General features: G+C 71.9%; 53 protein-coding genes (2 of these 53 cut by a window edge). 15 read left to right on the forward strand and 38 right to left on the reverse strand.

The features are described from left to right. Window positions 1-1,572 carry the 3' portion of a glycoside hydrolase family 43 protein gene (locus CNQ36_RS08195; RefSeq protein ID WP_121545501.1) on the forward strand. 639 nt of this gene lie to the left of the window's left edge, so only the last 1,572 of its 2,211 coding nucleotides appear in the window; the start codon falls outside the window, past its left edge; it ends in the stop codon at window positions 1,570-1,572. On the opposite strand, the gene CNQ36_RS08200 is transcribed toward CNQ36_RS08195, so the two are convergent. From CNQ36_RS08200 to CNQ36_RS08265, 14 genes are all read right to left on the reverse strand, one after another. Further along, window positions 1,553-2,629: a dienelactone hydrolase family protein gene (locus tag CNQ36_RS08200; RefSeq protein WP_121545502.1), complete on the reverse strand. Its 1,077-nt coding sequence runs from the start codon at window positions 2,627-2,629 to the stop codon at window positions 1,553-1,555. The genes CNQ36_RS08195 and CNQ36_RS08200 overlap by 20 nt on opposite strands. Then, window positions 2,626-3,738: a pectinesterase family protein gene (locus CNQ36_RS08205; protein ID WP_121545503.1), complete on the reverse strand. Its 1,113-nt coding sequence runs from the start codon at window positions 3,736-3,738 to the stop codon at window positions 2,626-2,628. The genes CNQ36_RS08200 and CNQ36_RS08205 overlap by 4 nt, the downstream gene beginning before the upstream one ends. 81 nt (window positions 3,739-3,819) lie before the next feature. Next, entirely contained in the window at window positions 3,820-5,154 is a 1,335-nt protein-coding gene (locus tag CNQ36_RS08210; RefSeq protein WP_121545504.1) for a pectate lyase family protein, read from the reverse strand. Between the two features lie 34 nt (window positions 5,155-5,188). Then, a complete protein-coding gene (locus CNQ36_RS08215; RefSeq protein ID WP_121545505.1) occupies window positions 5,189-5,983 on the reverse strand; it encodes a rhamnogalacturonan acetylesterase in 795 nt (264 codons plus the stop codon). A 151-nt stretch (window positions 5,984-6,134) separates the two neighbouring features. Continuing rightward, window positions 6,135-7,496, reverse strand: a complete 1,362-nt coding sequence (locus CNQ36_RS08220) for an ABC transporter substrate-binding protein (RefSeq protein WP_121545506.1) — start codon at window positions 7,494-7,496, stop codon at window positions 6,135-6,137. Window positions 7,497-7,576: 80 nt separating this feature from the next. Next, entirely contained in the window at window positions 7,577-9,106 is a 1,530-nt protein-coding gene (locus tag CNQ36_RS08225) for a glycoside hydrolase family 43 protein (RefSeq protein WP_121545507.1), read from the reverse strand. Beyond that, window positions 9,103-9,948, reverse strand: coding sequence for a DUF6807 domain-containing protein (locus tag CNQ36_RS08230; RefSeq protein ID WP_121545508.1), 846 nt, complete (start codon window positions 9,946-9,948; stop codon window positions 9,103-9,105). Before CNQ36_RS08230 ends, CNQ36_RS08225 begins: the two co-directional genes overlap by 4 nt. After that, entirely contained in the window at window positions 9,945-11,126 is a 1,182-nt protein-coding gene (locus tag CNQ36_RS08235; protein WP_121545509.1) for a Gfo/Idh/MocA family protein, read from the reverse strand. The genes CNQ36_RS08230 and CNQ36_RS08235 overlap by 4 nt, the downstream gene beginning before the upstream one ends. Beyond that, the gene (locus tag CNQ36_RS08240; protein WP_004932887.1) at window positions 11,123-12,019 is read right to left on the reverse strand and encodes a carbohydrate ABC transporter permease; all 897 of its coding nucleotides are present in this window, start codon (window positions 12,017-12,019) and stop codon (window positions 11,123-11,125) included. Before CNQ36_RS08240 ends, CNQ36_RS08235 begins: the two co-directional genes overlap by 4 nt. Next, on the reverse strand, window positions 12,016-12,948 hold the full coding sequence (locus CNQ36_RS08245; RefSeq protein WP_004932885.1) for a carbohydrate ABC transporter permease: 933 nt from the start codon (window positions 12,946-12,948) through the stop codon (window positions 12,016-12,018). The genes CNQ36_RS08240 and CNQ36_RS08245 overlap by 4 nt, the downstream gene beginning before the upstream one ends. Window positions 12,949-13,041: 93 nt before the next feature. Continuing rightward, the gene (araD, locus tag CNQ36_RS08250; protein WP_004932883.1) at window positions 13,042-14,772 is read right to left on the reverse strand and encodes an L-arabinonate dehydratase; all 1,731 of its coding nucleotides are present in this window, start codon (window positions 14,770-14,772) and stop codon (window positions 13,042-13,044) included. Next, window positions 14,760-15,668, reverse strand: a complete 909-nt coding sequence (locus CNQ36_RS08255) for a dihydrodipicolinate synthase family protein (protein ID WP_121545510.1) — start codon at window positions 15,666-15,668, stop codon at window positions 14,760-14,762. Before CNQ36_RS08255 ends, araD begins: the two co-directional genes overlap by 13 nt. Then, window positions 15,665-16,354, reverse strand: a complete 690-nt coding sequence (locus CNQ36_RS08260) for a GntR family transcriptional regulator (RefSeq protein WP_004932880.1) — start codon at window positions 16,352-16,354, stop codon at window positions 15,665-15,667. Before CNQ36_RS08260 ends, CNQ36_RS08255 begins: the two co-directional genes overlap by 4 nt. A 489-nt stretch (window positions 16,355-16,843) precedes the next feature. Further along, a complete protein-coding gene (locus tag CNQ36_RS08265) occupies window positions 16,844-17,437 on the reverse strand; it encodes a TIGR03086 family metal-binding protein (protein ID WP_121545511.1) in 594 nt (197 codons plus the stop codon). 132 nt (window positions 17,438-17,569) lie between these two features. Between CNQ36_RS08265 and CNQ36_RS08270 the strand changes: the two genes are divergently transcribed. Then, on the forward strand, window positions 17,570-18,802 hold the full coding sequence (locus CNQ36_RS08270; RefSeq protein ID WP_206278439.1) for an MFS transporter: 1,233 nt from the start codon (window positions 17,570-17,572) through the stop codon (window positions 18,800-18,802). Between the two features lie 65 nt (window positions 18,803-18,867). On the opposite strand, the gene CNQ36_RS08275 is transcribed toward CNQ36_RS08270, so the two are convergent. Both CNQ36_RS08275 and CNQ36_RS08280 read right to left on the reverse strand, forming a co-directional pair. Then, complete coding sequence (locus CNQ36_RS08275; RefSeq protein WP_121545513.1) at window positions 18,868-20,031, reverse strand: hypothetical protein; 1,164 nt, start codon at window positions 20,029-20,031, stop codon at window positions 18,868-18,870. Beyond that, window positions 20,028-20,990, reverse strand: coding sequence for a 5-dehydro-4-deoxyglucarate dehydratase (locus tag CNQ36_RS08280; RefSeq protein ID WP_206278440.1), 963 nt, complete (start codon window positions 20,988-20,990; stop codon window positions 20,028-20,030). Before CNQ36_RS08280 ends, CNQ36_RS08275 begins: the two co-directional genes overlap by 4 nt. 216 nt (window positions 20,991-21,206) lie before the next feature. Here CNQ36_RS08280 and CNQ36_RS08285 point away from each other — a divergent pair, with 216 nt between their 5' ends. From CNQ36_RS08285 to CNQ36_RS08315, 7 genes are all read left to right on the forward strand, one after another. Beyond that, complete coding sequence (locus CNQ36_RS08285; RefSeq protein WP_121545514.1) at window positions 21,207-22,016, forward strand: NAD-dependent epimerase/dehydratase family protein; 810 nt, start codon at window positions 21,207-21,209, stop codon at window positions 22,014-22,016. A gap of 288 nt (window positions 22,017-22,304) precedes the next feature. Next, complete coding sequence (locus CNQ36_RS08290; RefSeq protein ID WP_121545515.1) at window positions 22,305-23,075, forward strand: DeoR/GlpR family DNA-binding transcription regulator; 771 nt, start codon at window positions 22,305-22,307, stop codon at window positions 23,073-23,075. Between the two features lie 103 nt (window positions 23,076-23,178). Beyond that, entirely contained in the window at window positions 23,179-24,552 is a 1,374-nt protein-coding gene (locus tag CNQ36_RS08295; protein ID WP_121545516.1) for an ABC transporter substrate-binding protein, read from the forward strand. Continuing rightward, window positions 24,549-25,490 (forward strand): carbohydrate ABC transporter permease, encoded by a 942-nt coding sequence (locus CNQ36_RS08300; protein ID WP_004932861.1) that lies wholly within the window; start codon window positions 24,549-24,551, stop codon window positions 25,488-25,490. The genes CNQ36_RS08295 and CNQ36_RS08300 overlap by 4 nt, the downstream gene beginning before the upstream one ends. Next, window positions 25,487-26,338: a carbohydrate ABC transporter permease gene (locus CNQ36_RS08305; protein WP_121545517.1), complete on the forward strand. Its 852-nt coding sequence runs from the start codon at window positions 25,487-25,489 to the stop codon at window positions 26,336-26,338. Before CNQ36_RS08300 ends, CNQ36_RS08305 begins: the two co-directional genes overlap by 4 nt. Then, complete coding sequence (locus CNQ36_RS08310; RefSeq protein ID WP_004932858.1) at window positions 26,335-27,324, forward strand: zinc-dependent alcohol dehydrogenase family protein; 990 nt, start codon at window positions 26,335-26,337, stop codon at window positions 27,322-27,324. The genes CNQ36_RS08305 and CNQ36_RS08310 overlap by 4 nt, the downstream gene beginning before the upstream one ends. Before the next feature lie 217 nt (window positions 27,325-27,541). Beyond that, window positions 27,542-28,732, forward strand: a complete 1,191-nt coding sequence (locus tag CNQ36_RS08315; RefSeq protein WP_121545518.1) for a TerD family protein — start codon at window positions 27,542-27,544, stop codon at window positions 28,730-28,732. Window positions 28,733-28,770: 38 nt separating this feature from the next. Here CNQ36_RS08315 and CNQ36_RS08320 read toward each other — a convergent pair whose 3' ends face one another. The 4 genes from CNQ36_RS08320 to CNQ36_RS08335 form a co-directional block, all read right to left on the reverse strand. Then, window positions 28,771-29,325: a TetR/AcrR family transcriptional regulator gene (locus CNQ36_RS08320; RefSeq protein WP_121545519.1), complete on the reverse strand. Its 555-nt coding sequence runs from the start codon at window positions 29,323-29,325 to the stop codon at window positions 28,771-28,773. 80 nt (window positions 29,326-29,405) lie between these two features. Then, the gene (locus CNQ36_RS08325) at window positions 29,406-30,989 is read right to left on the reverse strand and encodes a TROVE domain-containing protein (protein WP_121545520.1); all 1,584 of its coding nucleotides are present in this window, start codon (window positions 30,987-30,989) and stop codon (window positions 29,406-29,408) included. A gap of 363 nt (window positions 30,990-31,352) precedes the next feature. Further along, window positions 31,353-32,810 carry an alkaline phosphatase PhoX gene (locus CNQ36_RS08330; protein WP_121545521.1) on the reverse strand — a complete coding sequence of 486 codons (1,458 nt, stop codon included), beginning with the start codon at window positions 32,808-32,810 and terminating at the stop codon, window positions 31,353-31,355. Window positions 32,811-32,946: 136 nt separating this feature from the next. After that, window positions 32,947-34,383: a hypothetical protein gene (locus CNQ36_RS08335; RefSeq protein ID WP_121545522.1), complete on the reverse strand. Its 1,437-nt coding sequence runs from the start codon at window positions 34,381-34,383 to the stop codon at window positions 32,947-32,949. A 189-nt stretch (window positions 34,384-34,572) separates the two neighbouring features. Here CNQ36_RS08335 and CNQ36_RS08340 point away from each other — a divergent pair, with 189 nt between their 5' ends. Further along, window positions 34,573-36,390 carry an endonuclease/exonuclease/phosphatase family protein gene (locus CNQ36_RS08340; RefSeq protein ID WP_121545523.1) on the forward strand — a complete coding sequence of 606 codons (1,818 nt, stop codon included), beginning with the start codon at window positions 34,573-34,575 and terminating at the stop codon, window positions 36,388-36,390. A gap of 185 nt (window positions 36,391-36,575) precedes the next feature. On the opposite strand, the gene CNQ36_RS08345 is transcribed toward CNQ36_RS08340, so the two are convergent. After that, entirely contained in the window at window positions 36,576-36,941 is a 366-nt protein-coding gene (locus tag CNQ36_RS08345) for a DUF3618 domain-containing protein (RefSeq protein WP_163013217.1), read from the reverse strand. Continuing rightward, a complete protein-coding gene (locus CNQ36_RS08350; protein ID WP_004932841.1) occupies window positions 36,938-37,354 on the reverse strand; it encodes a phage holin family protein in 417 nt (138 codons plus the stop codon). Before CNQ36_RS08350 ends, CNQ36_RS08345 begins: the two co-directional genes overlap by 4 nt. Before the next feature lie 131 nt (window positions 37,355-37,485). Here CNQ36_RS08350 and dapA point away from each other — a divergent pair, with 131 nt between their 5' ends. Continuing rightward, window positions 37,486-38,370 carry a 4-hydroxy-tetrahydrodipicolinate synthase gene (gene dapA, locus CNQ36_RS08355; RefSeq protein ID WP_121545524.1) on the forward strand — a complete coding sequence of 295 codons (885 nt, stop codon included), beginning with the start codon at window positions 37,486-37,488 and terminating at the stop codon, window positions 38,368-38,370. A 21-nt stretch (window positions 38,371-38,391) separates the two neighbouring features. Here dapA and CNQ36_RS08360 read toward each other — a convergent pair whose 3' ends face one another. From CNQ36_RS08360 to CNQ36_RS08415, 12 genes are all read right to left on the reverse strand, one after another. Beyond that, a complete protein-coding gene (locus CNQ36_RS08360) occupies window positions 38,392-39,618 on the reverse strand; it encodes a WD40 repeat domain-containing protein (RefSeq protein WP_121545525.1) in 1,227 nt (408 codons plus the stop codon). Beyond that, window positions 39,615-40,175, reverse strand: a complete 561-nt coding sequence (locus CNQ36_RS08365) for a SigE family RNA polymerase sigma factor (protein WP_121545526.1) — start codon at window positions 40,173-40,175, stop codon at window positions 39,615-39,617. Before CNQ36_RS08365 ends, CNQ36_RS08360 begins: the two co-directional genes overlap by 4 nt. Before the next feature lie 168 nt (window positions 40,176-40,343). After that, window positions 40,344-41,333: a 2,3,4,5-tetrahydropyridine-2,6-dicarboxylate N-succinyltransferase gene (gene dapD, locus CNQ36_RS08370; protein ID WP_004932833.1), complete on the reverse strand. Its 990-nt coding sequence runs from the start codon at window positions 41,331-41,333 to the stop codon at window positions 40,344-40,346. A 97-nt stretch (window positions 41,334-41,430) separates the two neighbouring features. Continuing rightward, window positions 41,431-41,751 (reverse strand): DMT family transporter, encoded by a 321-nt coding sequence (locus tag CNQ36_RS08375; protein ID WP_004932830.1) that lies wholly within the window; start codon window positions 41,749-41,751, stop codon window positions 41,431-41,433. A gap of 81 nt (window positions 41,752-41,832) precedes the next feature. After that, a complete protein-coding gene (locus tag CNQ36_RS08380; RefSeq protein ID WP_004932827.1) occupies window positions 41,833-42,165 on the reverse strand; it encodes a metal-sulfur cluster assembly factor in 333 nt (110 codons plus the stop codon). After that, window positions 42,162-42,626 (reverse strand): Fe-S cluster assembly sulfur transfer protein SufU, encoded by a 465-nt coding sequence (gene sufU, locus CNQ36_RS08385; RefSeq protein WP_004932824.1) that lies wholly within the window; start codon window positions 42,624-42,626, stop codon window positions 42,162-42,164. The genes CNQ36_RS08380 and sufU overlap by 4 nt, the downstream gene beginning before the upstream one ends. Window positions 42,627-42,637: 11 nt before the next feature. Further along, window positions 42,638-43,894, reverse strand: a complete 1,257-nt coding sequence (locus tag CNQ36_RS08390; RefSeq protein ID WP_004932821.1) for a cysteine desulfurase — start codon at window positions 43,892-43,894, stop codon at window positions 42,638-42,640. Further along, window positions 43,891-44,655: a Fe-S cluster assembly ATPase SufC gene (gene sufC, locus CNQ36_RS08395; protein WP_121545527.1), complete on the reverse strand. Its 765-nt coding sequence runs from the start codon at window positions 44,653-44,655 to the stop codon at window positions 43,891-43,893. Before sufC ends, CNQ36_RS08390 begins: the two co-directional genes overlap by 4 nt. A 7-nt stretch (window positions 44,656-44,662) precedes the next feature. Continuing rightward, window positions 44,663-44,980, reverse strand: coding sequence for a non-heme iron oxygenase ferredoxin subunit (locus CNQ36_RS08400; RefSeq protein WP_004932815.1), 318 nt, complete (start codon window positions 44,978-44,980; stop codon window positions 44,663-44,665). Then, window positions 44,977-46,167: a Fe-S cluster assembly protein SufD gene (gene sufD / locus CNQ36_RS08405; protein WP_121545528.1), complete on the reverse strand. Its 1,191-nt coding sequence runs from the start codon at window positions 46,165-46,167 to the stop codon at window positions 44,977-44,979. Before sufD ends, CNQ36_RS08400 begins: the two co-directional genes overlap by 4 nt. Window positions 46,168-46,225: 58 nt before the next feature. Continuing rightward, window positions 46,226-47,647 (reverse strand): Fe-S cluster assembly protein SufB, encoded by a 1,422-nt coding sequence (gene sufB, locus CNQ36_RS08410; RefSeq protein ID WP_004932805.1) that lies wholly within the window; start codon window positions 47,645-47,647, stop codon window positions 46,226-46,228. After that, a complete protein-coding gene (locus CNQ36_RS08415) occupies window positions 47,644-48,435 on the reverse strand; it encodes a helix-turn-helix transcriptional regulator (RefSeq protein ID WP_050782541.1) in 792 nt (263 codons plus the stop codon). The genes sufB and CNQ36_RS08415 overlap by 4 nt, the downstream gene beginning before the upstream one ends. 116 nt (window positions 48,436-48,551) lie before the next feature. Here CNQ36_RS08415 and CNQ36_RS08420 point away from each other — a divergent pair, with 116 nt between their 5' ends. The 3 genes from CNQ36_RS08420 to CNQ36_RS08430 all read left to right on the forward strand — a co-directional run bounded on the left by CNQ36_RS08420 (window position 48,552) and on the right by CNQ36_RS08430 (window position 51,318). Then, window positions 48,552-49,475: an ABC transporter ATP-binding protein gene (locus tag CNQ36_RS08420; RefSeq protein WP_121545529.1), complete on the forward strand. Its 924-nt coding sequence runs from the start codon at window positions 48,552-48,554 to the stop codon at window positions 49,473-49,475. A gap of 44 nt (window positions 49,476-49,519) precedes the next feature. Next, entirely contained in the window at window positions 49,520-50,236 is a 717-nt protein-coding gene (locus CNQ36_RS08425; RefSeq protein WP_050782635.1) for an ABC transporter permease, read from the forward strand. Window positions 50,237-50,298: 62 nt separating this feature from the next. Beyond that, complete coding sequence (locus CNQ36_RS08430; RefSeq protein ID WP_176116909.1) at window positions 50,299-51,318, forward strand: COX15/CtaA family protein; 1,020 nt, start codon at window positions 50,299-50,301, stop codon at window positions 51,316-51,318. Here CNQ36_RS08430 and CNQ36_RS08435 read toward each other — a convergent pair. The 4 genes from CNQ36_RS08435 to CNQ36_RS08450 all read right to left on the reverse strand — a co-directional run bounded on the left by CNQ36_RS08435 (window position 51,276) and on the right by CNQ36_RS08450 (window position 54,607). Further along, the gene (locus tag CNQ36_RS08435; protein WP_121545530.1) at window positions 51,276-52,010 is read right to left on the reverse strand and encodes a nucleotidyltransferase domain-containing protein; all 735 of its coding nucleotides are present in this window, start codon (window positions 52,008-52,010) and stop codon (window positions 51,276-51,278) included. The two genes, CNQ36_RS08430 and CNQ36_RS08435, sit on opposite strands and share 43 nt — an antisense overlap. Window positions 52,011-52,029: 19 nt before the next feature. Then, a complete protein-coding gene (locus CNQ36_RS08440; protein ID WP_121545531.1) occupies window positions 52,030-53,136 on the reverse strand; it encodes an amidohydrolase family protein in 1,107 nt (368 codons plus the stop codon). Between the two features lie 91 nt (window positions 53,137-53,227). Further along, entirely contained in the window at window positions 53,228-53,560 is a 333-nt protein-coding gene (locus tag CNQ36_RS08445; RefSeq protein WP_040907499.1) for a hypothetical protein, read from the reverse strand. A gap of 93 nt (window positions 53,561-53,653) precedes the next feature. Then, entirely contained in the window at window positions 53,654-54,607 is a 954-nt protein-coding gene (locus CNQ36_RS08450) for a heme o synthase (RefSeq protein WP_004932771.1), read from the reverse strand. 340 nt (window positions 54,608-54,947) lie between these two features. On the opposite strand from CNQ36_RS08450, the gene tkt reads away from it, so the two are divergent. Further along, window positions 54,948-56,307 carry the 5' portion of a transketolase gene (gene tkt, locus CNQ36_RS08460; RefSeq protein WP_004932768.1) on the forward strand. 728 nt of this gene lie beyond the right edge of the window, so 1,360 of the gene's 2,088 nt are visible here — the first part of the coding sequence; the start codon lies at window positions 54,948-54,950; the stop codon falls past the right edge of the window.

Raw genomic sequence — 56,307 nt, forward strand, 5'->3', positions numbered from 1 at the left:
CCGAAGGTCTGGAACGATCCCGGCTACTCGGTCATCGACTCGACCGTCGTCGAGCACGACGGCACGTACTACCGCTACACCAAGGACGAGCGCGACCCGTCCTCCGGCTCGCCCTGCTCGAAGTTCGTCACCGGTGAGAAGTCGGCGTCCCTGACCGACACCTCGTACCGGTTCGTCTCCGACTGCATCGGCAGCGGGGCGATGGACCGGGGCGAGGGGCCGACGGTCTTCAAGTCGAACACCGAGGAGAAGTGGTACCTGTTCATCGACGAGTACGGCGGCCGGGGCTACCTCCCCTTCGAGACCACCGACCTCGACTCGGGCCGGTGGACGCCGTCGGCGGACTACCAGCTGCCGGCCAGCCCGCGGCACGGCACCGTCATCCCGGTGACGCGGGCGGAGTACGACCGGCTGCTCGCCGCCTACCCGGAGAGCCCCGCGTCGGTCGTGGACGCCACGGCGCCCGGCCAGAAGGGGTACGCCGTCGTCAGTGAGGAGACGGGCAGGGTGGTGCTGCCGATGGAGCCCGGCGCCGACCTGCGGCGCCTCGCGCCGAAGCTGTGGACGGGCGAGGGCGCGACCGTCAGCCCGCGGTCCGGGACCCGCCGCGACTTCCGCGAGCCGCGGACGTACACGGTGACGGCCGCCGACGGCACGCGGCGCACCTGGACCGTGGAGGCGGTGCCCACCCGCAGCCCCGTACTGCCCGGCCTCTACGCGGACCCCGACGTGCGCTACATGGACGGCAGGTACTGGATCTACCCGACCACGGACGGCTTCCCCGGCTGGGGCGGCACGCGGTTCAAGGCGTTCTCGTCGAAGGACCTGGTCCACTGGGAGGACCACGGGGTGGTCCTCGACCTCGGGCCCGACGTGTCCTGGGCCGACCGGAACGCCTGGGCGCCCGCGATCGCGGAACGCGACGGGAAGTACTACTTCTACTTCTGCGCCGAGCAGCAGATCGGGGTCGCGGTGGCCGACTCCCCGGCCGGGCCCTTCACGGACGCGCTCGGCAAGCCGCTGATCGGGAAGACGCAGTTCAGCGGCCAGATGATCGACCCGGCCGTGTTCACGGACGACGACGGGCAGTCGTACCTGTACTGGGGCAACGGTCGCGGCTACGTGGTCCCGCTCGACGACGGCATGGTGTCCTTCGACGCCGCGCGGGTGAAGGACATCACCCCGGGCGACTTCCGCGAGGGCTCCTTCGTGGTGAAGCGGGACGGCACCTACTACTTCATGTGGTCCGAGGACGACACCCGCAGCGAGGACTACCACGTGGCCTACGCGACCGGCCCGTCCCCGCTCGGCCCCTGGACCGAGCGCGGCACGATCCTGTCCAAGCGCCCCGAGTACGGCATCCTCGGCACCGGACACCACTCCGTGGTGAACACGCCCGGCACCGACGACTGGTACATCGTCTACCACCGGTTCGCGCTGAACGGCCCCGGGAGGTCCGGCGGGGACGGCACGCACCGCGAGACCACCGTCGACCGCCTGGAGTTCGCCGCCGACGGCACGATCGAGCCGGTCGTGCCGACCCTGGAGTCGGTCAGGCCGGCCCGGCGGTGACCGACTCCAGCCACTCCCAGGCCTCGTCCTGCATCCCGGCGTCGAAGACATGGCCGCGCTCCGGCCACGTCTTCAGCCGCAGCCGCTCCCCGGCGCCGCACGACCGCCAGACGTCCCGCAGTCTGCCGTACGCGGCGCGCACCCCGTCGGCGGGGAACAGGGCGTCGCGCCCGCCGTGGAAGAACAGCATCGGCCGGGGTGCGGCGATGCTCGCCACGTCGGGGATGTCGAGGTGCCGGGCGAGGCCGGGGTGGAGCATGTGGAACGCGGACTGCCCGCGCAGCGTGTTGTTGCCGGGCACCATCATCTCCCTGAGGCCGGTCATCCAGCAGACGCTGACCGCGGCGGCGACATGGTCGCTGAGCGCGGCGGTCTGCCAGGCGCGGTAGCCGCCCATGGAGAAGCCGGCGGCGGCGACCCGGCGGGAGTCCACCCGGTCCAGACCGGCCAGGAAGGCCGCGGCCCGCTGGTCCTCGCGGGCGTGGAGTCCGGCGAGGGAGGAGCCGAGGTGGTAGAGGTTGCTCGCCAGCGCCTGCTGCTGCTCGTAGGCCAGGGGGCCGCGGTCGCCCCAGCCGAGGGCGTCCAGACAGAGCACCACATGGCCGCGCCGGGCGAGTTCGTCGCCGATGAAGCGGCCGCCGAAGTACCGGTCCGCCCACTCCTCGGCGGAGGCGAGCCGGGCGTCGTCGTACCAGGGCCGGACGCACTTCTCCTTGCCGATGTCGAACCGGGAGCCGTGGTCGTGCAGCAGCAGCACGGCCGGGAAGGGGCCGGTGCCGTGCGGGGTGAGCAGGGAGCCGCGGACCCGGGTGCGGTCGGTGAGCGAGAGGGTCACCGACTCCCGCGTGTAGCCGTCGCCTTCGGGTCCGGCCGCGTACTCGGGCGCGTACGGGGTGCCGTCCTGCCGGGGCACGACGAGCAGTTCCTCGACCTTCGCCCGGGCCGCCCGGCGCCACTGCCCGAAGTCACGGACGGGTGAGGTGCCCCAGGCGAGGGGGAAGCGCAGGTCGTCCTTGAGCGCCTGGTGCAGGCCGGGCGGACCGGGGACCGGGGTCACCGCCGGGGCCGCCAGTCGCCGAGGTACGCCTCCCGGGTGTGCGAGGCGGCCTCCGCGGGGGTGAGCCGGGGGCGGTTCTCCGGGACGGTGACGACCGCGCCGGGGCCGGTGTTGCGGTACTCGGCGAACCGCTGGTCCTGCCAGGGGTAGCCGCTGGACATGTCGGTGTAGGGCGCGACCGCGTCGATGCCGGCGCCCAGGTGGGTCTCCCGGACGGTGAGCATCGGGCGGGCGGTGCGGTCGGAGCTGGGCACCCAGGGGCGGGCCAGCTTGTAGTAGCCGTCGGGGGCCTCGCTGCTGATCCTGCTCCGGGTGACCAGGTAGCCGTGCGGGTTGGCGCCGGCGGTGGAGGGCGCGAAGACGAAGCCGTACGGGGCGGCCGTGAGGTCGGGGCGGACCAGGGTGCGGAAGTGGCAGCGCTCGAAGACGGCGGTGGCCCGGCCGAAGACGAAGTCGACGTCGCCCTCCGCGTAGCAGTGGGAGAAGTACTGGCGGGCGAAGGTGTCCACGGAGGGCGAGTCGGCGTACAGGGTGTCCTGGTGGCCGAGGAAGCGGCAGTGGGTGAAGGCGCTGCGGTCGCCCTGCACCTTGAGGGCGACGGCCTGGGTGCCGCTGGTGCCGGGGAGGTCGGTGCGCAGCCAGTCGTTGGCGAAGGTGATCCAGCGGGCGGTGAACCCGTCGGGGCGCACGGTGGCGGTGGCCGAGCCCGAGGTCCCGTAGGTGCCGGAGCCGTCCGGCTTGGGGGTGCCGGCCGCGTTGTTGTGGACGATCACCACGTCGCGGGGGTCCTCGGAGGCGCCGATCCAGGTCATGCCGGTGCGGTCGGCGTCGACGGAGACCGTCCCGCGGTAGGTGCCCGGGGCGATGACGAGGGTGCGTCCGGCGCCGGTCGCGGCGGTGACGGCGTCCTGGACGCCCGTGAAGTCGCCGGCGCCGGCCGGGTGGACGTACAGGGTTCCGGGGGTGAGGCGGTCGGACGGTGAGCCGTACCGGCCGAACGGGCCGCGGGGCCGGTGGGACGCCCGGGCGGGGACGGCGGTCAGGGCGAGCGCGGTGCCGGCCGTGGCGCCGGTGAGCAGGAAGTTCCTTCGGGACAGGGGCGAGGGCATGCGGGTGCTCCTTGGATGACGGAGCCGGGCCGGGGCGGTCCGCAATGGGGGCGGACCGCGCCGGCCCGGCGGTCGGGAGGGTCAGCGGACGCGGCCGGCGCCCGCGCCGTGCTTCACCAGGGCCGGGACGGCCGCGGCCGGGTGGACCGCGGCGCGCAGGGTGGGGGTCCAGCCGGCGCCGGACCGCACGGTCTCCGCCGGGATCTCCGCGTTGTGCACGGCGATCAGGTCGACGCGCCTGCCGTTGACCAGGTTGTGCTCGGCGGTGAGCGGCGAGTCGTTCCACCGCTTGATGATCTTGGCGGGGCTGATGCCCTTCGGCAGCGTGAACGCGTTGTGCTCGGCGACGAGCTGAGACTCCTTGCCGACACCGAAGCTGTAGGAGTAGCCGGTCTCCGCCACGAAGTGGTTGTTGTAGACGTCCACCTGCCCGAAGCGGACGCGCGGGGCGCGTTCGACCAGGCCGGTGAAGAGGTTGTGGTGGAAGGTCGTCTTCAGCCTCCCCCGGTCGCCGACGGCGGTGGACTCGCTGTCGCTGTTGCCGATGAGGATCGTCTTGTCGTGCTCGGAGAAGACGTTCCAGGAGGCGGTGACGTAGTCGGCGCCCCGGACGATGTCCAGCTCGCCGTCGTGCTGCTGGTAGAGCATCCCGAAGTAGGTGGGGGCCTCGCTGTCGGGGTGCTCGCCGTCGGTGAAGGTGTTGTGGTCCAGCCAGACGTGGGTGGAGCCGTACACGACGGCGGTGTCGTACTCGGAGTTCCAGTTGCCCTGGCTGCCGTCGGTGGGGTCCCACTGCGGGAAGCAGTCGATCGGGCTCTCCAGGGCGAGGTTGCGGACGATGACGTTGTCCACGCCCTTGATCTGCAGGCTGGCGCCCTTGATGCCGGCGTTCCGGCCGACACCGATGATCGTGGTGTTGGAGGGGATGTTCGCCTTGATGGCCGTGTCCTGGGCGGCGGCGGAGGTCCTGCGCAGGCCCTCCGGGCTGTCGTCGGGCTCGGCGCTCAGGTCCTGCTCCAGGCCCCAGGTCTCCGGCGCGTACGCCTCCAGGTAGGCGTCGAAGTCGTAGCCGGGCGCGGCGAACGCCTCGCAGCCCTCGGAGACGGCGTCGATGGTGCCCTTCACCTTGATGATCTTCGGAGCGTCGCCGCCGTCCGCGAGGGCCGCCTTGAACTCGGCCCAGGTGCGCACGGTGTGGACGTGGTCGGCGTCGGCGGCGGCGCCTCCGGTGGTGCCGGTGCCGTAGGAGGCCCAGCCGTCGTGGGCGCCGAGCGTCTGCCGGGCGGCGTCCCGGGGGTGGTGCGACGGGGAGTGGGCCTGGGCGCCGGTGCCGGTCAGGGCCAGCACGAGGGCGGTGCAGCCGGCCAGCGAGGCGGCTCGCGTAATGGCATGCCCATGCCATCTGAACGTGCTCATGGTGCGGCTCTCCTTCTTCGGGATCCAGGGGGTGTTACGCGTCGGCCTCCGGCCAGGTGATCCAGGACTCCGGGATCTCCCCGTCCGGCCGCCGCACGTCGCGCGGCGCGAGCACCCGGGTGCGCAGCAGCTCCCGGGCCACCATGCGTGCCACGGCGATCGCGCCGGGCGGATTGAAGTGCGTGTTGTCCTGCTCGGTCGCCGTCCAGTTGAAGTACCTCTTGGTCTCCTCGGGCCCGAGCTCCTGCCACAGGGCCAGCGACAGCGCCTGCACGTCGAGCAGCGCGACCCGCTCCTCGGCGGCCAGCGCCCGCATCGCCGCCGGGTACTCCCCGTGGGTCGGCACGGCACGCCCGTCCGCGTCGAACCTCCGCCGCTCCACGGCGGTGGCCAGCACGGGCCGGGCGCCGCGGGCCCGTGCCCCCTCGACGTACAGCCGCAGGTGGTCCTGGTACGTGGACCAGGGCTCGGTGTACCGGGTGGGGTCGGCGGTCTTCTCGTCGTTGTGCGCGAACTGGACGAGGAGGAGGTCACCGGGCCGGATGGCGGAGAGGACCGCCCCGAGCCGGCCCTCGTCCACGAAGCTCTTGGAACTCCGCCCGTTCACCGCGTGGTTGGCGACGGTGAGCTGCCGGTGCAGCAGGAAGGGCAACGCCATCCCCCACCCGGTCTCGGGCGCGGCGTCGGCGTACTTCTGGGCGGCGGTGGAGTCACCGGCGATGTAGAGGGTGCGGGGGTGCCGGGGACCGGCCTGCGCGGTCCCGGTCATGGCCAGGGCGAGGGGCACGCCGAGCCCGGCGATACCCACTTGTCTGCGCGTGATGGACACTGGCTGTGCCTCTCGACAGGGGGCGCTGGTGCGCCCCTTCAGGGGCCCGGGGCCGCGTTCGAGGTGCGGCCCCGCCGCGTGGGCGCGACGAACCGGGGGCGGCCCGCGGCCCACAGCGGATCGGGCCGCCCCACGGCGCGGGGGACCGGCGTCAGCCCTTCTGCTCCTGCCACTCCGCCTGGGCCTCGTTCAGCTGCTCGGCCATCGTGTCCAGGAACGCCTTGGCGCTCATGTCGCCCAGCAGGACCTTCTGGAAGTTGGGCTCGTTGTCGGCCTTGGAGATCGTGTTCCAGTCCGGCAGGTAGTACGGCAGCTGGACGATGGTGGTGGAACCGTCACTCAGCGCCTCGGCCGCCAGCTTCGTGGGCTCCGCCTTGCCGATCCACTCGTCCTTCGCGGCGTCCATGTGCGCGGGCACCTGACCGGCCGCCTCGTTGAACTTCGAGCTCGACTCCGCCGAGGTGGCGAACTCGATGAACTTCCAGGCCGCCTCCTTGTTCTTGGAGCTCTTGAACAGGCCGACGCCGTCGACCGGGTTGGAGACCTGGACGCGCTTGCCGCCGGGTCCGACCGGCTGCGGGATGCCCCGGAACTTGTCGGTGGTGAGCGCCTTGACGTGGTCCTGGTACGAACCGAGGTTGTGGTTCAGCATGCCGATCGTGCCGGAGTCCCACTGCGCGACCATCTTGGTGAAGTCGTTGTTCAGGTCGGCCGCGGGGGTGACCTTCTTGAACAGGGCCGCGTACTTCTTGAGGGCCTCGACGTTCTTCGGGTCGTTGACCGTGGTCTTCTTGCCGGTGGAGTCCCAGAACGAGGTGATGCCGGACTGCCCGTACATCGCGTCGAGGGCCTGGGCGATGGAGCCGGCGCCGCCGCGGATGGTGTAGCCGAACTCGTTCTTGCCCTTGTCGGTCAGCTTCTCCGAAGCCTCGAAGAAGCGGTCCCAGGTGGTCGGCTCCTCCAGGCCCGCCTTCTCGAACAGGTCGGTGCGGTAGTACAGGACGCCGTTGTTCGCCGAGGTCGGGATGGAGTACAGCTTGTCGTCCCCGCCGCCGGCGGCGCGCAGCGACTCGATCATGTCCTTGTTGAGCTTGCCGTTCAGCGGCGACTTGGCCAGCCGGAAGTCCAGCGTGTCGAGCGCGTCCTGGGCGGCGAAGCCCGCGAGCATCGAGGCGCTGATGCCGCCGACGTCCGGCAGGCCGCCGCCCTGGATGGCGGTGTCGACCTTGGACTGGTACTCGGTGGAGGCGATCCCGACGTACTGGACGTCGATGTCCGGGTTCGCCTTCTCGAAGTCGGCGATGATCTCCTTCCAGATGTCGGTGCGGACACCTCCGTTGTTGTCCCAGAAGACGATCTTCCCCTTGCCGCTGCCCTCGGCGCCGTCGTCGCCCGCGCCGCTGCCGTCGTCTCCGCAGGCGGTGGCGGTCAGGGCGAGCACTGCCCCCAGGGCGACGGCGGCCGACGCCCGGCGCCTGCCCGTGCTGCTGCTTCCGAGAATGCTGATCTTCATTGGTCGGCTCTCTTCTTCTGAATCCAACGGTGAATCCAACGGACTGTGAAGTTGTGGGGGTCTGTCGTGGCCGGCGGTGGTCAGCCGTGCGCGGGCGGGCCGATCCGGAACCGCGTGAACGTGGCGGCACCGGCGTGTCCCTGACCGGTGGGCGCCACCGCCACCAGGCCGAGCAGGGCGCCGACCCAGCGCCACGGAGTGGCGGCGAAGACCTGACCGGAGGGGCGGAAGCCGTCCCCGGTGTCGTACGAGAAGCGGCAGCGCGCCCCCGCTCCGATGTCGACGCGCAGCCGGGCCCGTCCCCCGGGAGCGGGCCGCGCGTGGTCCGCGTCCCGTTCCTCCTCCGCGGACGCCTCGGTGAACCGGTGCACCAGGTGCACCGCTCCGTCCGCGCCGCGCTGGAGCCCGATCCAGCGGCAGGCGTCCCCGAGGACCGCGAGCCCGGCGCGTGCCCCGGGTTCCTCGCTGTCGAGCCGCAGTTCCACCTCGACGGTGCACGGGGTGCCGGGCAGCCGCTGGGTGAGGACGTGGGGCAGGGTGCGCAGGTCGTGCGCGCCGGCGGAGCGCACGCAGGTCAGCCGCAGCCCGTCGGCGGAGTGCTGGGTGGTCCAGCCCTCCTTCGGGTTGGCCGTCCACGTCCACTGACGGCCGTGGCGTCCGCCGGGGAAGTCGTCGTCGGTGGCCGGCGCGGCCGGCGGCTGCGGCGGCAGGTCCGGGCGGCGGTGCACGGCGACGGGTGCGCCGTCGTCCCCGAGCACCGGCCAGCCGTCCGCTCCCCAGCGCATGGGCTGGAGGTGCACGACACGGCCGTACGCGCCGCGCTGCTGGAAGTGCAGGAACCAGTCCTCGCCGGACGGGGTGCGCACCCAGCCGCCCTGGTGGGGGCCGTTGACGTCGGTGTCCTTCTGCTCCAGGACCACCTTCTCCTCGTACGGCCCGAAGAAGCCGCGGGAGCGGAAGGCGCCCTGCCAGCCGGTCTCCACTCCCCCGGCGGGGGCGAGGATCCAGAACCAGCCGTCGTGCCGGTAGAGCTTCGGCCCCTCCAGGGTGAACCAGCCGGGGAGGCGGTCGCCGTCGACGATCACCTCGCCCTCGTCGAGGAGTTCGGTGCCGTGCGGGTGCATGCGGTGGCCGGTGAGGCGGTTCTTGACGCCGCTGCGGGACTTGGCCCAGGCGTGCACGAGGTACGCCTCGCCGGTCTCGTCGTCCCACAGGGGGCACGGGTCGATCAGGCCCTTGCCGGCCTTCACCAGCAGCGGCTGGGTCCAGGGGCCGCGGATCTCGGGGGCGTTGACCTGGAAGATGCCCTGGTCGGGGTCGCCCCAGAAGATCCAGAAGCGGTCGTCGTGGTGGCGCAGGGACGGGGCCCAGACCCCGCAGTCGTGCCGGGGCACGGCGAACTCGGCCTCGGGCTCCAGGCGTTGCAGGGCGTGGCCGACGAGGGTCCAGTTGACCAGGTCGCGGGAGTGCAGCAGGGGCAGTCCGGGGGCGCGGCCGAAGCTGGAGGCGGTCAGGTAGAAGTCGTCCCCGACCCGGATCACGTCCGGGTCGGACCAGTCGGCGTTGAGCACCGGGTTGCGGTAGGTGGGTTCGGTCCGCGCGACGGTCACGGGCCCACCGCCTTGCGGACCAGGGCGGCGGCCTCGGACCGGCCGAGGCAGCCGTCGGCGACCACGGTGACCACGCGGCGGACGACGGTCTCGCCGGGCGGGACCGGCAGCCGTGCCTCGTGGGCGAGGGAGGAGCCGACGCCGGGGTACTGGGCGGTGCGCACGAACCAGGGGTCCCGCCGGGTCGCTTCGGTGGCGCCGGCGAAGACCAGGGTCCAGGTGGATCCGGCCAGCGCCAGCCAGTCGGCGCGGTGACCGTGGACCTCGCTCTCGCCCTCGGCGCCGGCGGTGAAGACGTCGGGTGCCGTCTCCTCCTTGCGGGCCCGCCAGAAGAAGCCCCCGTAGGCGGCTCCGGGGCGGCCGTTGGTGGCGGGGCTGCCGAGGGACAGCGGCGTCTCGGTGACGTTGGTGAGGGAGAAGGTGAAGTCCAGCGCCCATGCGGCGTCGGTGAGTTCGGTGGCGGCGACCGTGCGCCGCTCGCGCAGCAGCTCGCCCGGCGCCGCCACCCAGCGCAGCTCCTCGACGAAACCGTCGGGGTCGCGCAGCTGGTAGGCGGTGTGCCGCTGGGAGCCGTGGTTGTCCAGCTCGGTCGGCCCCCGGTCGCGGACGTAGGTGCGTCCGCCCCAGAAGTTGAACCCCTCGACGTCGGGAACGGCGACACCGACGCCGAGGTGGTGGGCGTGGTCGGCGGGGCTCAGCTCGGTGACCGCCGTGCCGGCCAGGGTGGTGACGGGGTGCAGATAGGGCCGCGGGGAGAGCCGGGCGGGCAGCTCGGGCCGGGTGACGTACCGGCCGACGGGCCGGCCCGCGACGCGCAGCACCACGGAGTCGTTGCCGGTCATCGGGTGCTCACCTCTTTCGGCAGGTGGTGGGCGGGCCGGGCCCAGGAGGCGCCCAGCTCGGAGTAGAGGGACAGGGTGTCGGCGGCGGCCGCGACGAGGCCGTCGACGCCGGGCACGACGCGGCGGTTCTCCCCGGGGACGTGCCGCCAGGCGCCGGCCGGCAGCGGGGCCGGGTCGGGGGCCTCCCGGATCGCCTCGACGACCTGCATGAAGGCGCCCGTCCCGTCCGGGGTGACCAGCAGGGGCGTGCCGTCGGTGAGGTGGGCGGCGAGGTTCTCCAGCAGGTCGGTGCGGCCGAACCGCATCTCCTCCGGGCCGTGGTCCGCGCGCTGGAGCAGTACGCGGTCCTGCTTGTACCAGAAGGTGATGCGGCCGGTGGTGCCGTGCACCATGACGTACGGCTCGCCGGCCCGCTCGGCGCACAGGGTGGCGGCCACGGTGACCGAGCCGCCCCGGGCGGTGGTGATCCGTACGCAGGAGGTGTCGTCGGACTCGATGTCGTTGGCGCGCAGCAGCTCGGTCTCGATGCCGGCGACGTCCTCGGCGCGGGTGCTGCCGGCGAGCGCGAGGGCGGTGGCGACGGCGTGGGCGAGGGGGTTGGTGAGCGCCCCGTCGATCACGTCGACGCCGTTCAGCCGGCGCCGGCCGGCCCAGGGCGCCCGGCGGAAGTACTCCTCGGGCCGCACCCAGGCGCCGGCCCCGCCGATCCCGACCACCCGGCCGACGGCGCCCTCGGCGACCAGCTCGCGGATCGCGGGCAGGGCGTGCGAGCCGAGCGACTGGAAGCCGATCTGGCAGGCGACCCCGGCCGCGGCGACCCCGTCGGCCATCCGCCGGAACTCGGCGTAGGACGGAGCCGGCGGCTTCTCCAGCAGGATGTGCACGCCCCGCCCGGCCGCCGTGAGGGCGAGGTCGGTGTGGGTCGGGATCGGGGTGCAGATCACCGCGATCCGGGCGCCGGTGGAGTCCAGCAGCGCGCCGAAGTCGGCTGACTGTTCGGGGAGTTCACCGCCGAACTCGTCCTCGGTGAGCGGGGTGAGCTCGCAGATGCCGGCGAGCCGTACGATGCCCTCCGCCTCGAGCCGGCGGATGTTCGCCACGTGCCAGCGGCCGTGACCGCGGGCACCGGCGAGGACGACGGGCAGCGGTGCGCCGGGGGCGGTCCGGGGTCCGGTCATCCCTTCACCGCCCCCGCGCTGAAGCCGGTGATCAGCCACTTCTGGATGAAGGCGAAGACGATCACGACGGGGACGGCGGCGATGATGCCGCCCGCGGCGAGTGCGCCGAGGTCGACGCTGTCCGCGCTCATCAGGGTGTTGAGGCCGACCGGGATGGTCTGCTTCTCCTGGTTGTTGAGGAACATCAGGGCGAACAGGAAGTGGTTCCAGGAGTGGACGAAGGCGAAGGAGCCGACGGCGATCAGACCGGGCCGCAGCAGCGGCAGGACGACGACCCGGAATGCCTTGAACCGGTTGCAGCCGTCGACCCAGGCGGCCTCCTCCAGGGAGTACGGCACGTTCTTGATGAAGTTGCTGATGAGGATCATCGACAGCGGCAGCTGGAAGACCGTCTCGGCGATGATGACGCTGCCGAGGGAGTTGATCATCTGCAGTTCGGCGAAGATCTCGAACAGCGGGACCAGGAGCAGCGCGCCGGGCACGAACTGGGAGCAGAGCAGGGCCAGCATGAACGCCCGCTTGACCTTGAAGTCGAACCGGGCCAGGGCGTAGCCGCCGGCCAGCGCGACCAGGGTCGTCATGATCAGGGTGGCGACGCCGACCAGCACGCTGTTCTGGAAGAAGGTGCCGAAGCTGCGGTCCGTCCAGACCTTCTCGAAGTGCACGGTGGTCATCGGCCAGGGCACGAGCGAGGTGGAGCCGGCCGGGCGGAGCGCGAAGAGCAGGATCCAGTAGAAGGGGATGAGGGTGAAGACGAGGTAGATGCCCAGGGGCAGGTAGATCTGCCAGCGGGGTGCCTCGTCCCAGGCGCGGCGCTTCCCGGACGGCCGGGGCGGCTCGGGGGCGGTCCGCACGGGGGCGGGGGCGGCCGGGGCGGCCTCTTTGGTGATCACTTCTCGCCTCCGAACTTGCTCAGCCGCAGGTAGACCATCGAGCAGAAGAGCAGGATGACGAACGCGACCGTGGTGAGTGCCGACGCGTAGCCGAAGTTGTGGGCGTCGACCGAGGTGTTGGCGATGTACAGCGGCAAGGTCGTGGTCACGCCCGCTGGTCCGCCGCCGGTCAGCGTGTAGAGCAGGTCGACGTTGTTGAACTCCCACACCGCGCGCAGCAGCGTGGACAGGATGATGGCGTCCTTCAGGTGCGGCAGTGTGATGTGGAGGAACTGCTTGAAGCGGCTGGCGCCGTCGACCTCGGCCGCCTCGTAGAGGTCCTTCGAGACGGACTGGAGGTCGGCGAGGATGAGGATCGCGAAGAAGGGGACGCCGCGCCACAGGTCGGCGACGACCGCCGCCGAGAAGACGGTGGAGGTGTCCGACAGCCAGCTGACGCCGTAGTCGCCGATGCCCATGTCCGCGAGGTAGCGGGTGATGCCGGTCTGGGAGTTGTAGAGCAGCACCCAGATCGCGGAGGTCAGCACGCCGGAGACGGCCCACGGGGAGAAGACCAGGGCGCGCCCCAGGGCGCGGCCGACGAAGGTCTGGTTGACGATGAGGGCGAGGGCGAGGCCGAACAGCAGCTGCAGGCCGACCTCGACGACCACCCACTTGGTGCTGAAGACGAGGGTGTCCCAGAACAGCGGGTCCTCGGTGAAGATGTGGGTGAAGTTGTCGAAGCCCGCGAAGCCGTTGCGCCAGGGCTTGGTGGGGTTGTAGTTCTGCAGGCTGTAGTAGAAGACGCTGATGACCGGGTAGGCGATGAATCCCAGCATGAGCAGGGCGGCCGGCGCGATCAGCAGGTAGGGGAGCCTGCGGGGCGTGGCGGAGGCACGGCGCCGCCGGGGTGGCCTGGGCGGTTTCGCCACGGCTGCGGCATGGGCCATGACTGTTCTCCGTTTCTCGGTACGACGTGCTGTGTGGTGCGGGGTGAAGCGCTTTCTCTCCGGGTGTGCGGAAGCCCGGGGCCGGACGGCCGGTCAGCCGGCGTACGGGTCCTGGACCGTGCCCGGGCGGGCGAGGAACTCGAAGTCGCAGCCGGTGTCGGCCTGGGTGATCTGCTCGTTGTAGAGCGCGCCGTAGCCGCGCTCGTAGCGCGCCGGCGGCGGCGTCCACTGCTCCCGGCGGCGCTCCAGCTCCTCGTCGTCGACGTCGAGCCGGAGGACCCGGTTCTCGACGTCGAGGGTGATCGAGTCGCCGGTGCGCACGAGGGCGAGCGGTCCGCCGACGTACGACTCGGGGGCGACGTGCAGGACGCACGCGCCGTAACTCGTCCCGCTCATCCGGGCGTCGGAGATCCGCACCATGTCCCGCACCCCCTGCTTCAGCAGGTGGTCGGGCAGCGGCAGCATCCCGTACTCGGGCATGCCCGGGCCGCCCTTGGGGCCGGCGCCCCGCAGGACCAGCACGCTGTCGGCGGTGATGTTCAGCGCCGGGTCGTTGATGGTCCGCTGCATCTGCTTGTAGTCGTCGAAGACGACGGCCCGGCCGGTGTGCTTCAGCAGGTGCGGTTCGGCGGCGATGTGCTTGATGACGGCGCCGTCCGGGCAGAGGTTGCCGCGCAGTACGGCGACCCCGCCCTCGTCCGCGACCGGGTTGTCCCGGGGGCGGATGACGTCGTCGTCGTGCACCTGCGCGCCGGCGATCTGCTCGCGCATGCTGTCGTGGCAGACGGTGGGACGGTCCAGGTGGAGCAGGTCCGGGATCCGGGAGAGGAACCCGGGCAGTCCGCCCGCGAAGTGGAAGTCCTCCATCAGGTACGTCTGTCCGCCGGGCCGCACGTTGGCCAGCACCGGGACGGTGCGGGCGATGCGGTCGAAGTCGTCCAGGGTGAGCTTGACGCCGGCGCGTCCGGCCATGGCGATCAGATGGATGACCGCGTTGGTGGAGCCGCCGAGTCCGAGGACGGTCGTCACCGCGTCCTCGAAGGCCTCGGCGGTGAGGACGTCGCTCAGCTTCCGGTCCTTGTGGACCAGTTCGACGATGGTCAGGCCCGCCTTCGCGGCCATCCGGTCGTGTCCGGAGTCGACGGCCGGGATGCTGGACGCGCCCGGGACCGTGACACCGAGGGCCTCGGCGGCGGCGGTCAGCGTGGACGCCGTGCCCATGGTCATGCAGTGGCCGGGCGAGCGGGCCAGGCCGCTCTCCAGCTCCTGCATCTCGCAGTCGCCGATGACGCCGGCCCGCTTGTCGTCCCAGTACTTCCACATGTCGGTGCCGGAGCCCAGGACCTCGTTGCGCCAGTGGCCCGGCAGCATCGGCCCGGCGGGCACGAACACGGTGGGCAGGTCGGCGCTGGCGGCGCCCATCAGCAGGGCGGGCGTGGACTTGTCGCAGCCGCCCATCAGCACGGCCCCGTCGACCGGGTACGACCGCAGCAGTTCCTCGGTCTCCATGGCGAGGAGGTTGCGGTAGAGCATGGGGGTCGGCTTCTGGAAGGTCTCGCTGAGGGTGGAGACCGGGAACTCGAGGGGGAAGCCGCCCGCCTGCCAGACACCCCGCTTCACGGCCTGCGCGCGGTCGCGCAGGTGGACGTGGCAGGGGTTGATGTCCGACCAGGTGTTGAGGATCGCGATGACGGGCTTGCCCAGGTGCTCCTCGGGCAGATAGCCGAGCTGGCGGGTGCGGGCGCGGTGGCTGAAGGAGCGCAGTCCGTCGGTGCCGTACCACTGGTGGCTGCGCAGCTGCTCGGGGGACTTCATATGGACCATCCCGCGGCGATGGCGGCGACCTCGGCGCGCTCGCTCTCCGGCAGCGGCCTGCTGGGCGGGCGGACCTCGCGGCGGCACAGGCCGAGGGAGGCGAGGGCCTCCTTGACGACGGTGACGTTGTTGGCGGAGCCGTTGGCGGCGCGCAGTTCCTCGAAGCGGCGGATCTGCTCCCACACCTTCATGGCGGTCGCGTAGTCCCCGGAACGCAGCGCCCCGATCATGTTCAGCGAGACGGACGGGGCGACGTTGACCAGGCCCGAGGTGAAGCCGGTGGCGCCGGCCGAGAAGTAGGAGGGGGCGTACGGCTCGGCGAGCCCGGCCACCCACACGAACCGTTCGAGTCCCGCGTCCCGGGCGAACGCGGCGAACTTCGCCGCGTCCGGCACGGCGTACTTCACGCCGATCACGTTGGGGCAGGCGTCGGCGAGTTCGGCGAGCCGGGCGCCGGTGAGCTGCGGGTTGCGGATGTAGGGGACGACGCCCAGTTCGGGCACGGCCTCGGCGATGGCGCGGTGGTAGTCGACCCAGCCGCTCTGCGAGACGTAGGGGTGGACGGGCTGGTGCACCATCACCATCTGCGCGCCGAGTTCACGGGCGTGCCGCGCGGATTCGACGGCGGTGGGCACGTCGTGGCCGACGCCGACCAGGATCACCGAACGGCCGCCGGCCTCCTCGATCGTCAGCTCGGTGACCAGCCGGCGCTCCTCGGGGGTCAGGGCGTAGAACTCGCCGGTGTTGCCGTTGGGGGTGAGCGTCGTGATGCCACCGTCGAGGAGACGACGCAGCAGGGCCCGGTAGGTGCCTGGGTCGACGGAGCCGTCCTCGGCGAACGGGGTCACCGGGATCGCCACCACGTCGGCCAGGGCCGCCCGCTGGGTCTCGAACGTCGTTGTCATGCCTGACCGTCCTCTTTCTGGGCTTCCGGGGCCACGAATTCCCCGTCGCTCTCCGCTTCGGGGAAGGCCCGTCGCACGAACGACGCGATGTGCGAGTGCAGGGCGCGCGCCGCGCCGTCCGCGTCCCCGTCGAGGGCGAGCCGCAGGATCTCCCGGTGCTCGCTCGCCTCCCGTTCCCAGGAGGGGTCCGCCGCCCAGGCGACGGCCGAGACGAGGGCCGCCTGGTCGCGGACCTCGTCGAGCATCCGGCCGAGCAGCGGGTTTCCGCACGGCACATAGAGCGCGCGGTGGAACTCGCGGTTGGCCAGGGAGCGTTCGGCGGTGTCGTCGGCCCGGTCGGCCCGGGTCAGCGCGTCGCGTGCGGCGTCCAGGGAGGCGCCGCGGCGCACGGCGCGCTTGAGCGCCTCCGGTTCGAGGAGCAGTCGCACGTCGTAGACCTCGCGCGCCATGTCCGCGTCCACCATGCGCACCGTGACGCCCTTGTACTGGCTCATCACGACGAGACCGGTGCCGGCCAGGGTCTTGAGCGCCTCGCGCACCGGTGTCTTGGACACCCCGAACTGTGCGGCGAGGTCGGTCTCGACCAGGGCCTGGCCGGGTGTGAGCCGGCCGGTGAGGATGCGGCGTTTGATCTCCTCCAGCACGTACTGCGTGCGGGAGGGGATCGGCGTGGGCACAGAGGTCATGCGCGCCTCTCGGATCTCGCGAATCGGATCTCGCGTATCGCGTCTCATATATGACGTACGAAGTACGACGCGATGACGGTAGGAGCGGCCCCGGAGTTTCGTCAATGCTTCTGACAGAGGAACTTGGTGTTGCCCCGGACGGTCCGTGCGGGGCCGGCGCGCGGGACGGGCGGCGGGTGGACGGCCGTCTGCCGGGTGGTGTCACCGGCGCCCTCGGGGGGCAGGGGGACCCGTTCGCTTTCGCGACGCTCAACGGCCGCCGTGGCGGACGTTCTGCCCGTCGCACGGCGGCCGGAAGTCGGACATGTCACCGGGGAAGGGGGGCTCCGAGGCGTCCGAAGGGTTCGTTCACCAGGGATAGGCCGCACAGGGCGGCCGGCGTGCCGGCACCGCGGCCGGCACGCGAAAGGGGAGATCCACACGGCGGCGAGCGGGGCGGGGTCCGTGTGCCATCGCGATGCGGCGAACGCCCCGGACCCCGCGCCCGTGTCACGCGGGCCGCGTCCAGCCCGGGTCCCGGCCGCTGAGGCCGATCGTCCGGTCCAGCAGCGGGGCGTCGGACGGGACGGGGACGACGGGGCCGAAGATGCCGTCGCCCCGCTCGGATTCCTCCGCGGCGGCACGGAGGAAGGCGTGCGACGCCGCCAGCGCGGCGGGGTCGGGCACGTACGCCTGGCCCGTGGCACGGGCCAGGTCCCAGCCGTGGACCACCAGTTCGTCGACGGCGACGGCGGCGGTCACCTCGCCCGGCATGTCGAAGCCCCCGGCGCGCGTCATACCGGTCCAGGCCGCCGGCTCCCGCCAGACCTCGGCGAGTTCGTCCAGCACCTTGGGCAGTTCCTCGCGCCAGCCGGGTCCGATGTCCGGCAGGGCGCTCTGCGGACCGGTGTCCGTGGTGACGCCCAGATCCTTGCGTCCGGCGTCCCGGAAGGCGACGGCCAGCCCGAGGAGATGGCCGAGCAGATGGCGCACGGCGTACTGCGGGCAGGGCGTCGGGTCCGCCAGCCGGTCGTCGCGGACGCCCTCGGCGAGGCGCGCCACGATCCTGGTCTGCGGTCCGAAGTCGAGCGTGATGGGGTTCATCGAGTTGCTCCTCCTGGTCGTTCTCCTGGAAGGCAGACCGATCCGGGCCCCGGAACTCATCGCTCGGCCGGCCCGCTTCTAAGGCACCTGCCCGATCCCGGCGGAGGGTCCTTAGCACCACGATGACCAGGCATGACGACGACATGGACGGCGACCCGCGTGCTGCGGGACGGCAACGCCCGCCTGTACCTCACCGGGGTGGTGATCTCCGGCTTCGGCACCTCCGCGCTGTGGCTGGCCTCGGGGGTGTGGGTGAAGGACCTCACCGGCTCGGACGGACTCGCGGCGCTGTGCATGCTCGCGATGTGGGCCCCCACCCTGGCCGGACCGCTGCTGGGCACCCTGGCCGACCGCTTCCGCCGCAGGACTCTGCTGATCGCCGTGAGCCTGCTCATGGCGGTGCTGCTGCTCACCCTCTGCTCCGTCGACTCACCGCGCGGGCTGTGGCTGCTGTACGCGGTGCTGTTCGTGTACGGCGCGTCCGGCGTGGTGCACGACGCGGCCGAGTCGGCGCTGATCGCCGCCGCCGTGGACCGGTCCCTGCTCGGCGACTTCAACGGCCTGCGGATGACGGCCAACGAGGGCATGAAGCTGCTGGCCCCGCTGGCGGGCGCGGGCCTCTACGCCGGGTACGGCGGGGCGGGCGTCGTCGTGCTGGACGCGGTCACCTTCCTGCTCGCCACGGTCGTATACGCCTGCCTGCGGGTGCGGGAGGACCGCCCGCCGGCCCCGCCGGACCGCGTCCGCGGACGGACCGCCGAGGGGGTCAGCTACCTGTGGGGGCATCCCGCGCTGCGTCCGCTGGTCCTGGCGGGGGGCGCCACGATGCTCTGCGCGGGCCTCAGCGGGGCGCTGGTCTACGCCGTGGTCGACGCCCTCGGCCACTCCCCCGCGTACGCGGGTGTGCTGTACGCCGTGCAGGGCGCGGGGTCGGTGATCGTCGGCCTGCTCTCGGGTGCGGCCCTGCGCCGGCTCGGCGAACGGCGCTTCGCGGCGTACGGCATCGCCGTACTGGCCGTCGGGGTGGCGCTGCGCGCGGTGCCGGACGACCCGCTGGCGTGGGTCTGCTGCCTGGCGATCGGCGCGGGACTGCCCGCCGTGCTGATCGTCGCGCTGACCGCCGTGCAGCGGGAGACCCCGGGCCCGCTGCTGGGCAGGGTCACCGCCACCGCCAACACCCTGGTGTACACGCCGAACGTGGTCGGTCTGGCGGCGGGAGCGGCCCTGGTGGAACTGTTCGACCACCGGCTCCTGCTGGTCGTCCTGGGCCTCGCCCTGGCGGCGACGGCGACGACGCTGCTCCGGCACCCGGCGGGCGACAACCGCGCCGTCCCCGCGGCACCGCCGGGCGACGGCCCCGCCTGACCGGCGTCCGCGGCCTCACGGGAAGAGCACGGCGGGCGCCGGCCCGCCGCCGGTGACCGGCGGGGTCAGAGGCCGGCCAGCGCCGTCCGGACCGCCGCCAGGTCCCCGTCCGACGCCAGCCCCGCGTGGTACAGGCGCAGTTCGGTGGCGCCGAGGCGGCGGGCCCGGTCCGCGTCCGCCGCGAGGGTGCCGGGGCTGCCGCCCATGCCGGAGACCACCGTGAAGTTGGCGGCGAGGACGGTGTCCTCGCGGGCCTCTCCCGCGAACGGTGTCAGGAGCCCGGCGTCCCCGGTGCACGGCACGACCACCCCGTCGGCGACGGAGAGGATGTGGGCCGGGTCGACGCCGGCGTTGGCGCCGCAGTGGTAGGACACCGGGTCCGCGTGCAACAGGACCTGGAACCCCTCGGGCGCGGCCCGCCGTACGGCGGCGACCGCGGCCTCCTGCAGCGTCCGGGCCGTTTCGTCGCGCCACGCGCGGGTGGCCTCCGCCGTCTCCTCGCCGAGGAGCTTGCCGACGCCCGCCCACCCCCCGTCGGAGGGCGCGCCCCGCCACACCGGTTCCAGCGCGGCCCGTACGGCGGCGGCGAGTTCGCCGGCGTCCAGGCCCCGGGTGCCGTAGCCCTCGCGGCAGGACGCGCAGAAGCACAGGGACATCAGGTACTGCCCGGCGTCCCCGAGGGCGACCCCGGCGGTCTTGTCGTGGGCGTGCAGATGGGCCAGCCCGTACCAGCCGAGGGACTCCAGCTCGGTGCCGCGCGCCCCGGGCCGTACCGCCGCCTCGGCGGCCAGGCGGGTCAGGTAGGCGCGGGTGGCGGGCTGCGCGACGCAGGGCGCCCAGGGGTAGCGGTCGCCGTAGGCGTTGACCACGGAGGTGTCCGGGTGCTCCGCGCCGAGGCGGGAGCTGTGCGCGAGCACCACCCAGGTGTGCACCTCCAGGCCCGCGTCCGCGAGCGCGGCGGCGGCCTCGCCGAAGGCGTCCCCGGGCGCCCAGTCGCCGGCCGGGACGGGGCGCAGGGCCTGGTCCGTCCAGCCGTCGCCCACCGGGTACAGCACCGCCGCGTGCTCGGCGGTGACGACGCGGTGCCGCGGGTGGCGCGGGGTCAGCGCGCGGGTGGAGTGGTAGGCGGAGGCGAGCGTGACCTGCGCCGTGCCGAGCGCGGCGATCCGCGCGGGTGCCTCCGGGTCCCCGTTGACGTCCCAGGGATAGACGAACGTCGACGCCTTCACTTGCCCTCCTCTAGCAGCGCGTGTCCCCGCTCGATCAGCCGAGCGAGCTGCTTGACATGGTCCCCGGCCGGTTCGTGCAGCGGCGGCCGCACCTCCCCCACGTCGAGGCCGCGCATCCGTACGCCGGCCTTGACGAGGGAGACCGCGTAGCCGGGGCCCTTGTCGCGCAGTTCGACGAACGGCCGGTAGAAGCCGTCGACGAGACGGTTCACGGTGTCCGTGTCGCCGGTGCGGAAGGCGGTGTGGCAGGCGACCGCGATCTCGGGCGCGAAGCAGAACACCGCGGACGAGTAGAGGGTGACGCCGATGCCCCGGTAGGCGGACTGGGTCAGTTCGGCGGTGGGCAGCCCGTTGAAGTACAGGAAGTCCCCGCGGCCGTCGGCCCGTACGGCGCTGAGGATGCGCTGCATCAGGTCGAGGTCGCCGAGGCCGTCCTTGAGGCCGATGATCCCCTCGGTGCGGGCCAGTTCGACGACGGCCTCGGGGGTGAGGACGGCGTTGTCCCGCTGGTAGACGATCATGGGCAGGGAGGTCGCGGCGGCCACCTCCCGGTAGTGCCGCAGCAGTCCCTCCTGCCCGGCCCTGACCAGGTACGGGGGCATGGCCAGCAGTCCGTCGGCCCCGGCGCGCCCGGCGAGGCGGGCGTAGCGGACCGCGAGCGCGGTGCCGTAGCCGGCGCCCGCGACGACCGGGACGCGCCCGTCGGCGACCTCGACGGCCGCCGTCACGCACAGCTCGAACTCCTCCGGTGTCAGCGCGTGGAACTCGCCGGTGCCGCAGCAGGCGAACACCGCGGCGGCCCCGGCCTCCACGCCGCGCCGCACATGGAGCCGGTAGGTGTCGAGGTCGACGGCGCCGTCGGGTGCGTAGGCGGTGACCGGGAAGAACAGCGGCCCGCTGGGGACACCGAGTCGGGCGGCGAGAGGGGCTGCTGGCGTCACGAGCTCTCCCAGGTCCATATTCCTGATTGCCGTCCCTATCTCTGAACATGTTCACGCTAAGCCGCCCCGGGGACGCCGGTCAAGCGCCGCAACCCGCCGCACACCAGCGGATTCTTCCGTTTCACAGGAAGTCGCGGGACACTTGACGCGCCGCGCCCTCCCTCCTTAGCGTGTCCAAGAATATGAATACGGTGCACTCATGTGCACTACGGTGATGCAAGGAGAATTCCGAGGATGCCCGCTCCCCGCACCGTTCTGCTCACCGGCGCCGCCGGCGGACTCGGCACCCTGATGCGCGGTCTGCTCCCCGAGTACGGCTACGACCTGCGCCTGCTGGACCTGCGTCCGGTCGACGGCGAGCCGGACTCGATCGTCGCGGACCTCACCGACAAGGACGCCGTGCGCGAGGCGGTCCGCGGCGTCGACGCGATCATCCACCTCGCGGGCATCTCCCTGGAAGCCTCCTTCGAGAAGATCCTCGGGGCCAACATCGAGGGCACCTACCACCTGTACGAGGCGGCCCGGGAGGAGGGCGTCGGACGCGTCGTCTTCGCCTCCTCCAACCACGCCGTCGGCTACACCCCGCGCCCGGTCGGCGACGACCCCCTCATCCCGGTCGACACCCCGCGCCGCCCCGACACCTTCTACGGCCTGTCCAAGTGCTTCGGCGAGGACCTCGCCCAGCTCTACTGGGACAAGCACGGCCTGGAGACCGTCTCCGTGCGCATCGGCTCCTGCTTCCCCGAGCCGACCAGCGTGCGCATGCTCTCGGTGTGGATGAGCCCCGCCGACGGCGCGCGCCTCTTCCACGCGGCCCTGACCGCCGAGGACGTCGGACACACCGTGGTCCACGGCTCCTCCGCCAACACCCGCCTGTGGTGGGATCTCGGCTCCGCGCGCGCCCTCGGCTACGACCCGCAGGACGACTCCGAGCGGTACGCCGGGAAGCTCGTCGCCGAGCAGGGCGAACTCGACCCGGACAACCCGGCGCACGCCCGCCTGGGCGGCCACTTCGTCACCGACCCGCCGATCTGGCCGTACTGACGGCGGGCCAGGGGCGGGACACAGGCGGGAAATCGACGCGCACGGCGGCGGGCGGGCACCGAACGGGCCCGCCCGCCGCCGTATCCGGGCACCCGCGCTGCCCGCTCCCACCTCCCGGAGCGCGCCCTCCCAGGTCCGAGCCGGGCGCGGCCCCGGCCGAACGGGCACAACCGGGCAGGAACGGGCGCGCAACAGGCCTGGTCAGCAACGAGACCCCGCTGTAGAACTTCCTGCATGGGCCCCACCGGGCCCGAACGGGCAGCGAGATCAGGAAGCAGGTGTCCGGCCATGAGCAACAGGACGGCCGAAGAGCGCCAGAGGGAGATCGTGCGGGTGGCGCGAACCACCGGCGCGGTCGACGTCACCGCGCTCGCCGCCGACCTGGGCGTGGCCAAGGAGACCGTACGGCGGGATCTGCGCGCCCTGGAGGACCACGGCCTGGTGCGCCGCACCCACGGCGGCGCCTACCCCGTGGAGAGCGCCGGCTTCGAGACCACGCTCGCCTTCCGCGCCACCAGCCACGTGCCCGAGAAGCGCAGGGTCGCGGCCGCCGCGGCCGAGCTGCTCGGGGACGCCGAGACGGTCTTCGTCGACGAGGGCTTCACCCCCCAGCTCATCGCCGAGGCCCTGCCCGCCGACCGGCCGCTCACCGTGGTCACCGCCTCCCTGCCGGTCGCGGGCGCGCTCGCCGGGACGGGCACCGTGTCCGTGCTGCTGCTCGGCGGCCGGGTCCGCTCCGGAACCCTCGCCACCGTCGACCACTGGACGACGAGGATGCTCTCCGGCTTCGTCATCGACCTGGCCTTCATCGGCGCCAACGGCATCTCCCGCGAACACGGGCTGACCACGCCCGACCCCGCCGTCAGCGAGGTCAAGGCGCAGGCGGTCCGGGCCGCCCGCCGGGTGGTGTTCGCCGGCGTCCACACCAAGTTCGGGGCGGTCAGCTTCTGCCGGTTCGCCGAGGTCGGCGCGCTGGAGGCGATCGTCACGAGCACGCTGCTCCCGGCGGCCGAGGCCCACCGCTACTCCCTGCTCGGGCCGCAGGTCGTCCGGGTCTGAACCAGAGCACACCCGCACCACGTCGTCCCTCCCTCCGGGGCCGAGCCACGCCAGGCGACGCCCGCATTCTCCCCAAAAGACCGCTTTCGTCGAGGAGTGATCCATGCAAACCCAGAGCCGACGGCGGCCGCCGCGAGCCGCACTCGCCGCGGTCGCCGCAGGGACGCTGCTCGCCCCGCTGCTCTCCGGCTGCTGGGTCGGGGCGGGCGGGGCCGGATCCGGCGGTGACTCCATCAACGTCCTGATGGTCAACAACCCGCAGATGGTCGAGTTGCAGAAGCTCACCGCGGACCACTTCACCAAGGACACCGGCATCAAGGTCAACTTCACCGTGCTGCCGGAGAACGACGTCCGCGACAAGATCAGCCAGGACTTCGCCAACCAGGCCGGCCAGTACGACGTGGCCACCCTGTCCAACTACGAGATCCCCATCTACGCCCGCAACGGCTGGCTGCGGGAGATGGACTCGTACGTCGCCGAGGACGGCGCCTACGACGAGCAGGACGTGCTCAAGCCGATGCGCCAGTCCCTCACCGGCGACGACGGCAAGCTCTACGGCCAGCCCTTCTACGGCGAGTCGTCGTTCCTGATGTACCGCAAGGACGTCTTCGCCAAGGAGGGCCTCACGATGCCCGCCGCCCCCACCTGGCGGCAGGTGGCCGACCTCGCCGCCCGGGTGGACGGGGCCGAACCGGGCATGAAGGGCATCTGTCTGCGCGGACTGCCCGGCTGGGGCGAGGTCATGGCCCCGCTGACCACGGTGGTCAACACCTTCGGCGGCACCTGGTTCGACGAGGACTGGAACGCGAAGCTCGACTCCCCCGAGTGGAAGGAGGCGACGGAGTTCTACGTGGACCTGGTGCGCGAGCACGGCGAGTCCGGCGCCGCCCAGGCCGGCTTCGCCGAGTGCCTGAACAACATGACCCAGGGCAAGGTCGCCATGTGGTACGACGCCACCTCCGCGGCCGGCTCCCTGGAGGCCGCCAAGTCCCCCGTCAAGGGCAAGGTCGGCTACGCCCCCGCGCCCGTCGAGAAGACGGAGTCCGCCGGCTGGCTCTACACCTGGGCCTGGGGCATCCAGCACGCCTCCCGCAACCCCGACAACGCCTGGAAGTTCGTCTCCTGGGCCTCCGGCAAGGGGTACGAGCAACTGGTCGGCGACCAGGTCGGCTGGTCGAACGTGCCCGCCGGCAAGCGCGCCTCCACCTACGCCAACCCCGCCTACCGCGCGGAGGCCGCCGCCTTCCAGGAGATGACCAAGGAGGCCATCGAACAGGCCCGGCCCGACGACCCCGGCGTCCAGCCCCGCCCGGCGCCCGGCATCCAGTTCGTCGGCATCCCCGAGTTCACCGACCTCGGCACCAAGGTCTCCCAGGAGATCAGCGCGGCCATCGCCGGACGCCAGTCCGTCGAGTCGGCCCTGAAGAAGTCCCAGCAGCTCGCAGAAGAGATCTCCGAGGAGTACGAGGGACGATGACCGCCACGACAACGGCCCCCGTGGCCGCCCCCGACACGAGCCCGGCCCCCGGCCGGCCATCCGCCCGGCTGCGCGCCTGGGCCACCCGCGCCCCGCTGCTGCCCGCCCTGATCTTCATGATCGCGGTCACCCAGCTGCCCTTCGTGGCGACCCTGGTGATCTCCTTCTTCGACTGGAACTCCCTCTACCCCGACGCCCGCCACTTCGCCGGCTTCGAGAACTACCAGGAGGTGCTCACCGACGCGGCGCTGCGCAAGTCCGTCTGGACGACCGTCCTGCTGACCGTCGCCGTCGTCCTGGCCAGCCTGGTCCTCGGACTGCTCCTCGCCCTCCTGCTGGACCGGAGGTTCCGCGGCCGGGGCATCGTCCGCACCCTGCTGATCGCCCCGTTCCTGGTGGTCCCGGTGGCGGCGGCCCTGCTGTGGAAACACGTCCTCTACAACCCGGAGTACGGCCTCCTCAACGGCCTGCTGCACTACGTCGGCGGCCCCCAGCCCGACTGGATCTCCAGCACCCCGCTGCTCGCCGTCGAGGCCGCGCTGGTCTGGCAGTGGACCCCGTTCATGATGCTGATCCTGCTCGCCGGACTGCAGAGCCGGGACCAGCAGCAGATCGAGGCCGCCCGCGTCGACGGCGCGAGCAACTGGCAGATCTTCGTCCACCTCACCCTGCCCCACCTGCGCCGCTACCTCGAACTGGGCGCCCTGCTCGGCTCGATCTACATCGTGCAGAACTTCGACGCGGTCTTCACCATCACGTCCGGCGGACTCGGCACCGCCAACCTGCCCTACACCGTCTACCAGACCTTCTACCAGGCGCACGAGAACGGCCTCGCCTCGGCCGCCGGCGTCCTGGTCGTCATCGGCTCGATCATCATCGCGACCTTCGCCCTGCGCGTCGTGTCGTCCCTGTTCCGCGAGGAGGCGTCCCGCGCATGAGCAGCACCGCCACACCCACCCGCGGCCGGTTGCGCGGTGGAGCGGGTCTCGGCCTGGTCGCCTGGCTGGCCGGCATCGTGTTCTTCCTGCCCATCGCCTGGATGGCGCTGACGTCCTTCCACTCCGAGGCTGACGCGGCGACCAACCCGCCGTCCTTCGGGGCCGCCCTCACCCTGGACGGCTACCGCGAGTTCTTCGGCGCGGGCGGCGGCGCCAGCCCCTGGCCCTCCCTGATCAACTCGACGGTGGCGTCCGTCGTCTCGACGCTCCTCGTCCTGCTGCTGGCCCTGCCCGCGGCCTACGCCCTGTCCATCCGCCCGGTGCGGAAGTGGACGGACGTGCTGTTCTTCTTCCTCTCCACCAAGATGCTGCCCGTGGTGGCCGGCCTGCTGCCGATCTACCTGTTCGCCAAGAACGCCGGGATGCTCGACAACATCTGGCTGCTCGTCCTCCTCTACACCTCGATGAACCTGCCGATCGCGGTGTGGATGATGCACTCCTTCCTCGCCGAGGTCCCGGTCGCGGTCATCGAGGCGGCCCAGATCGACGGCGCCCGGCTGCCGACGGTGCTGACCCGCGTGGTCGCCCCGATCGCCCTCCCCGGCATCGCGGCGACGGCACTCATCTGCTTCATCTTCAGCTGGAACGAACTGCTCTTCGCCCGGGTCCTGACGGGCGTGGTCGCCGAGACCGCCCCCGTCTTCCTGACCGGCTTCATCACCAGCCAGGGCCTGTTCCTGGCCAAGGTCTGCGCCGCGTCGCTCGTCATCTCCCTGCCGGTGCTCGCCGCGGGGTTCGCCGCCCAGGACAAACTCGTCCAGGGCCTGTCGTTGGGAGCCGTGAAATGAAGGCCGCCGTCATCGAGTCCGTGGGCAAGGCCGTCGTCACCGAGGTCCCGGACCCGGTCCCGGGACCGCGCGACGTCGTCGTCGAGGTCGCCGCGTGCGGACTGTGCGGCACGGATCTGCACATCCTCCAGGGCGAGTTCGCGCCCAAGCTGCCGATCGTGCCGGGGCACGAGTTCGCCGGCGAGGTGGTCGGCGTCGGCGCCCAGGTCACGGAGGTGTCGCTCGGCGACCAGGTCGCGGTGGACCCCTCCCTGTACTGCCACGAGTGCCGCTACTGCCGCACCGGCCACAACAACCTCTGCGAACGCTGGGCGGCGATCGGCGTCACCACGGGCGGCGGGGCCGCGCAGTACGCGGTGGCGCCGGTGGCGAACTGCGTCAGGCTCCCCGACCACGTCCGCACCCAGGACGCGGCCCTGATCGAGCCGCTGTCCTGCGCGGTGCGCGGCTACGACGTGCTCCAGTCGCGGCTCGGCGCGCATGTGCTGATCTACGGGTCCGGGACCATGGGCCTGATGATGCTGGAGCTGGCGAAGCGGACCGGTGCGGCGAGCGTCGACATGGTCGACCTGAACCCGGCGCGGCTGGAGACGGCGCGGACGCTGGGTGTCTCCGCCGCGGCGGCCACCCCGGACGAGCTGGACCGCCCTCAGGGGTGGGAGCTCGTGATCGACGCCACGGGGAACGCGGCGGCGATCCAGGACGGGCTGGGGCGGGTGGCGAAGGCGGGGACGTTCCTGCAGTTCGGGGTGGCCGACTACGCGACGCGCGTGCAGATCGATCCGTACCGGATCTACAACCAGGAGATCACCATCACGGGGTCGATGGCCGTGCTGCACAGCTACGAGCGGGCGGCGGAGCTGTTCGCCGGGGGCGTCCTGGACCCGGACGTCTTCATCAGCGACCGGTTGCCCCTGGACCAGTACCCGCAGGCGCTGGAGCAGTTCGCGGCGGGCGTGGGGCGGAAGATCGTGGTGGTTCCGTAGAAACGCCGGACGGGCTGATGTCACCCCGGTCGGCTCAATTCAGCCCGTCCGGCGTTTGAGGACGAGGCCCGTCCAGGGCCGAACGGGGGTCCGGGGGCGCGCCGCCCCCGGGGACGGGACGGGAAGGGGCGGCGGGGGCGGAAAACCCTCTGACCCGATCGGGCCACAGGTAAGGGAACGGTAAAACGCCCCCGCTCGTTCACCCCGCATGACCGCTATGACCCCCGGCTCGAACATCCCTCTCCCCACCGCCCGCGTGACGGTGGACGTCACCGCCCCCGTGCGGCTCGACGTGTCGGGCCTCCTGCTCACCGCCGACGGCAAGGTGCGCTCGGACGACGACTTCATCTTCTACAACCAGCCCGCCGGCCCCGGCGTGACCTACCGCTCCGGCGGCGGCACCACCCCCGACGCCATCACGGTCGACACCGCGTCCGTACCCCCCGGCATCGAGAAGATCGTCGTCACCGCGAGCCCCGACGCCGCCGGCCAGACCTTCCAGGGCATCGAACCGACCGCCACCCTCCGCAACGCGGACGACAACGCGGTCCTGGCCACCTTCACGCCCCCGCGCCTCGGCGACGAGACGGCGCTGGTGATCGTCGAGATCTACCTGCGCAACGGCGCCTGGAAGGCCCGGGCCGTCGGCCAGGGCTACGCCAACGGCCTGGCCGGCATCGCCACCGACTTCGGCGTCACGGTCGAGGAACCCGCCGCCCCCGCCCAGCCGGCCCCCGCCCCGCAGGCGCCGCCCATGCCGGCCGCCGCCCCCACCGCCCCCGCGGCTCCCGCCGCTCCCCCGGCGCCGCCCGCGCCGGCCCCCGGCTCCGGGAAGATCAACCTCGACAAGGGCCGGGTCAGCCTCCAGAAGAACCAGACGGTCTCGCTGATCAAGGGCGGCCGTCCGCTGCTGTCCCAGGTCCAGATGGGTCTCGGCTGGGAACCGGCGTACCGGGGCAAGGACATCGACCTGGACGCGTCGGTCATCGCCTACGGGCCGCAGCGCAACCACATCGACAGCTGCTACTTCGGCAAGCTCCAGATCGTGAACGGCGCGATCCGGCACTCCGGCGACAACCTCACCGGCGAGGGCGGCGGGGACGACGAGGTGATCACCGTCGACCTCGGCCGGCTCCCGATGGAGGTCACCGGCCTGGTCTTCACGGTCAACTCCTTCTCCGGCCAGAAGTTCACCGAGGTCGCCAAGGCGTACTGCCGTCTGCTGGACGCCACCACCGGGGAGGAACTGGTCCGCTTCGACCTCACCAGCGCCGAACCGCAGACGGGCGTGATGATGGCGAAGCTGATCCGCCAGTTCTCCGGCGAGTGGGAGATGACGGCGATGGGCGACTTCGTGAAGTCCCGCACGGTGCGGGGGATGGTGAAGCCGGCCGCCCAGTCCCTCTGACCACCCGCGCGCCCCCGCTCGCGGGGGCGCCCGGACGGCTACGCCCGCAGCCCGTCCATCAGCAACTCCAGGTACCGGCGGATGTGCGTGCCCTCCCCGCCGGCCAGTTCCGACGCCGTCGCCACCCCGTGGGCCAGCCGCAGCACGTCGTCGGGAGCGACGTCCCGGCGCAGCACCCCCGCCTCCCACGCGGCCCCGGCCAGCCGGGTCACCGCGCCCTTCAGCGGGTCGCAGCACCCCGTGCCGCCGCCCCCGACGGCGGAACCCAGCAGCGCCCGCAGCCCGCGGACCTGGATCAGCCCGGCGGCCAGTTCGTTCAGCCACTCCACCAGCGCCTCGCCGGCCGGCAGCCGCCCGGCCAGCTCACCGGCCCGGGCCGCGATCGACTCGATGCGGTCCACGTAGGCGGCCTCCAGCAGCGCCTGCCGCGTCGGGAAGTGCCGGTAGAGCGTGCCCGAACCGACGCCCGCGCGCTTGGCGATGTCGTCCAGCGAGGCGCCCTCGCCGTGCGCGGCGAACGCCTCCACCGCGGCCTCGAGCAGCCGCCCACGGTTGCGGCGGGCGTCCGCGCGCATGGACCTGACCTGCGCCATCAGCCACTCCTCGACCCCGGAAACCCTCCCCGTACCCTACCGAGCGGGGAACGGGGAGGGCCCTGGCAGGACCGACGGCCTCAGGCGGCCCACGGCCAGTGCGCGTCCCGGCCGGCCTCTAGCAGCGGCACCATCCGGAAGGCCGCGTCCGAGAGCCCGCCGAAGGTGTGCCGGTGCGCGGTGCCCGACGGGCCGTGGCCCGCCCGGTGTCCGGCCAGGTTCCAGGTGTAGACCGGCACGTCGGCCGGGACCTGCTCGGTCGGGTCGCCGTGCCGGCTGGGGGCGTACTGCTCGTCGGTGACGATCAGCACCCGGTCGTGCCCCCTGTAGTGCCGGCGCACCGCCTCGGTGGTGTCGGTGCCGCCGAGGTCGCCGAACCGGCCGAGGATGCTCAGCACCGACTCGCCCCGGCGGAACCGCACCGATTTGCTGGCCGTGCCGAACTCGACGAGGTCCGACTTCGCCGCCCGCAGGGCGAGCGCCGTGCCGAAGACCGCCGCCGCGTCGGCGCGGGTGAGCTCGGAGCGGTCCGACATCCGCGAGTAGAACATCGAGCCCGAACGGTCGACGAGCACCAGCGTCCGGCCGGGCAGGGCGGGCACGTTGGCCAGCGAGTGGCCGAGCGCCCGCTCCAGCGGGTACGACCAGCGCAGCGAGGGCGCGTGCCGGTAGGCGGCGAGGTACCGGAAGGGGAACTGACGCGACCGCGCGACCTCCGCCGGGTCGGCGATGCGTGCGGCGACCCCGGCAGCGACCTCGTCGGACACCCCGGCCTCGTCGAAGTTGCGCAGGTTCCGGAGCAGCGCCATCGTGCCCATGGACGGGATCACGGCCTCCCAGGCCGCCCTGTCCATCGGCCCCTGCAGCCAGCCCGCCAGCGCCTCCCAGGTGATGCCCGCCGCCGCGAGCCGTCCCGCCCCGTCCGGCGCCGTCACGACCGCGCGCCGCTCCTCGGCGGGCAGCGCCATCAGCTCGCGGTGTGCGACGAGGACGCGGTTCGAGGCGGGCGGCACCGCGGTGTCCGGGTGGTGCCGGCGGTCCAGGGCGTACCGGAACAGCTCGCCCTGCCACGGCTTCTCCGGGTCGGGGGACGCGTGCACCAGGTTGAGGATGTCGCCGAAGCGGTAGCCCCGGGACGCGGTGTCGTACTTCAGCAGGGCCTTGCCGCCGTAGAGCCGGCGCACGGCGTCGGCGACTCCGCGCTTGACCGGCTTGGGCACGGCGCGGCCGTACGTCGCCGTCCAGTACGCGAGCAGTTCACCGGGCTCGTCGGGCCGCCGCAGCACGGAGTCCACGACCTGCCGGTTCGACGGACCGCCGGTCGCGCCGGCGTCCAGGCGGGCCTTGACGTACTCGGCGGCGCCCACGAGGGAGGCGGTGCGCAGGTTTCCCTCGCCGCGCAGCCAGCCGAGCAGTCCCGCCGTCCAGGACGGATCGGTCACGGCGAGTTCGCGCACCAGCCGGGCGAACCGGTCGTCACGGTCCTCGCCGGTCTCGTAGAAGGTCCGCTGGGTCACCAGGTTGGAGACGGCGAGCAGGAAGAGCTCGGAGCGCGGCTCCCGCTCGCGTCCGCGGCCGCCCTCGTAGGTGCGGAGCACCCGGCCGGTCGACGTCACACGCGACACCGGCTGCGCCCTGGCGGCCCGGTTGTTGAATCGCGCCATGTGCATTCCCCCGAATTCTTCTCGGACATCGGAGGGAGGCGCGACGAGGAAAGGCGCCCGGAATCCTCCGGGCACCCACCGAATGCGGCGCCTCCCGAGATCAGTTCGGCGGCGGCCTGGATTCGATCGCAACGAAGGAGCCGTCGCCCGCGCACCGGGAGGTGCGTGACGTTGTGGTGTCCAGAGATCGAGGCCGGCGGAACCGACGATGGTGCTCTGCCCCTGAGCTACACCGGCGCGTTGTGCCGGTGACGGGACTCGAACCCGTGGCCGCCCCATTATGAGTGGAAGTAGGTCCTGCCTTCGCACCTGGACGTGCATCACTCTAGAAGGGCGGCCGCGGACCGGGCCAACGAATTAGGATTACCGGCGCTTCTGGCGCTTCCAGGGACCGGTGATGGCGAGCATGATGCCCGGTTCCTGGATGTTGGCGTACAGCGTCCTGCCGTCGGGCGAGAAGGTGACTCCGGTGAATTCGCTGAACTCGGGCTCCTCCTCGGTGCCGATGTTCAGTTCGTTCCTGGCGATGGGATAGGTGCGTCCGCTGTCGGTGGCCCCGAACAGGTGCTGAACGCCCTCGCCGTCCTCGGCGATGATCAGGCCGCCGTACGGGGAGACGGTGATGTTGTCCGGGCCGTCGAAGGCGCCGTCCTTCGCCGGGTCCCGGTTGACGCCGAGCAGCACCTTCAGCGTCAGCGTCCGGCGCCTGGGGTCGTAGAACCACACCTGGCCGTCGTGCTGGACGGGGCTCTCGTCACGGGCGTACGAGGAGACGATGTACGCCCCGCCGTCGCCCCACCACATGCCCTCCAGCTTCCGGGCCCGGGTGACCTCGCCGGCCCCGAACTGCTCGCGGACGTCGACGGTCCGCGCGTCGCGGTCGGGCACGTCCACCCAGTCGACGCCGTACACCGTGCCGGTCCTCGTCGCACGGGAGAGGTCGTCGACGTACCGGCCGCCGGAGTCGTAGCACCGGGGCGCCTGGAGGACGCCGGCGTCGTCGGCGAGGGTGCGGAGCCTTCCGGGGCCGTGACGGAAGTCCTCCGGCGGGGTCCAGCGGTAGAAGAGGCCGTTGGGCTCGTCGGCGTCCTCGGTGAGGTAGGCGTGGCCGCGCTTGGAGTCGATGACGACGGCCTCGTGGTCGTAACGGCCGAAGAACTTCAGCGGCTTGGGGTCGCGGTTGGCGCGCCGGTCGGCGGGGTCGACCTCGAAGACGTAGCCGTGGTCCTTGGTCATGCCGTTCTCGCCGGCCCGGTCGGAGTTCTCCTCGCAGGTGAGCCAGGTGCCCCAGGGGGTGCTGCCGCCGGCGCAGTTCTGGGCGGTGCCGGCGATGCCGACCCACTCGGCCACGCCGCCGTCGGGGCGCACCTCGACGACCGTGCAGCCGCCGGGCGCGGCCGGGTCGTAGACCAGTCCCTCGGCGAGCGGGACGGGGAACTCGGCCTCTTCGCGCGGGCCGTCCATCTCGTGGTTGTTGACCAGCAGGGTGCTCCCGCGCGGACCGGGGAAGGCGGCCGTGCCGTCATGCTCGGCGGGCGTGAACTCCCCGGACTCCAGCCGGGTCCTGCCGCTGTGGGTGAGCACGCGGTAGGTGAACCCCGCGGGCAGGGCCAGCAGTCCGGCCGGGTCGGCGACGAGCGGCCCGTACCCGACCCCGCCGTGCCCGCCCTCCGCGTCCCCGGCGCCTTCGTCCGCGCTCTCGGTGTCGGCGGTCGCGAGGGCGTGGGGGGCGGAGGCGAGGGCGGCCACACTGCCCGCCAGCGCGACACCGGCGCCTGCGATCGCGGAAGTCCTGGCGAAGTCCCTGCGGGTGAGCGACATGCTGTCTCCTGGAGAGGCCGTGGAGGTGGCGAAGCCCGTGCCTCCGCCACGCTCCCGCCCACGCCTGAACGCCGGTTGAACACCGAGGGGCGCTCCGGTTCCCGGTTCCGTGAACCGCGCGGGTACCCGGCGCCGCTCAGCCCCCGTGCTGCGACCGCGCCTTGAACGCGGCCTTCCGCGCCTCCTTGGCGATCTTCTTGTCGGGGTGCAGCCGCCCCATGGCCTCCAGTACGTCCGCGGTGGCCGGGTGGTCCACCCGCCAGGCCGTGTCGAAGAAGCCGCCGTGCTGCCGCGCCAGTCCCTCCACCAGGGCGCGCAGCTCCTCGGAGTTGCCCTCGGCCGCGAGCTGGGCGGCGACCGTGTCGATGGTCAGCCAGAAGATCAGGTCCTCGGACGGCGCGGGCACGTCGGCCGCCCCGTGCTCGGCGAGCCACACCCGGGCCAGCCCGCCGAGTTCGGGGTCGTCGAGCACCTCCCGCAGCGCGGGCTCCGCGGAGACGCCGACCAGCGACAGCGCCTGCTGGCACCGCAGCCGCCGCAGCGGCGCTCCCTGGTCCGTCCCGCGGGCCGCGGCCAGCAACTCGCGTGCGGCCTCGAGCGGGTCACGCCGGCCCAGCCACTGCTCGGTCTCCGCGTGGGCGGCGGCCGGCGGGAAGACCGCCGTCCCGTCGAGCAGCGCGTCCGCGCCCTTGTCCGCCAGGTCGCCGAGCGCGGGCGCCTCGAAGCCGGCCTCCAGCAGCCGCGCGCGCAGTCCGTACAGTCCGAGCGGAGTGAGCCGGACCATGCCGTAGCGGGACACGTCGGTGTCGTCCACCGGCGCGGCGGGCTCCTCGTCGGCGTCGGCCATCAGCGCCTCGTCGACCGGCCGGTACTCGATCAGCCCCACCGGCTCCAGCATCCGGAACTGCTCGTCCAGCCGCATCATCGCGTCGGACACCTGCTCGAGGACGTCGTTGGTGGGCTCCGCCATGTCGCCGGGCACGATCACCGACGCGGCCAGGGCGGGCAGCGGCACCATCTCCCCGGCGGCGCCCTCCCCGCCCACGGTCAGCAGGTACAGGTTGCCGAGCACACCGTCCAGGAACTCGGCCTCGGCCTCCGGGTTCCACTCCAGCGCGTCGAGATCGAGCTCCCCGGAACCCTCTCCCCCGGCGATGGCGTCGACCAGCCCCTCCAGGTCCGGAACGCTCGCGTCACCGATCACCGTCTCCAGGGCGGTGAGCCACACCCCGAGCACGTCCTGCGGCGAGCCCCCGGTGAGCACCCCCAGCACGTCCGCCGCGGCGACGGTCCCCTCCTCCTCGTCGACCACGTCGACGAGCCCGGCGTCCACCGCGACGCGCCACGCCTCACTGGCGTCGGCGGCGGCGTCCTCCCCGGTCAGCCCCAGCTCGGCGGCGGCGGCCGGGAGCTGCTCCTCGACGAGCACGCCGCCGGCGTCGACCCTGGTCTCCGGCCCGGCCCAGCGGGCGAGTCTGGCGGCCCTGGCCAGCACCGGGGTGGACAGGGCGTCGCGCGCCAGCTCCGCTTCGGGGTGCAGCCGCGCGGGCGGCAGGATGGAGCTGTCTGACATCGGCTGTTTCTCTCCTAGAGGCTCTTACCACTCGACCGCTCAGCCTAGACGGATTTCCACCCATGCCGCCCGCTTCATCTCCCCTTCAGCGGCAGTACATGGCTGAAACCTTGACAAGTGGCCCGGCCTGACAGGAGATTGACGCGCGTAGAAGAGGGTGCGTCACCCGTCGTCCCCGGAGGGATTCCGTTGCCGAGCAAGTCCGCGCGTCTCGCCGCGCTCACCGTCGCCGCCGTGTGTTCCGCGGCATCCACCGTCGTCCTGACCTCGCCCGCGCACGCGGACGGGGTGCGCATCCATGACATCCAGGGCAGCACCCGCACCTCACCGCTGGCCGGCAAGCAGGTCACCGACGTGACCGGAACGGTCACCGGCGTCCGCACCTACGGCTCGTCCCGCGGCTTCTGGATACAGGACCCCACCCCCGACGCCGATCCCGCCACCAGTGAGGGCGTCTTCGTCTTCACCGGCTCCACCCCGAAGGGTGTCGCGGTGGGCGACGCCGTCACGGTCTCGGGCACGGTCACGGAGTACGTCCCGGGCGGCACCTCGTCGGGCAACCAGTCCCTGACGGAGATCACCCGTCCCACCTTCACGGTCCTCTCCAGCGGCAACCCTCTCCCGGCCGCCACCGTCCTCGACGCGCGCTCGGTCCCCGCCGCGTACGCCCCCGCGGGCGACCCGGCGGCGGGCGGCTCGGTCAACGCGCTCCCGCTGCGCCCCGCCGAGTACGCCCTGGACCTCTACGAGTCCCTGGAGGGCATGAACGTCGAGGTCTCCGACACGCGCGTGGTGGGCGCCACCGACCCGTACACCGAACTCTGGGTCACGGTGAAGCCGCGGGAGCACCGCAACCACCGGGGTGGCACGGTCTACGGCTCCTACGACGCCCAGAACACGGGCCGCCTCCAGATCCAGTCGCTGGGCGCCGCGGCCGACTTCCCCGACGCGAACGTGGGCGACACCCTCACCGGCACCACCGCGGGCCCCCTGGACTACAACCAGTTCGGCGGCTACACCCTGGTGGCCAACGAACTGGGCACCCTCCGGAGTGCGGGCCTCGCCCGCGAATCGACCCGCCCCCAGCACTCCACCGAACTGGCGGTGGCCACCTACAACGTCGAGAACCTCGACCCCTCGGACGACACCTTCGCCGCCCACGCCGCCGCGATCGTCGGCAACCTCAAGTCCCCCGACATCGTGTCCCTGGAGGAGATCCAGGACAACAACGGCGCCACCGACGACGGCACGGTCGCCGCAGACCGGACCCTGGCCATGCTGATCGACGCCATCGAGGCGGCCGGCGGCCCGCGCTACGACTGGCGCTCCGTCGACCCGGCGGACAAGCAGGACGGCGGCCAGCCGGGCGGCAACATCCGCCAGGCCTTCCTCTTCAACCCGGCCCGGGTCTCCTTCACCGACCGCCCCGGCGGCGACGCGACCACCCCCACCGAGGTCACCAAGGTCCGCGGCAAGGCGGCACTGACCCTCTCCCCCGGCCGGGTCGACCCGGCATCCGAGGCGTTCGAGGACAGCCGCAAGCCGCTGGCCGGCGAGTTCAGCTTCCGGGGCCGCACGGTCGTCGTCATCGCCAACCACTTCGCCTCGAAGGGCGGCGACCAGGCCCTGACGTCCCAGTACCAGCCCCCGGCCCGCAGTTCGGAGACCCAGCGCCACCTCCAGGCGAAGGCGGTCCACGACTTCACCGCGAAGATCCTCAAGACCCAGAAGAACGCGGCCGTGGTCGCCCTGGGCGACATCAACGACTTCGAGTTCTCGGAGACCACCGACATCCTCGAGGGCCGGGGCACCCTCTGGTCGGCGATCAAGTCCCTCCCGGAGTCCGAGCGTTACTCCTACGTCTACCAGGGCAACAGCCAGGCCCTGGACCAGATCCTGATCACCCCGTCGATCCGCCGCTTCAGCTACGACAGCGTGCACATCAACGCCGAGTTCCACGACCAGATCAGCGACCACGACCCGCAGATCCTGCGCTTCCGCCCGTAGCGGGACAGCCGCCCACGGCGGAGAGGGGACGGGGCGGGGGTACCCGCCCGCAGCGTCCGGCGCGTCAACACGGGCACCCCGCGAACGCCCGATTCCGCGCCGGACCGAGGACGGGTACCCCCGCCCCGGCCCCGCCCCCACGCACCCGGGGCGCTCCCTCGCGAACCCGATAGCCGCCCCGCCACTCAGCAACGATGGCGCCGCACCATGACGGCACCCACCACCGCCACGACCACCGCACCACCCCCGATGATCACCGGCTTGCGGTGCCGCCGGCCGGCCTCCCCCGCGTGCGCGGCACTGCTCCGCATCTGCACGGTCATCGCACCCGCCCGGTCCCGAAGGTCCTCGGCCCGCGCCCGCGCCCGCCCCTTCACATCCATCTTCCCGGCCAACTCCTCGACGGTGTCGCCGAGTTCGTGCCGCGTCCGCTCGATCTCCCGCCGCAGTTCGTCCGGCCCCTTGGCCCCTCGCCCGGCAGCCGCGGCCTCGGCGTCCGCGTCCACATGGGCCCCTGACGGGGACCCCGCGCCCCTCACCTCGTGCGTCATCGGTGCGCCCTTCCCTTGATCTCCTCGACATCCGCCTTCACGCTGCCCAGCGTCCGTTCGGGCTTGGGCGGTGTGGCCCCGCGCAGCTGCCCCCGGCCGGCGAGCGCGAGCACAGCGGCGATGACGAACAGCACCCCGGTGACGATGAGGGCCGCCGCCCACAGAGGCAGCACCAGATCCAACGCGACGATCCCCGTGGCGGCCAGCGCCAGCAGGCCCGCGTAACCGAACGCCCCCGCCGCACCCAGCATCCCCCCGCCGCGCCCCGCACGACGCCCCTTCTCCGCCAACTCCTCCTTGGCGAGCGCCACTTCCTGCCGCGCGAGTCGTGAGATCTGTTCGGTCGCCTGCCCGACGAGCTCACCCACGCTGTGCTCGTCACGAACCGGCCGTCGTTCGATGGTTCCGGTCACGGTGCGCCTCCTCTCGGTCGGGCACCCCGAGTACCCCTCCCCACCGCCCCCTATCCATTAAGGGATGCTTACCCATACCGGTCAGCACATTTAAGTGGACCTTCACAACGCGTCGGCCGGAGACTACCCCCATGACCCCACCCGCCCGCATCCTGTGCGCGATGATCACCCCCTTCACCCCCACCGGGGCACTGGACCTGGACGGCGCCCAGCGCCTGGCCGGCCACCTGGTCGCCCAGGGCTGCGACGGCCTGGTCCTCTCCGGCACCACGGGCGAGTCCCCCACCACCACCGACGCCGAGAAGTCGTCCCTGATCTCCGCGGTACGCGAAGCCGTGGGCCCCCGAGCCACGATCGTCGCCGGTGTGGGCACCCCCGACACCGCCCACACCACGCGGCTGGCCCGCGAGGCCGAGAAGGCCGGCGCGGACGCCCTCCTCGCGACGGCCCCCTACTTCAGCCGCCCCCCGCAGGACGCGATAGAGGCCCACTTCCGCACCCTCGCGGACACCACGGACCTCCCCGTCACCCTGTACGACATCCCGTCCCGCACCGGGGTCCGCATCGAACCGGACACCCTGCTCCGCCTCGCGGAACACCCGAGGATCACGGCGGTCAAGGACTGCTCCTACGACTTCCTGGCCGCCCAGAAGATCATGGCCCGCACCGGCCTCGCGTACTACGCGGGCTGCGACGAGCACAACCTCGCCCTCTACGCGGTGGGCGCCGCCGGCTGTGTCAGCACGGTCGCCAACGCGGCCCCCGCCCACGTCCGCGCCGTCCTGGACGCCTTCGACGCGGGCGACACGGCAGGAGCCGCGCACCTCCAGCGCCGGCTGACTCCCCTCATCGAGGCGATGATGGCGAACGGCCTCCCCGGCACGGTCACGGCCAAGGCCCTCCTCGCCGCCCTGGGCCTCCCCGCGGGCCCGGTACGGCCGCCCCTGAGGCCCGCCGCCCGGCAGACGGCCGACGAGCTCAGGGCGACCCACGACGAGCTGAACGAACCGGCCTGAACCGGACGCCCCCGGCTCACCTCACCGCCGTGCGAACACCGGCTCCCACCGCCCCTTGGTGTCGTCCTCCGGCGACCGGAACCCACTCAGCGGAACCACCTTCCCGCTGCCCACGGTGACCAGCACCAGCCGCTGGTGGAACTCGCCGCCGTCGGCGCCGACGTCCCACGCGACGAGCGAGTCGTTGTCGGCCCAGGCCAGCAGTTGCTGACCGCGGATCTCGGCGACCTCCTCCCCGGTGCCGGGATCGAGGATCCAGGAGGACGTCTTCCGAGTGCTGCCCGCGAAGCCGCCCGCGAGCCTCCGCCCGTCCGGCGACAGACCCGCTTCGACGTACCAGACACGGTGCGCCTCGCGCCCGGGCGGTGCCGCGCCGTCGCCGTCAAGGTCGAAGAAGTCCAGGGAGGCCCCGGCGGACGCCCGGCCCGCCCAGACCAGGCGGTCGTCGGCGCTGAAGGCGAAGTCCTGACGGGCGTTGACGAAGCCCGTCGGACCGCCGGGATCGCCACTCGTCTCCACCTCGGACCAGGTCCCGGCCCCCGAGGCCACGTCGATGACCTGGAACCCGTTCCGGGACGAGGTGTAGGGCAGGTCCCACCGGACCGATCCGTCCGAGTCCCCGGTCCTGACCAGAAGACCGGGATCCTCGCCGTAGGTCGTTGCCACGAGCCGGCGGCCGTCCGACGAGAACGCCAGACCCCCCACCCCGTGGTCGACCGGGATCCACCGCTCGACCTCCCCGCTTGCGAGGTCGAGCAGTCCGATACGGCCGGCGGGCAGCGCCCGCTCCAGCACGGCCGCCGTCTTCATCCCCGGAGCCACGGCGACGAACGACCACCGGTCGTCCTTCCGGTACTTCCCCGTCCCCGGGTCGAGCAGCCAGTAGGTGCGCTCGGCGATCTTCCGGTCCGCGCCCCGCCGTACCTTCTCGGTGGTGTAGTACGCGGCCATCGCCACGTCCCCCGCGGCCAGCAGATCCCGCGGCGGCGACTGTCCGGCGCGGGAGACGACCTCGGTGCGCTCCACTCCGCCGCCCGAGGGCCGTACGTCCTCCCCGCCGGAATCCAGCGCGGGCAGCCCCACGGCCACCGCGATCACGGCCGCCGTCGCGGCGGCCGCGGCGGCGAGCCCGCGGACCCGGCGCCGCCGCCGGACCGCCAGCACCCGGTCGGCGAGGCCCGGCCCGGGCGCCGCCTGTTCCGCCGCCTGTTCGCGCAGCGCTTCCCGCACGAGTTCGTCGACGTTCACGACCGCACCTCCAGGGGCGAGTGGTCACCGGACGGCCTTCGCTCCGTCTCGGACGGGCCGAGGGAGCGCAGTTCGGGCGCGAGGACGCGCAGCCGGGCCAGGGAACGGTGGGTGGTGGACCGCACGGTGCCGACCGAGCAGCCGAGGATGCCGGCCACTTCGGCCTCGGGCAGGTCCTCGAAGTAGCGCAGCACCAGCATGGTCCGCTGGCGGGCGGTCAGCCGGGCCAGCGCACCGCGCATCAGCAGGCGCAGCTCGGCGTCGGCCGAGGCGGCGCCCCGGTCCGGAGCGGTCTCCGGCGGCTCGGCGACGCTGAGTTCACGCCCGCGCCACTTCAGCCGCCAGCGGCTGATCTGCTGCCGGTAGAGGATCTGCCGTACGTAGGCCTCGGGTTCGTCGATGCGGTGCCAGCGGCCCGCCGCCTTGATCAGCGCGTTCTGCAGCAGGTCCTCACCCGCGTGCCGGTCGCCGCCGCTCAGCAGGACCGCGGTTCGCAGCAGCGCGGGCGACCGGTTCGCCACGAACTCCCGGAAACTCTCCTGCGCTTCGGCATCCATCGTCACCTTCTCTTCCGTCGGGAGCGGACCCCGTGTCCTTCCCCGCCCTCCCATGGACGCGTGCGGGCCCCTCCCGCTATGCCACCGGACGGCCGGCTGACAGAAAACGAGCGGGCCGGGCCGCGGCACGTGAGTCACGTGTCGCGGCCCGGCCCGCTCGAGCCAGGATCAGTTGTGGCTGTGCAGCACCTCGTTCAGTCCGCCCCAGACCGCGTTGTTGGGACGCGCCTCCACCGTGCCGGTGACGGAGTTGCGGCGGAACAGGATGTGGGAGGCCCCGGACAGCTCGCGGGCCTTGACGACCTGCCCGTCGGGCATGGTCACGCGGGTACCGGCGGTGACGTACAGGCCCGCCTCGACCACGCACTCGTCGCCGAGGGCGATGCCGACGCCCGCCTCGGCTCCGATCAGGCACCGCTCACCGACGGAGATGCGCACGTTGCCGCCGCCGGACAGGGTGCCCATGGTGGAGGCGCCGCCGCCGATGTCGGAGCCGTCGCCGATCACGACACCGGCCGAGATGCGGCCCTCGACCATGGACGTGCCGAGCGTGCCGGCGTTGAAGTTGACGAAGCCCTCGTGCATGACGGTGGTGCCCTCGGCGAGGTGCGCGCCGAGCCGCACCCGGTCGGCGTCGGCGATGCGGACGCCCTTGGGGGCGACGTAGTCCGTCATACGGGGGAACTTGTCGACGGAGGTGACGGCCAGGTGCAGGCCCTCGGCGCGGGCGTTGAGCCGCACCTTCTCGATGTCGTCGACGGCGACCGGGCCGAGGGAGGTCCAGGCGACGTTGGCGAGGAAGCCGAAGATGCCGTCCAGGTTCTGGCCGTGCGGCCGGACCAGGCGGTGGGAGAGCAGGTGGAGACGCAGGTAGACGTCGTGCGCGTCGACCGGCTTCTCGGCGAGCGAGGAGATGACCGTACGGACCGCGACCACCTCGACGCCCCGGCGGGCGTCAGGACCGACCGCGGCGGTGGCGCCGGCGCCCAGCAGTTCCGCGGCCCGCTCGGCGGAGAGCAGCTCGGTGCCGGACGGGCCCGGCTCGTCGGCCAGGACGGGGGCGGGGAACCAGGTGTCGAGGACGGTGCCGTCGGCGGCGACGGTGGCGAGGCCGGCGGCCACCGCCCCGGAGGTGGTGTGAGCAGTCGTGTCGGTCATGAGGGCAACCTAACCAACCGGTGCCCGGGGACGCGAACCGGTGCGGACCGCGTCTCAGGGTCCGGTCCGCGCGCACCGCGGCCCGCGCCTCGGCGCGTCAGTGCGCCCCGCCCAGATTGAGCACCACGACCCCGACGATGATCAGCGCGATGCCGACGGCCTTGGCTGCGGTGAGCCCCTCGCCCATGAACATCATCCCGATCGCCGCGATCGCCGCCGTCCCCGCACCGGACCAGATGGCGTACGCCGTCCCGACCGACATGGTCTTCAGCGTCTGGGCGAGCAGCGCGAACGCCACCAGGTATCCGACGGCGGTGATCACCGAGGGCCACAGCCGGGTGAACCCCTCGCTGTACTTCATGGCGGTCGTCCCGACCACTTCCGCTGCGATGGCTCCGGCGAGCAGTGCGTACCCCATGACGCACGATCGTAGCCAGGGACGACCACACGCGAAGCGGCCCCCGGTGTCACACCGGGGGCCGCCTGCCGAGCCGTCGGCTCAGACGTTGAAGCCCAGCGCCCGCAGCTGCTCACGGCCGTCGTCCGTGATCTTGTCGGGGCCCCACGGCGGCATCCAGACCCAGTTGATGCGCAGCTCGCTGACCAGGCCGTCCGTGGCGGACTTGGCCTGGTCCTCGATGACGTCCGTCAGCGGGCAGGCCGCGGAGGTCAGGGTCATGTCGATGGTCGCCACATTGGAGTCGTCGATGTGGACGCCGTAGATCAGGCCGAGGTTGACGACGTCGATGCCCAGTTCGGGGTCGACGACGTCCAGCAGGGCCTCTCGGACCTCCTCCTCGGAAGCCGGCTTCATCTCCACGGTCTCGCTCATGCCGTTGTCCTTTCGGCGTCGGCGCCCAGCGCCTGGGCCGTCGCGTCCTTCCACGCCATCCAGCTCAGGAGGGCGCACTTGACCCGGGCGGGGTACTTGGAGACACCGGCGAACGCGACCGCGTCCTCCAGCACCTCCTCCATCGCGTCGTCGGGCTCGATCCTCCCCTTGGACTGCATCAGCTCCAGGAAGGTCTCCTGGATCCGCTGCGCCTGGGCGAGGTCCTTGCCGACCAGCAGGTCGTTCAGCACCGAGGCGGACGCCTGGCTGATGGAACAGCCCTGCCCCTCGTAGCTGACGTCGCTGATCGTCGTGCCGTCGTACTTCACGCGCAGCGTGATCTCGTCACCGCACGTCGGGTTGACGTGGTGCACCTCGGCGTCGCCATCCCGAAGACCCCGCCCGTGCGGGTTCTTGTAGTGGTCCAGGATGACTTCCTGGTACATGGAGTCCAGCTTCACGCCTCAGCCCCTCATCCGAAGAAGTTCCGTACGTGCTCCAGGCCGTCGACCAGTGCGTCGATCTCGGCCGGTGTGGAGTACAGATAGAACGACGCTCGCGTGGTCGCGGGAATTCCGTACCGCAGGCAGACCGGCCGCGCGCAGTGGTGGCCGACCCGGACGGCGATGCCCTGTTCGTCGAGCACCTGACCCACGTCGTGCGGGTGGATGTCACCCAGGGTGAAGGAGATCGCGGCGCCGCGCTCCTCGGCCGTGGCGGGGCCGATGATGCGCAGGTCCGGGACCTCGGTGAGGCGCTTGACGGCGTACTCGGTGATGGCGTGCTCGTGGGCGAGCACCTTGTCCATGCCGATGGCCGACAGGTAGTCGATGGCCGCGCCGAGACCGACCGCCTGGGCGATCGGCGGGGTGCCCGCCTCGAACTTGTGCGGCGCCGGCGCGTACGTCGACGAGCTCATCGACACGGTCTCGATCATCTCGCCGCCGCCGAGGAACGGAGGCAGGTCCTCCAGCAGTTCCTGGCGGCCCCACAGCACGCCTATGCCGGTCGGACCGCACATCTTGTGACCGGTGAAGGCCACGAAGTCGGCCTGGAGGGCCTGGACGTCCAGCGGCATGTGCGGCGCGGCCTGGGAGGCGTCGACGCACACCAGGGCGCCGACCTCCTGGGCGCGGCGCACGATCGCCTCGACCGGGTTGACGGTGCCCAGGATGTTGGACACCAGCACGAAGGAGACGATCTTCGTCTTCTCGGTGATGACCTCGTCGATGCGGGAGAGGTCGAGCCGGCCGTCGTCGGTCAGCCCGAACCACTTCAGCTTGGCGCCGGTGCGCTGCGCGAGCAGCTGCCACGGCACGATGTTGGAGTGGTGCTCCATCTCCGTGATGACGATCTCGGTCTCGTGGTCCACCCGGTAGGGCTCGTCGGCCCAGCCGAGCATGTTGGCCACGAGGTTGAGCGACTCGGAGGCGTTCTTGGTGAAGATCACCTCGTCGCGCGAGGGCGCGTTGACGAACTCCGCGACCTTGTCGCGCGCACCCTCGTACAGCGCCGTGGCCTCCTCGGCGAGCACGTGCACACCGCGATGGACGTTGGCGTTGTAGCGCTCGTAGTACTCGCTCAGGGCGTCGAGCACCTGGCGGGGCTTCTGCGAGGTCGCCGCGTTGTCCAGGTACACGAGCTTGTGCCCGTCGTGGACCTGGCGGTCCAGGATCGGGAAGTCCTTGCGGATCGCCTCGGTGTCGAGGAGGCCCGGCAGCTGTGTCACGCGGATGCGCCACCCTTCACGTATGCCTCGTAGCCCTCGTTCTCCAGTTTGTCCGCGAGCTCCGGGCCGCCCGACTCGACGATGCGGCCGTTCGCGAAGACGTGGACGTGGTCGGGCTTGATGTAGCGCAGGATGCGCGTGTAGTGCGTGATCAGCAGGGTGCCGACCTCGCCGGACTCGCGGACGCGGTTGACGCCCTCGGAGACGACGCGCAGCGCGTCGACGTCCAGGCCGGAGTCGGTCTCGTCGAGGATCGCGACCTTCGGCTTGAGCAGCTCGAGCTGAAGGATCTCGTGGCGCTTCTTCTCACCGCCGGAGAAGCCCTCGTTGACGTTGCGCTCGGCGAAGGCGGGGTCGATCGAGAGACGCTCCATGGCCTCCTTGACCTCCTTCACCCAGGTGCGCAGCTTGGGGGCCTCGCCGCGGACGGCGGTGGCGGAGGTGCGCAGGAAGTTGGAGACCGAGACGCCGGGGACCTCGACCGGGTACTGCATGGCGAGGAACAGGCCGGCGCGGGCGCGCTCGTCGACGGACATCTCCAGGACGTCCTCGCCGTCGAGGGTGACGGTGCCGCCGGAGACGGTGTACTTGGGGTGACCGGCGAGCGCGTAGGCGAGAGTCGACTTGCCCGAGCCGTTGGGGCCCATGATGGCGTGCGTCTCGCCCTGCTTCACGGTGAGGTCGACGCCCTTGAGGATTTCCTTCGTGGCGTTGTCGGCCTCGACGGTGACGTGCAGGTCTCGGATTTCAAGCGTTGCCATGGGTGCCTCAGGACTCCTGGGTGAGGGAGACGAGCACGTCGTCCCCTTCGATCTTTACGGGGTAAACGGGGACGGGGCGCGTCGCCGGGAGGGCGTCGGGCTTGCCGGAACGGAGGTCGAAGCGCGAGCCGTGCAGCCAGCACTCGATGTGGCAGTCGTCCACCTCGCCCTCCGAGAGGGAGACGTTCGCGTGCGAGCAGATGTCGTTGATCGCGAACACCTCGCCCCCGGTCTGCACGAGGGAGACCGGCGTGCCGTCGAGGTCCACCCGCTTCGGGGTGTCCTCCTCCAGCTCACTCAGCCCGCAGGCGCGTCGGAACGTCATGCGACCGCCGCCTCCAGCTCCTCCTCGATCTTGGCGATCAGGCGCTCCTCGATGTCCGGGACGCCGATCTGCTGCACGAGCTCGGCGAAGAAGCCGCGGACCACCAGGCGGCGGGCGTCCTTCTCCGGGATGCCGCGGGCCATCAGGTAGAAGAGCTGCTCGTCGTCGAAGCGGCCGGTCGCGGAGGCGTGGCCGGCGCCGACGATCTCGCCGGTCTCGATCTCCAGGTTGGGCACGGAGTCGACGCGGGCGCCGTCGGTGAGGACCAGGTTGCGGTTCATCTCGTAGGTGTCGGTGCCCTCGGCCTTGGCCTCGATGAGCACGTCACCGATCCACACGGCGTGCGCGTCGTCGCCCTGCAGGGCGCCCTTGTAGACGACGTTGGACTTGCAGTGCGGGACGTTGTGGTCGACCAGGAGGCGGTGCTCCTGGTGCTGGCCCCGGTCGGTGAAGTAGAGGCCGAACAGCTCGGCCTCGCCGCCGGGTCCCGCGTAGACGACGCGCGGGTGGAGGCGGACGACGTCGCCGCCGAAGGTGACGACGACCGACTTGAAGGAGGCGTCGCGGCCGACGAGGGCGTTGTGCTGGCCCACGTGGACGGCCTTGTCGTCCCAGTCCTGCACGGAGACGACGGTCAGCTTGGCGCCGTCGCCGAGGACGTACTCGACGTTGGCGGCGAGCACCGCGTCACCGGTGTGGTCGATGACCACGAGCGCCTCGGCGAAGGCGCCGAGCTCGATCACCTGGTGGCCGAAGGCGGTGCCGCCCTCGCCGTGCACCGCGATGCGGATCGGCTCGGTGAGGACGGTCTCCTTCGGCACGGTCACGACCGAGGCCCGCTCGAAGGCGGAGTACGCCTGGGCGGCCACGCGGTCCGCCGGCATGCCGGCGCGGCCGAGCCGGGCGTCGTCACGGCCGACGGACTCGACGGTGACGCCCTCGGGCGCGTCGACGGCGACCTTGACGCCCTCGCCGGTGGTGCCGGCGGCGGCGGTGCCGTCGTGCAGGCCGCGCAGACGCTCCAGCGGGGTGAACCGCCACTCCTCCTCACGGCCGTGGGGGACGGGGAAGTCCGCCACGTCGAAGGACGGGGGCGCGCTCATGCGGGTGGCGACGGTCGACTCGGCGGCCACCGCGATCGAGCCGGCGGTCGTCGAACCGACCGGGATGTTCTGAGCCTCAGCCATGGCTGTCGTAGTGCTCGCTTTCCTTTGCGTAAGGGGCTTGACGGAACGGCGCTGGTGCTTAGCCGACCGCGCCTTCCATCTGCAGTTCGATCAGCCGGTTGAGCTCGAGCGCGTACTCCATCGGCAGTTCCTTGGCGATCGGCTCGACGAAGCCGCGCACGATCATCGCCATCGCCTCGAACTCGCTCAGACCGCGGCTCATCAGGTAGAAGAGCTGGTCCTCGGAGACCTTGGAGACGGTCGCCTCGTGGCCCATGGAGACGTCGTCCTCGCGGACGTCCACGTAGGGGTAGGTGTCCGAGCGGGAGATGGTGTCGACGAGCAGCGCGTCGCACAGCACGTTGGACTTGGCGCCCGGGGCGCCCTCGCCGATCTCGATCAGACCGCGGTAGGAGGTACGGCCGCCGCCGCGCGCCACCGACTTGGAGACGATGTTGGACGAGGTGTTCGGGGCCATGTGGACCATCTTGGCGCCCGCGTCCTGGTGCTGGCCCTCGCCGGCGAAGGCGATGGACAGCGTCTCGCCCTTGGCGTGCTCGCCCATCAGGTAGACGGCCGGGTACTTCATCGTCACCTTGGAGCCGATGTTGCCGTCGACCCACTCCATGGTCGCGCCCTCGTAGGCCACGGCGCGCTTGGTGACCAGGTTGTAGACGTTGTTCGACCAGTTCTGGATGGTCGTGTAGCGGCAGCGGGCGTTCTTCTTGACGATGATCTCGACGACCGCGGAGTGCAGCGAGTCCGACTTGTAGATCGGGGCGGTGCAGCCCTCGACGTAGTGCACGTAGGCGCCCTCGTCGACGATGATCAGGGTCCGCTCGAACTGGCCCATGTTCTCGGTGTTGATCCGGAAGTAGGCCTGGAGCGGGATCTCGACGTGGACGCCCGGCGGGACGTAGATGAAGGAGCCGCCGGACCAGACGGCGGAGTTCAGCGACGCGAACTTGTTGTCGCCGACCGGGATGACCGTGCCGAAGTACTCCTTGAAGAGCTCCGGGTGCTCCTTCAGGGCGGTGTCGGTGTCGAGGAAGATGACGCCCTGCTCCTCCAGGTCCTCACGGATCTGGTGGTAGACGACCTCCGACTCGTACTGCGCGGCGACACCGGCGACGAGGCGCTTCTTCTCGGCCTCGGGGATGCCCAGCTTGTCGTAGGTGTTCTTGATGTCCTCGGGCAGGTCCTCCCAGGACTCCGCCTGCTTCTCCGTCGAGCGCACGAAGTACTTGATGTTGTCGAAGTCGATGCCGGAGAGGTCGGAGCCCCAGTTCGGCATGGGCTTCTTCTCGAACAGGCGCAGGCCCTTGAGACGGAGCTTGGTCATCCACTCCGGCTCGTCCTTCTTCGCGGAGATGTCCCGGACGACGTCCTCGTTCAGACCGCGGCGCGCCGACGCACCGGCCTCGTCACGGTCGGCCCAGCCGTATTCGTAGTTGCCCAGACCCTCCAGCTCGGGGTGGGCAGTCTCCGTGGGGAGAGTCATGCGGGGTTCCTCCCGGACGTGCTTGCAGGTGCTTGGTGGGAAATCTTGGGGATGAACGTCGTGCAGACGCCGTCGCCGTGCGCGATGGTGGCCAGTCGCTGCACATGCGTACCGAGAAGCTCGGCGAAAAATTCCGTCTCGGCCTCACACAGCTGCGGGAACTGCTCGGCGGCGTGGGCGACCGGGCAGTGGTGCTGGCAGAGCTGCTCGCCGACCGGCGCGTTGCGCGCAGTCGCAGCGTACCCGTCCGCACTCAGGGCCTTCGCCAGCGCTTCCGTCCGCTCCTCGGGGGCCGCGGCCTCGACCGCCTTGCGGTAGGCGTCCGCCTGGGCGGCGATCCGGGCCCGGGCGAACGCGGCGATCGCGTCGCCGCCGCCCTCCCGCTCACCGATCCAGCGCAGGGCGTCCACGGCCAGCTTGTCGTACGACTGGTCGAAGGCGTCGCGTCCGCAGTCGGTGAGGGCGAAGACCTTGGCCGGGCGCCCGCGCGTGCGGGCGCCGTAGACGCGGCGCTCGCGGGCCTCCACGACGTTGTCGGCGGTCAGCGCGTCCAGGTGCCGGCGTACGGCCGCCTGGGTGAGTCCCAGCCGCTCGGCGAGTTCGGCGACGGTCGACGGGCCGTGGTCCAGGATCGAGCGGGCGACGCGGTTGCGGGTGGACCGCTCACCGGTTGCCAGCTCCTCCTGGGGAGGCCCCGTCGTGTGCTCGCCGTTTTTCACAACGCCATTGTTGCGTAATTCATCTGAGCCGGGCAAGCCGCGCCCGGACGGGCCGAAGGTGCGCTGCATCACTTAGGCATACCTAATCTGACCTGCGGAAACGATCTTTGACCACCGGAGACGGCGGCCGCGGTCCCGGTACCCCGGGGTCGGGCACCCCGGCCGCCTCCCTAGACTCGTGACCCATGCGAAGTGAGCCCGTGGTCCAGGTGCAGGCCCTGGTGAAGCGGTACGGCACGAAGACCGCGGTGGACGGCCTCGACCTGGTGGCACGGCAGGGCGTGACCGCCGTGCTCGGCCCCAACGGGGCGGGCAAGACGACCACGGTCGAGACCTGCGAGGGGTACCGGCGGCCGGATTCCGGCACGGTGCGCGTCCTGGGCCTCGACCCGGTGAGACAGTCGGCGCGGCTGCGGCCCCGCCTCGGCGTGATGCTCCAGTCGGGCGGCGTCTACTCGGGCGCGCGGGCGGACGAGATGCTCCGCCACGTGGCGAAACTGCACGCGCACCCGCTGGACGTGGACGCGCTGATCGAGCGGCTGGGGCTCGGCTCCTGCGGCCGTACGGCGTACCGGCGGCTGTCCGGCGGCCAGCAGCAGCGGCTCGCGCTGGCGATGGCCGTCGTGGGACGGCCGGAACTGGTGTTCCTGGACGAGCCGACGGCCGGCCTCGACCCGCAGGCCCGCCGCGCCACCTGGGACCTGGTACGGGACCTGCGCGCCGACGGCGTCTCCGTCATCCTCACCACCCACTACATGGACGAGGCCGAGCAGCTCGCCGACGACGTGGCGGTCATCGACGCCGGGCGGGTGATCGCCCAGGGCTCCCCCGAGGAGCTGTGCAGGGGCGGCGCCGAGAACACGCTCCGCTTCTCCGGCCGGCCCGGCCTGGACGTGGCGTCCCTGCTGAAGGCGCTGCCGCCCGACTCGGCCGCCGAGGAGGTTGCCCCCGGCTCGTACCGGGTGCTCGGCAGGGTCGACCCGCAACTGCTCGCCACGGTGACGTCCTGGTGCGCGCAGCACGGGGTGATGCCGGACCGGATCTCGGTGGAACGCCACACCCTCGAGGACGTCTTTTTGGAACTGACCGGCAAGGAGCTGCGTTCGTGAGCGCCACCTACTCACCGAAGCCGGGCGCGGCGCCCCTGACCCGCATGATCGCGGCGCAGGCCGTGCTCGAGACGAAGATGCTGCTGCGCAACGGCGAGCAGCTGCTGCTCACGGTGGTCATCCCCACGCTGCTGCTGGTGCTGTTCAGCACCGTGGACGTCGTCGACACCGGCGACGGCGAGACGGTCGACTTCCTGGCCCCGGGCATCCTGGCGCTCGCCGTGATGTCGACGGCGTTCACCGGGCAGGCCATCGCGACCGGCTTCGAGCGCCGCTACGGCGTGCTGAAGCGGCTTGCGTCGTCGCCGCTGCCGCGCTGGGGCCTGATGACCGCGAAGACGCTGTCGGTGCTGGTCACCGAGGTGCTCCAGGTGGCCCTGGTGACGGTGATCGCCCTCGCGCTCGGCTGGTCCCCGCAGGGCGACCCGGTCTCGGTGTTCCTGCTGCTGGTGCTGGGCACGGCCGCGTTCTCCGGGCTCGGTCTGCTGATGGCGGGCACCCTCAAGGCGGAGGCGACGCTCGCCGCGGCCAACCTGGTGTTCCTGCTGCTGCTGGTCGGCGGCGGGGTGGTCGTACCGCTGGACAGGTTCCCGGACGCCGCCGGGGACGTCCTCGGCCTGCTGCCGATCTCCGCCCTGTCGGAGGGGCTGCGGGACGTGCTCCAGCACGGGGCCGGGATGCCGTGGGCCGACCTCGGGATCCTCGCCGTCTGGGCGGTCGCGGGCCTCGCCGCGGCCGGGAGGTTCTTCCGCTGGGAGTAGCCGGGTCGCCCCGGACCGACCCTCGTGAAAGCGTGCACAAGCGGCCCGCCTACGATGGGGGCGTGCCAAACGTGACCCGCGCCGACGCCCAGGCGGCCCTGCGCAACCCGCTCGCCTTCATCGCCGCACGCTGGACCCCGGATCCCCGGACCGTCCGGCGGGCGGTCCTCGCCGCGCTCGTCATGGCCGTGGTCATCGTGGTGACCGGCGGAGCCGTACGGCTGACCGGTTCCGGCCTGGGCTGCCCGACCTGGCCCAAGTGCACCGACGACTCGCTCGCCGCGACCCGCGAGATGGGCCTGCACGGTGTCATCGAGTTCGGCAACCGTCTGCTGACGTACGTGCTGTGTGCCGCCGTCGGCTGGGCGATCATCGCCGCGCGCTCCGAGAAGCCGTACCGGCGCGGTCTCACCCGGCTGGGCTGGGCGCAGTTCTGGATCGTCATGGGCAACGCGATCCTCGGCGGCATCGTGGTCCTGGTCGGTCTGAACCCGTACACGGTCGCGGCGCACTTCCTGCTCTCCACGGCGCTGATCGCGGTCGCCGTGGTGATGTGGCAGCGCACCCGGGAGGGCGACGGGGAGCCCCGGCCGCTGGTCGGCAAGGCCGTGCAGCAGCTGGTGTGGTGCATGGTGGCCGCCTCCGTGCTGCTGATCGCGGTCGGCACGGTGGTCACCGGGGCGGGCCCGCACGCGGGTGACTCCAGCGACGTCCCGCGCATGCCGCTCGACTGGGAGATGGTCAGCAAGCTGCACGCCGTACTGGCGTGGATCGTGGTGACGCTGACGTTCGCGCTGTGGTTCGTCCTGAAGGCGGTCGACGCGCCCGGCGGCCCCCTGGCCCGCACCCGCGAGCTGTTCCTGATCCTGCTCGCGCAGGGCGCCATCGGCTATGTGCAGTACTTCACCGACCTCCCCGAGGTCCTGGTCGGCCTGCACATGTTCGGCTCGTGCGTGATGTGGATCTGGGTGCTTCGGGTGCTGCTGTCGCTGCGCGAGCGCCCGGAGGCGGACGCCCCGGACGTGCCGGGACCGCTCGCTCAGGAGCCCGCCACCAGCGCGTCGATCGCGGCCCCCAGGTAGTCCCGGGTCAGCCGGGCCCGGCGGGCGGCCCACTCCCCCGCGGCCGGCGCGGCGCCGTCGTAGCGCCGTCTCCTGATGTCCTCGACGACCTCGCCGGGCGCGCCGAGTCCGGGCAGGACGTCCAGCGCCTCCCGCTTGGAGATCAGCCGACCCTCGCGGAGGGTGACGGTGGCGCGGGCAAAGGTCAGCAGGCCCAGGTCGACCCACACGTCCTGGGTCCAGTGGGCGGCCCGGTCCACCTCGCGCCGCCAGTAGTCGCGCTGGTCGCGCACAACGAACGCGGCGAGTTCCCCGTCCGGCACCGGCGGCAGCACCCGCGCGGGCGGCACCCCGTGCAGGACCCGGCCGAAGGTGTGCAGCTCGGCGCGGGTGACCGGGGTGACCGGCCGGGCGAAGAGTTCCTGGTGCACCCAGGTGAGGTGGTGCCGCGCGGTGTCCGCGGCGGTGTCCGGCGTCAGGTAGCTGCAGTGCAGCAGGCCGGCGAGCGGCTCGTGCCGCAGCCGGGCGTGCAGCGAAGCGACGCGCCACACCGTCCGTAGGGTGACCGGGTGGTCCAGGACCGCGATCAGGTCCAGGTCGCTCCGGCCCTCCTGGTAGTCGCCGCCGGCCAGTGAGCCGTGCGCCCAGACGGCGCGGGGACCGAGCGGAGTCAGGCCGGCGAGGAAGCGGTCGAGGAGCGCGGCGGTCGGCATCGGCCCAGTCTTCCCCCCCTCAGTGCAGGCTGTACACCCTGCCCGCGTTCTCCGACGCGATCATGCCGGCCACCCGCTGCGCGTCCTCGGGGGACCAGGCGCCCTCGGCCACCCAGGTGCCGAGCACCCGGCCGAGCGACTCGCGGAACAGGCAGGCGCCGACGACGTGCAGCTCGGGCAGGCCCCGGGCGCCGCTGGAGAAGAGGACCTTGCCGAAGGGGGCGAGTTCCAGGATCTCCGCGAGGACGGTCGCGGCGCGGGCCCCGGTACGCACCAGGGCGGCGCCGCAGTCGGCGTAGACGTGCGGGAAGACCCCGGCGAGGTGGGCGGCCTGGCGGTGGTACGGATAGCCGTGCAGCAGGACGAGGTCGGTGCCGAGTCCGGCGGTGGCCCGGACGAAGTCCGTGAGCAGGACCGGGTCGGTGCGGTCGATCCGGGTGCCCGGCGCGGCGAGGCCGGCGTGCAGCTGGAGGGGCCGGCCCGAGGCGACCGCGATCCACAGCAGGTGCCGCAGCAGGACCGGGTCGCGGAGCTCGTCGCCCACCCGGCGTGCGGCCAGCCAGCGTCCGGCCGCGCCGCGCACCTCCCCGGGTCCGGGCGGCTCGGGGGCGAGCGCCGGGGCGTGCCCCACGCCGGCGACGGAGGTGAAGGCGACGGCGTGCGCGGCGGCCCCGTGCACCGACTCGGCGAGGTTGGCGAGGAAGGACTCCACGGTGCCGGAGGTGTCGGCGACCTGTTCGGCCAGCAGTTCCAGCCGGACGATCTCATGGGCGTCGGCGTCCCCGGCCGTGCCCAGCTCGGTGGCGCCGGTGAGGTCGCCGGGCAGTCCGGTGTCGACGAGGTAGGCGGTGATTCCGCTGCCCCGCAGCAGCCGGCGTCCGGCCTCCGTCACGCCCAGTTCACGCCGCCGGGCGAGATAGCGGGCGGGCGGGCAGTGCGGCTCCAGACCGAGCAGGGGCGGGCACCAGCGGCGCACGGCGAAGCCGGTCTGGGTGTCGAAGAGGGTGGTGCCGGCGGCGGGCGGCCCCTCGGTGCGGGACAGCTGGGCCTCGAAGGTGCCGAGGCCCAGCTCCGTGCGGAGCACTCCGTGGCAGTACTGGTCCACGAGTGCGGGCGTTTCGATCATCCGGAGCTCCCCGGGGCGGGACCGTGTGCCGATGCTTCACAGGTCCTAACGGGTGAACCCCCGGGGAGGTGGCGCGGCGGAGCCCGCCGGATCAGCCGTTGGAGGGGCCGCCGACCTGGATCCCGGCCATCCGGCTCCATTCGTACGGGCCCGTCCGCACCTTCGCCGCGAACTCGCCGTCGAAGTTCTCGTGGACGGTGATGCCCGCCTTCTCGACCGCCTTCTCGGCCACCTCCATGGAGGGGGCGAAGACGTCACCCCAGTCGCCGTCGCCGCCGACGAGGACGATGCGGGCGCCGCGCTCCCCGAGGTACGCGACCTGTCCCTCGGCGCCGCCGTGCGCCTTGGCGAAGCCGCCGATCTGCTTGGCGAGCCGGGCGGCCTTCTGCTCGGCCTTGGGATCCACCTGCTGCGTGTCTGCCATGGACAGGATGCTACCGACGGGTAGATCAAACGGCGACGGGCGGGGTCCGTGGCCTTGGCCACGTGACCCCGCCCGGTCGGAGCGCGAGGGGCGTCAGCGCAGGAACGGGTCCACCGCGACGGCCACGAAGAGCAGCGACACATAGGTGATGGACCAGTGGAACAGGCGCATCTCCTTGAGCTTGCCGCCCGTCACCTCGGCCTTGGCGCGGTTCAGCAGGGCGTGCGCCTCCCACAGCCACCAGCCGCCGGCCGCGAGGGCGACCGCCGTGTAGAACCAGCCGGTGTAGCCGAGCGGGGTGAGCAGCAGCGACACGCCGACCATGACCCAGCTGTAGAGCACGATCTGCTTGGCGACGGTCTTGTTGCCGGCGACGACCGGCAGCATCGGCACGCCGACGCGCGCGTAGTCGTCCTTCACCTTCATGGACAGCGGCCAGTAGTGCGGCGGCGTCCAGAAGAAGATGACGAGGAAGAGGATGACCGGAGCCCAGGACATCGAGTTGGTGACCGCGGACCAGCCGATCAGCACCGGCATGCAGCCGGCGATGCCGCCCCACACGATGTTCTGCGCCGTACGCCGTTTGAGGATCATCGTGTAGACGACGACGTAGAAGAGGAGCGCGCCGAGGGAGAGCCAGGCGGACAGCCAGTTGACGGCGAGGCCGAACAGGAGCGTCGAGACGACCGCCAGGGAGATGCCGAAGGCCAGGCACTCGCGCGGGCCGACCATGCCGGTCACCAGCGGCCGCTGCGAGGTGCGGTCCATCAGCGCGTCGATGTCGCGGTCGATGTACATGTTGAGCGCGTTGGCGCCGCCCGCGGACAGGTAGCCGCCGACGCAGGTCAGCAGCACCAGCTTCAGGTCGGGCACGCCCCGCTGCGCCAGGAACATCACCGGGACCGTGGTGATGAGCAGCAGTTCGATGATCCGCGGCTTGGTGAGGGCCACGAATGCCATCACACGGGCCCCGAACGGCCGATGGGCAGGGCTCTGACTGGTCCCCAGCACCCCCGCTGGACGGGATTCAACGGCCGTCACGCACACCCCTACAGAGACATCCCAGCGAGCTTCCCGTGGTGAAGTGGCGGTAAAGGCTCGCGCGTACCACGCCACTGTAGACGTTGCCCAGACCCGGACATTCGCGGGGGTCCGCTCGTGTTGGGCGGCATCCTCCGAGGTGCGTCGCGAAGCTCGATTGAGCACCCGGATGAGCGGCCCCGTATTCATCTGCCGAATACGGAAACGAACCGGTCAGGAGGCGGATCCACAGGAGTGCCCGCACTCTGGAACGACCCGGAAGAACGCACGTCCTACGGGGGTAGGCTCGACCTCGCCGGTGGGCATTCACCGGCATCCGACATGTGGAGAGGAGCCCTGACTCAGGGTGAGCACCAAGCCGACCACCACAGACCTCGAGTGGACCGAGTTGGACCAGCGGGCCGTGGACACGGCCCGTGTCCTGGCCGCCGATGCCGTACAGAAGGTCGGTAACGGCCATCCTGGTACGGCGATGAGCCTGGCTCCCGCCGCCTACACCCTCTTCCAGAAGGTGATGCGGCACGACCCGGCGGACGCCGACTGGGTCGGGCGGGACCGTTTCGTGCTGTCCGCCGGCCACTCGTCCCTGACCCTCTACACCCAGCTGTACCTGGCCGGTTTCGGCCTCGAACTGGACGACCTGAAGGCGTTCCGCACCTGGGGCTCGAAGACCCCGGGTCACCCGGAGTACGGGCACACCACCGGCGTGGAGACCACGACCGGCCCGCTGGGCCAGGGTGTCGCCAACGCCGTGGGCATGGCGATGGCCGCCCGCTACGAGCGCGGTCTGTTCGACCCGGAGGCCGCCGAGGGCGAGTCCCCGTTCGACCACTACGTCTACTGCATCGCCGGTGACGGCTGCCTCCAGGAGGGCATCTCCGCCGAGGCGTCCTCGACGGCCGGTCACCAGAAGCTGGGCAACCTGGTGCTGCTGTGGGACGACAACCACATCTCGATCGAGGGCGACACCGAGACCGCGGTCTCGGAGGACACCGTCAAGCGGTACGAGGCGTACGGCTGGCACGTGCAGCGGGTCGCCCCCAAGCCCGACGGCGACCTGGACCCGCACGCGCTGTACGACGCGATCGAGGAGGCCAAGAAGGTCACCGACCGGCCGTCCTTCATCGCGATGCGCTCGATCATCGCCTGGCCGGCCCCGAACGCGCAGAACACCGAGGCCGCCCACGGCTCGGCGCTCGGCGACGACGAGGTCGCGGCCACCAAGCGCGTCCTCGGCTTCGACCCGGAGCAGACCTTCGAGGTCACCGACGAGGTCATCGGCCACACCCGCAAGGCCCTGGAGCGCGGCGCCGAGGCGAAGGCCGCGTGGGGGAAGTCCTTCCAGCAGTGGCGGGACAACAACCCCGAGCGCGCCGCCGAGTACGACCGGATCGCCGCGGGCGAGCTGCCCACCGGCTGGCAGGAGAAGATCCCGGTGTTCGAGCCGGGCAAGGGCGTCGCCACCCGCGCCGCCTCCGGCAAGGTGCTCCAGGCGCTCGGCGCGGTCGTCCCGGAGCTGTGGGGCGGCTCGGCCGACCTGGCGGGCTCCAACAACACGACGATCGACAAGACGTCCTCCTTCCTCCCGGCCGGCAACCCGCTGCCCGAGGCGGACCCGTACGGCCGGACGATCCACTTCGGCATCCGTGAGCACGCCATGGCGGCGGAGATGAACGGCATCGCGCTGCACGGCAACACCCGGATCT

It is taken from the genome of Streptomyces fungicidicus (genome assembly GCF_003665435.1).
GTDB classification, from domain to species: Bacteria; Actinomycetota; Actinomycetes; order Streptomycetales; family Streptomycetaceae; genus Streptomyces; species Streptomyces fungicidicus.

Coding starts and splice junctions, on each gene's coding strand:
- CNQ36_RS08205 (WP_121545503.1), bottom strand. CDS start 3,738: ATGCCCTCGCCCCTGTCCCGAAGGAACTTCCTGCTCACCGGCGCCACG.
- CNQ36_RS08210 (WP_121545504.1), bottom strand. CDS start 5,154: ATGAGCACGTTCAGATGGCATGGGCATGCCATTACGCGAGCCGCCTCG.
- CNQ36_RS08220 (WP_121545506.1), bottom strand. CDS start 7,496: ATGAAGATCAGCATTCTCGGAAGCAGCAGCACGGGCAGGCGCCGGGCG.
- CNQ36_RS08230 (WP_121545508.1), bottom strand. CDS start 9,948: ATGACCGGCAACGACTCCGTGGTGCTGCGCGTCGCGGGCCGGCCCGTC.
- CNQ36_RS08235 (WP_121545509.1), bottom strand. CDS start 11,126: ATGACCGGACCCCGGACCGCCCCCGGCGCACCGCTGCCCGTCGTCCTC.
- CNQ36_RS08245 (WP_004932885.1), bottom strand. CDS start 12,948: ATGGCCCATGCCGCAGCCGTGGCGAAACCGCCCAGGCCACCCCGGCGG.
- araD (WP_004932883.1), bottom strand. CDS start 14,772: ATGGTCCATATGAAGTCCCCCGAGCAGCTGCGCAGCCACCAGTGGTAC.
- CNQ36_RS08255 (WP_121545510.1), bottom strand. CDS start 15,668: ATGACAACGACGTTCGAGACCCAGCGGGCGGCCCTGGCCGACGTGGTG.
- CNQ36_RS08260 (WP_004932880.1), bottom strand. CDS start 16,354: ATGACCTCTGTGCCCACGCCGATCCCCTCCCGCACGCAGTACGTGCTG.
- CNQ36_RS08265 (WP_121545511.1), bottom strand. CDS start 17,437: ATGAACCCCATCACGCTCGACTTCGGACCGCAGACCAGGATCGTGGCG.
- CNQ36_RS08270 (WP_206278439.1), top strand. CDS start 17,570: ATGACGACGACATGGACGGCGACCCGCGTGCTGCGGGACGGCAACGCC.
- CNQ36_RS08280 (WP_206278440.1), bottom strand. CDS start 20,990: ATGGACCTGGGAGAGCTCGTGACGCCAGCAGCCCCTCTCGCCGCCCGA.
- CNQ36_RS08285 (WP_121545514.1), top strand. CDS start 21,207: ATGCCCGCTCCCCGCACCGTTCTGCTCACCGGCGCCGCCGGCGGACTC.
- CNQ36_RS08290 (WP_121545515.1), top strand. CDS start 22,305: ATGAGCAACAGGACGGCCGAAGAGCGCCAGAGGGAGATCGTGCGGGTG.
- CNQ36_RS08295 (WP_121545516.1), top strand. CDS start 23,179: ATGCAAACCCAGAGCCGACGGCGGCCGCCGCGAGCCGCACTCGCCGCG.
- CNQ36_RS08300 (WP_004932861.1), top strand. CDS start 24,549: ATGACCGCCACGACAACGGCCCCCGTGGCCGCCCCCGACACGAGCCCG.
- CNQ36_RS08305 (WP_121545517.1), top strand. CDS start 25,487: ATGAGCAGCACCGCCACACCCACCCGCGGCCGGTTGCGCGGTGGAGCG.
- CNQ36_RS08310 (WP_004932858.1), top strand. CDS start 26,335: ATGAAGGCCGCCGTCATCGAGTCCGTGGGCAAGGCCGTCGTCACCGAG.
- CNQ36_RS08315 (WP_121545518.1), top strand. CDS start 27,542: ATGACCCCCGGCTCGAACATCCCTCTCCCCACCGCCCGCGTGACGGTG.
- CNQ36_RS08320 (WP_121545519.1), bottom strand. CDS start 29,325: ATGGCGCAGGTCAGGTCCATGCGCGCGGACGCCCGCCGCAACCGTGGG.
- CNQ36_RS08325 (WP_121545520.1), bottom strand. CDS start 30,989: ATGGCGCGATTCAACAACCGGGCCGCCAGGGCGCAGCCGGTGTCGCGT.
- CNQ36_RS08330 (WP_121545521.1), bottom strand. CDS start 32,810: ATGTCGCTCACCCGCAGGGACTTCGCCAGGACTTCCGCGATCGCAGGC.
- CNQ36_RS08335 (WP_121545522.1), bottom strand. CDS start 34,383: ATGTCAGACAGCTCCATCCTGCCGCCCGCGCGGCTGCACCCCGAAGCG.
- CNQ36_RS08345 (WP_163013217.1), bottom strand. CDS start 36,941: ATGACGCACGAGGTGAGGGGCGCGGGGTCCCCGTCAGGGGCCCATGTG.
- dapA (WP_121545524.1), top strand. CDS start 37,486: ATGACCCCACCCGCCCGCATCCTGTGCGCGATGATCACCCCCTTCACC.
- CNQ36_RS08365 (WP_121545526.1), bottom strand. CDS start 40,175: ATGGATGCCGAAGCGCAGGAGAGTTTCCGGGAGTTCGTGGCGAACCGG.
- dapD (WP_004932833.1), bottom strand. CDS start 41,333: ATGACCGACACGACTGCTCACACCACCTCCGGGGCGGTGGCCGCCGGC.
- CNQ36_RS08375 (WP_004932830.1), bottom strand. CDS start 41,751: ATGGGGTACGCACTGCTCGCCGGAGCCATCGCAGCGGAAGTGGTCGGG.
- CNQ36_RS08380 (WP_004932827.1), bottom strand. CDS start 42,165: ATGAGCGAGACCGTGGAGATGAAGCCGGCTTCCGAGGAGGAGGTCCGA.
- sufC (WP_121545527.1), bottom strand. CDS start 44,655: ATGGCAACGCTTGAAATCCGAGACCTGCACGTCACCGTCGAGGCCGAC.
- CNQ36_RS08400 (WP_004932815.1), bottom strand. CDS start 44,980: ATGACGTTCCGACGCGCCTGCGGGCTGAGTGAGCTGGAGGAGGACACC.
- sufD (WP_121545528.1), bottom strand. CDS start 46,167: ATGGCTGAGGCTCAGAACATCCCGGTCGGTTCGACGACCGCCGGCTCG.
- sufB (WP_004932805.1), bottom strand. CDS start 47,647: ATGACTCTCCCCACGGAGACTGCCCACCCCGAGCTGGAGGGTCTGGGC.
- CNQ36_RS08415 (WP_050782541.1), bottom strand. CDS start 48,435: ATGCAGCGCACCTTCGGCCCGTCCGGGCGCGGCTTGCCCGGCTCAGAT.
- CNQ36_RS08420 (WP_121545529.1), top strand. CDS start 48,552: ATGCGAAGTGAGCCCGTGGTCCAGGTGCAGGCCCTGGTGAAGCGGTAC.
- CNQ36_RS08425 (WP_050782635.1), top strand. CDS start 49,520: ATGATCGCGGCGCAGGCCGTGCTCGAGACGAAGATGCTGCTGCGCAAC.
- CNQ36_RS08435 (WP_121545530.1), bottom strand. CDS start 52,010: ATGCCGACCGCCGCGCTCCTCGACCGCTTCCTCGCCGGCCTGACTCCG.
- CNQ36_RS08440 (WP_121545531.1), bottom strand. CDS start 53,136: ATGATCGAAACGCCCGCACTCGTGGACCAGTACTGCCACGGAGTGCTC.
- CNQ36_RS08445 (WP_040907499.1), bottom strand. CDS start 53,560: ATGGCAGACACGCAGCAGGTGGATCCCAAGGCCGAGCAGAAGGCCGCC.